This window comes from Streptomyces fulvoviolaceus (assembly GCF_000718165.1).
Taxonomy (GTDB): Bacteria; Actinomycetota; Actinomycetes; order Streptomycetales; family Streptomycetaceae; genus Streptomyces; species Streptomyces fulvoviolaceus.
This window is the reverse complement of the sequence record NZ_JOEY01000032.1, coordinates 55,946-111,161: the sequence shown is the minus strand read 5'-3', so window position 1 is coordinate 111,161 and position 55,216 is coordinate 55,946. Positions and strand designations below refer to the sequence as shown.

Annotated in this window: 56 protein-coding genes and 1 pseudogene (2 of these 57 cut by a window edge); 29 read left to right on the top strand and 28 right to left on the bottom strand. The window is 71.5% G+C overall.

Going from position 1 to position 55,216, the window contains the following annotated elements:
- Positions 1–282, top strand: partial view of a universal stress protein gene (locus IG08_RS0131820; protein WP_030610319.1) — the 3' end only. It extends 543 nt beyond the left edge of the window; the window shows 282 of its 825 coding nt (coding positions 544–825); its start codon lies beyond the left edge, outside the window; its stop codon occupies positions 280–282.
- Between the two features lie 246 nt (positions 283–528).
- On the opposite strand, the gene IG08_RS0131815 is transcribed toward IG08_RS0131820, so the two are convergent.
- The 3 genes from IG08_RS0131815 to IG08_RS0131805 all read right to left on the bottom strand — a co-directional run bounded on the left by IG08_RS0131815 (position 529) and on the right by IG08_RS0131805 (position 4,581).
- Positions 529–1,032, bottom strand: coding sequence for a flavodoxin domain-containing protein (locus tag IG08_RS0131815; protein ID WP_030610315.1), 504 nt, complete (start codon positions 1,030–1,032; stop codon positions 529–531).
- Between the two features lie 22 nt (positions 1,033–1,054).
- Positions 1,055–1,786, bottom strand: coding sequence for a CBS domain-containing protein (locus IG08_RS0131810; RefSeq protein ID WP_030610312.1), 732 nt, complete (start codon positions 1,784–1,786; stop codon positions 1,055–1,057).
- Positions 1,787–2,196: 410 nt separating this feature from the next.
- Entirely contained in the window at positions 2,197–4,581 is a 2,385-nt protein-coding gene (locus IG08_RS0131805) for a phosphoketolase family protein (RefSeq protein WP_030610309.1), read from the bottom strand.
- Between the two features lie 36 nt (positions 4,582–4,617).
- Here IG08_RS0131805 and ppk2 point away from each other — a divergent pair, with 36 nt between their 5' ends.
- Positions 4,618–5,421 carry a polyphosphate kinase 2 gene (gene ppk2, locus IG08_RS0131800; RefSeq protein WP_030610307.1) on the top strand — a complete coding sequence of 268 codons (804 nt, stop codon included), beginning with the start codon at positions 4,618–4,620 and terminating at the stop codon, positions 5,419–5,421.
- A 14-nt stretch (positions 5,422–5,435) separates the two neighbouring features.
- On the opposite strand, the gene IG08_RS0131795 is transcribed toward ppk2, so the two are convergent.
- From IG08_RS0131795 to IG08_RS0131780, 4 genes are all read right to left on the bottom strand, one after another.
- Complete coding sequence (locus tag IG08_RS0131795; RefSeq protein WP_030610305.1) at positions 5,436–6,317, bottom strand: universal stress protein; 882 nt, start codon at positions 6,315–6,317, stop codon at positions 5,436–5,438.
- 5 nt (positions 6,318–6,322) lie between these two features.
- A complete protein-coding gene (locus IG08_RS0131790; protein ID WP_030610303.1) occupies positions 6,323–7,345 on the bottom strand; it encodes a zinc-dependent alcohol dehydrogenase in 1,023 nt (340 codons plus the stop codon).
- A 25-nt stretch (positions 7,346–7,370) separates the two neighbouring features.
- Complete coding sequence (locus IG08_RS0131785; RefSeq protein WP_030610300.1) at positions 7,371–8,276, bottom strand: universal stress protein; 906 nt, start codon at positions 8,274–8,276, stop codon at positions 7,371–7,373.
- Positions 8,277–8,385: 109 nt separating this feature from the next.
- Positions 8,386–9,015: a DoxX family membrane protein gene (locus IG08_RS0131780; RefSeq protein ID WP_030610298.1), complete on the bottom strand. Its 630-nt coding sequence runs from the start codon at positions 9,013–9,015 to the stop codon at positions 8,386–8,388.
- A gap of 166 nt (positions 9,016–9,181) precedes the next feature.
- Between IG08_RS0131780 and IG08_RS0131775 the strand changes: the two genes are divergently transcribed.
- Complete coding sequence (locus IG08_RS0131775; RefSeq protein WP_030610296.1) at positions 9,182–10,918, top strand: SulP family inorganic anion transporter; 1,737 nt, start codon at positions 9,182–9,184, stop codon at positions 10,916–10,918.
- Here IG08_RS0131775 and IG08_RS0131770 read toward each other — a convergent pair.
- Positions 10,915–11,838 (bottom strand): amino acid kinase family protein, encoded by a 924-nt coding sequence (locus tag IG08_RS0131770; RefSeq protein WP_030610294.1) that lies wholly within the window; start codon positions 11,836–11,838, stop codon positions 10,915–10,917. The two genes, IG08_RS0131775 and IG08_RS0131770, sit on opposite strands and share 4 nt — an antisense overlap.
- A gap of 193 nt (positions 11,839–12,031) precedes the next feature.
- Here IG08_RS0131770 and IG08_RS0131765 point away from each other — a divergent pair, with 193 nt between their 5' ends.
- From IG08_RS0131765 to IG08_RS0131755, 3 genes are all read left to right on the top strand, one after another.
- Positions 12,032–12,496: a Crp/Fnr family transcriptional regulator gene (locus IG08_RS0131765; RefSeq protein ID WP_030610292.1), complete on the top strand. Its 465-nt coding sequence runs from the start codon at positions 12,032–12,034 to the stop codon at positions 12,494–12,496.
- Positions 12,497–12,539: 43 nt separating this feature from the next.
- The gene (locus IG08_RS0131760; RefSeq protein ID WP_030610291.1) at positions 12,540–13,187 is read left to right on the top strand and encodes a CBS domain-containing protein; all 648 of its coding nucleotides are present in this window, start codon (positions 12,540–12,542) and stop codon (positions 13,185–13,187) included.
- 122 nt (positions 13,188–13,309) lie between these two features.
- Positions 13,310–14,014, top strand: coding sequence for a response regulator (locus IG08_RS0131755; protein ID WP_030610289.1), 705 nt, complete (start codon positions 13,310–13,312; stop codon positions 14,012–14,014).
- A 6-nt stretch (positions 14,015–14,020) separates the two neighbouring features.
- Here IG08_RS0131755 and IG08_RS0131750 read toward each other — a convergent pair whose 3' ends face one another.
- Complete coding sequence (locus IG08_RS0131750) at positions 14,021–15,775, bottom strand: GAF domain-containing sensor histidine kinase (RefSeq protein ID WP_420823299.1); 1,755 nt, start codon at positions 15,773–15,775, stop codon at positions 14,021–14,023.
- Positions 15,776–16,172: 397 nt separating this feature from the next.
- Between IG08_RS0131750 and IG08_RS0131745 the strand changes: the two genes are divergently transcribed.
- From IG08_RS0131745 to IG08_RS0131725, 5 genes are all read left to right on the top strand, one after another.
- Positions 16,173–16,637 carry a pyridoxamine 5'-phosphate oxidase family protein gene (locus IG08_RS0131745; RefSeq protein WP_199820935.1) on the top strand — a complete coding sequence of 155 codons (465 nt, stop codon included), beginning with the start codon at positions 16,173–16,175 and terminating at the stop codon, positions 16,635–16,637.
- Positions 16,638–16,782: 145 nt separating this feature from the next.
- Complete coding sequence (locus tag IG08_RS0131740; protein ID WP_030610281.1) at positions 16,783–17,364, top strand: Rv1733c family protein; 582 nt, start codon at positions 16,783–16,785, stop codon at positions 17,362–17,364.
- 73 nt (positions 17,365–17,437) lie between these two features.
- Complete coding sequence (locus IG08_RS0131735) at positions 17,438–17,845, top strand: CoA-binding protein (RefSeq protein ID WP_030610278.1); 408 nt, start codon at positions 17,438–17,440, stop codon at positions 17,843–17,845.
- 158 nt (positions 17,846–18,003) lie between these two features.
- A complete protein-coding gene (locus tag IG08_RS0131730; protein WP_030610276.1) occupies positions 18,004–19,641 on the top strand; it encodes an APC family permease in 1,638 nt (545 codons plus the stop codon).
- A gap of 79 nt (positions 19,642–19,720) precedes the next feature.
- On the top strand, positions 19,721–20,941 hold the full coding sequence (locus IG08_RS0131725; RefSeq protein ID WP_030610273.1) for a 4-hydroxybenzoate 3-monooxygenase: 1,221 nt from the start codon (positions 19,721–19,723) through the stop codon (positions 20,939–20,941).
- Positions 20,942–20,958: 17 nt separating this feature from the next.
- Here the strand turns inward: IG08_RS0131725 and IG08_RS0131720 are convergent, their stop codons facing one another.
- Positions 20,959–21,318, bottom strand: a complete 360-nt coding sequence (locus IG08_RS0131720; RefSeq protein WP_043455743.1) for an ArsR/SmtB family transcription factor — start codon at positions 21,316–21,318, stop codon at positions 20,959–20,961.
- A 21-nt stretch (positions 21,319–21,339) separates the two neighbouring features.
- Between IG08_RS0131720 and IG08_RS0131715 the strand changes: the two genes are divergently transcribed.
- Entirely contained in the window at positions 21,340–22,407 is a 1,068-nt protein-coding gene (locus IG08_RS0131715) for a cation diffusion facilitator family transporter (RefSeq protein WP_390898592.1), read from the top strand.
- A 2-nt stretch (positions 22,408–22,409) separates the two neighbouring features.
- On the opposite strand, the gene IG08_RS0131710 is transcribed toward IG08_RS0131715, so the two are convergent.
- Positions 22,410–22,967, bottom strand: coding sequence for a YbaK/EbsC family protein (locus tag IG08_RS0131710; RefSeq protein WP_030610264.1), 558 nt, complete (start codon positions 22,965–22,967; stop codon positions 22,410–22,412).
- Positions 22,968–22,998: 31 nt separating this feature from the next.
- On the bottom strand, positions 22,999–23,571 hold the full coding sequence (locus IG08_RS0131705) for a helix-turn-helix domain-containing protein (protein ID WP_030610261.1): 573 nt from the start codon (positions 23,569–23,571) through the stop codon (positions 22,999–23,001).
- Positions 23,572–23,695: 124 nt separating this feature from the next.
- Between IG08_RS0131705 and IG08_RS0131700 the strand changes: the two genes are divergently transcribed.
- Positions 23,696–24,553 carry a DMT family transporter gene (locus IG08_RS0131700; RefSeq protein WP_030610258.1) on the top strand — a complete coding sequence of 286 codons (858 nt, stop codon included), beginning with the start codon at positions 23,696–23,698 and terminating at the stop codon, positions 24,551–24,553.
- A 7-nt stretch (positions 24,554–24,560) separates the two neighbouring features.
- Here IG08_RS0131700 and IG08_RS0131695 read toward each other — a convergent pair whose 3' ends face one another.
- Complete coding sequence (locus tag IG08_RS0131695) at positions 24,561–25,316, bottom strand: acyltransferase (RefSeq protein ID WP_030610254.1); 756 nt, start codon at positions 25,314–25,316, stop codon at positions 24,561–24,563.
- A gap of 106 nt (positions 25,317–25,422) precedes the next feature.
- Between IG08_RS0131695 and IG08_RS0131690 the strand changes: the two genes are divergently transcribed.
- On the top strand, positions 25,423–25,950 hold the full coding sequence (locus tag IG08_RS0131690; RefSeq protein ID WP_030610251.1) for a gamma carbonic anhydrase family protein: 528 nt from the start codon (positions 25,423–25,425) through the stop codon (positions 25,948–25,950).
- A gap of 87 nt (positions 25,951–26,037) precedes the next feature.
- On the opposite strand, the gene IG08_RS0131685 is transcribed toward IG08_RS0131690, so the two are convergent.
- From IG08_RS0131685 to IG08_RS0131675, 3 genes are all read right to left on the bottom strand, one after another.
- Positions 26,038–26,682, bottom strand: a complete 645-nt coding sequence (locus IG08_RS0131685; protein WP_030610247.1) for a DedA family protein — start codon at positions 26,680–26,682, stop codon at positions 26,038–26,040.
- 84 nt (positions 26,683–26,766) lie between these two features.
- A complete protein-coding gene (locus tag IG08_RS0131680) occupies positions 26,767–29,238 on the bottom strand; it encodes a beta-glucosidase family protein (RefSeq protein WP_030610244.1) in 2,472 nt (823 codons plus the stop codon).
- A 251-nt stretch (positions 29,239–29,489) separates the two neighbouring features.
- Positions 29,490–31,343: an RICIN domain-containing protein gene (locus tag IG08_RS0131675; protein ID WP_234343018.1), complete on the bottom strand. Its 1,854-nt coding sequence runs from the start codon at positions 31,341–31,343 to the stop codon at positions 29,490–29,492.
- A gap of 362 nt (positions 31,344–31,705) precedes the next feature.
- Here IG08_RS0131675 and galU point away from each other — a divergent pair, with 362 nt between their 5' ends.
- A complete protein-coding gene (galU, locus tag IG08_RS0131670) occupies positions 31,706–32,656 on the top strand; it encodes a UTP--glucose-1-phosphate uridylyltransferase GalU (protein ID WP_030610239.1) in 951 nt (316 codons plus the stop codon).
- Positions 32,657–32,713: 57 nt separating this feature from the next.
- Here galU and IG08_RS0131665 read toward each other — a convergent pair whose 3' ends face one another.
- Positions 32,714–33,151, bottom strand: coding sequence for a DUF4442 domain-containing protein (locus IG08_RS0131665; protein WP_030610236.1), 438 nt, complete (start codon positions 33,149–33,151; stop codon positions 32,714–32,716).
- Between the two features lie 165 nt (positions 33,152–33,316).
- Here IG08_RS0131665 and IG08_RS0131660 point away from each other — a divergent pair, with 165 nt between their 5' ends.
- The gene (locus IG08_RS0131660) at positions 33,317–34,627 is read left to right on the top strand and encodes an MFS transporter (RefSeq protein ID WP_030610233.1); all 1,311 of its coding nucleotides are present in this window, start codon (positions 33,317–33,319) and stop codon (positions 34,625–34,627) included.
- On the opposite strand, the gene IG08_RS0131655 is transcribed toward IG08_RS0131660, so the two are convergent.
- Together IG08_RS0131655 and tuf are read right to left on the bottom strand one after the other, a co-directional pair.
- Positions 34,589–35,434 (bottom strand): spermidine synthase, encoded by an 846-nt coding sequence (locus IG08_RS0131655; protein ID WP_030610230.1) that lies wholly within the window; start codon positions 35,432–35,434, stop codon positions 34,589–34,591. The two genes, IG08_RS0131660 and IG08_RS0131655, sit on opposite strands and share 39 nt — an antisense overlap.
- A 135-nt stretch (positions 35,435–35,569) precedes the next feature.
- Positions 35,570–36,739 carry an elongation factor Tu gene (tuf, locus tag IG08_RS0131650; protein ID WP_030610227.1) on the bottom strand — a complete coding sequence of 390 codons (1,170 nt, stop codon included), beginning with the start codon at positions 36,737–36,739 and terminating at the stop codon, positions 35,570–35,572.
- Between the two features lie 310 nt (positions 36,740–37,049).
- On the opposite strand from tuf, the gene IG08_RS0131645 reads away from it, so the two are divergent.
- Positions 37,050–37,814 carry a TVP38/TMEM64 family protein gene (locus IG08_RS0131645; RefSeq protein WP_030610224.1) on the top strand — a complete coding sequence of 255 codons (765 nt, stop codon included), beginning with the start codon at positions 37,050–37,052 and terminating at the stop codon, positions 37,812–37,814.
- Positions 37,815–37,921: 107 nt separating this feature from the next.
- On the opposite strand, the gene IG08_RS0131640 is transcribed toward IG08_RS0131645, so the two are convergent.
- Positions 37,922–39,091 carry a thiolase family protein gene (locus IG08_RS0131640; RefSeq protein ID WP_030610220.1) on the bottom strand — a complete coding sequence of 390 codons (1,170 nt, stop codon included), beginning with the start codon at positions 39,089–39,091 and terminating at the stop codon, positions 37,922–37,924.
- Between the two features lie 121 nt (positions 39,092–39,212).
- Here IG08_RS0131640 and IG08_RS0131635 point away from each other — a divergent pair, with 121 nt between their 5' ends.
- The 3 genes from IG08_RS0131635 (at position 39,213) to IG08_RS0131625 (ending at position 41,026) form a co-directional block, all read left to right on the top strand.
- Complete coding sequence (locus tag IG08_RS0131635; RefSeq protein ID WP_030610217.1) at positions 39,213–39,683, top strand: winged helix-turn-helix transcriptional regulator; 471 nt, start codon at positions 39,213–39,215, stop codon at positions 39,681–39,683.
- Positions 39,684–39,830: 147 nt separating this feature from the next.
- Complete coding sequence (locus IG08_RS0131630; RefSeq protein ID WP_030610214.1) at positions 39,831–40,706, top strand: undecaprenyl-diphosphate phosphatase; 876 nt, start codon at positions 39,831–39,833, stop codon at positions 40,704–40,706.
- A 140-nt stretch (positions 40,707–40,846) separates the two neighbouring features.
- Positions 40,847–41,026, top strand: a complete 180-nt coding sequence (locus IG08_RS0131625; RefSeq protein ID WP_030610211.1) for a hypothetical protein — start codon at positions 40,847–40,849, stop codon at positions 41,024–41,026.
- Positions 41,027–41,074: 48 nt separating this feature from the next.
- Here the strand turns inward: IG08_RS0131625 and IG08_RS0131620 are convergent, their stop codons facing one another.
- A complete protein-coding gene (locus tag IG08_RS0131620) occupies positions 41,075–41,815 on the bottom strand; it encodes an SDR family oxidoreductase (RefSeq protein ID WP_030610208.1) in 741 nt (246 codons plus the stop codon).
- A gap of 208 nt (positions 41,816–42,023) precedes the next feature.
- On the opposite strand from IG08_RS0131620, the gene IG08_RS0131615 reads away from it, so the two are divergent.
- Positions 42,024–42,731, top strand: coding sequence for a hypothetical protein (locus IG08_RS0131615; protein WP_158812301.1), 708 nt, complete (start codon positions 42,024–42,026; stop codon positions 42,729–42,731).
- Here IG08_RS0131615 and IG08_RS0131610 read toward each other — a convergent pair.
- A complete protein-coding gene (locus IG08_RS0131610; protein ID WP_106981061.1) occupies positions 42,686–43,555 on the bottom strand; it encodes a DUF3152 domain-containing protein in 870 nt (289 codons plus the stop codon). The two genes, IG08_RS0131615 and IG08_RS0131610, sit on opposite strands and share 46 nt — an antisense overlap.
- 138 nt (positions 43,556–43,693) lie before the next feature.
- Here IG08_RS0131610 and IG08_RS0131605 point away from each other — a divergent pair, with 138 nt between their 5' ends.
- The 3 genes from IG08_RS0131605 (at position 43,694) to IG08_RS0131595 (ending at position 46,445) form a co-directional block, all read left to right on the top strand.
- Positions 43,694–44,386 carry a response regulator transcription factor gene (locus tag IG08_RS0131605; protein ID WP_030610198.1) on the top strand — a complete coding sequence of 231 codons (693 nt, stop codon included), beginning with the start codon at positions 43,694–43,696 and terminating at the stop codon, positions 44,384–44,386.
- An 86-nt stretch (positions 44,387–44,472) separates the two neighbouring features.
- On the top strand, positions 44,473–45,903 hold the full coding sequence (locus IG08_RS0131600) for a sensor histidine kinase (protein WP_234343017.1): 1,431 nt from the start codon (positions 44,473–44,475) through the stop codon (positions 45,901–45,903).
- Positions 45,900–46,445 (top strand): hypothetical protein, encoded by a 546-nt coding sequence (locus tag IG08_RS0131595; RefSeq protein WP_030610191.1) that lies wholly within the window; start codon positions 45,900–45,902, stop codon positions 46,443–46,445. Before IG08_RS0131600 ends, IG08_RS0131595 begins: the two co-directional genes overlap by 4 nt.
- 11 nt (positions 46,446–46,456) lie before the next feature.
- Here the strand turns inward: IG08_RS0131595 and IG08_RS0131590 are convergent, their stop codons facing one another.
- Positions 46,457–47,092, bottom strand: a complete 636-nt coding sequence (locus IG08_RS0131590) for a DUF4291 domain-containing protein (RefSeq protein WP_030610189.1) — start codon at positions 47,090–47,092, stop codon at positions 46,457–46,459.
- A 92-nt stretch (positions 47,093–47,184) separates the two neighbouring features.
- Here IG08_RS0131590 and IG08_RS0131585 point away from each other — a divergent pair, with 92 nt between their 5' ends.
- A complete protein-coding gene (locus tag IG08_RS0131585; RefSeq protein WP_030610185.1) occupies positions 47,185–47,664 on the top strand; it encodes a nuclear transport factor 2 family protein in 480 nt (159 codons plus the stop codon).
- Positions 47,665–47,734: 70 nt separating this feature from the next.
- A complete protein-coding gene (gene lnt, locus IG08_RS0131580) occupies positions 47,735–49,378 on the top strand; it encodes an apolipoprotein N-acyltransferase (RefSeq protein ID WP_078655827.1) in 1,644 nt (547 codons plus the stop codon).
- 31 nt (positions 49,379–49,409) lie between these two features.
- Here lnt and IG08_RS0131575 read toward each other — a convergent pair whose 3' ends face one another.
- Positions 49,410–50,315 (bottom strand): Gfo/Idh/MocA family protein, encoded by a 906-nt coding sequence (locus IG08_RS0131575; RefSeq protein ID WP_030610179.1) that lies wholly within the window; start codon positions 50,313–50,315, stop codon positions 49,410–49,412.
- Here IG08_RS0131575 and IG08_RS61625 point away from each other — a divergent pair.
- The 3 genes and pseudogenes from IG08_RS61625 to IG08_RS0131565 all read left to right on the top strand — a co-directional run.
- A pseudogene (locus tag IG08_RS61625) lies at positions 50,284–50,637 on the top strand (hypothetical protein); the annotation flags it as partial. The gene IG08_RS0131575 and the pseudogene IG08_RS61625 sit on opposite strands and share 32 nt — an antisense overlap.
- A gap of 117 nt (positions 50,638–50,754) precedes the next feature.
- Entirely contained in the window at positions 50,755–51,267 is a 513-nt protein-coding gene (locus IG08_RS61620; protein WP_030610176.1) for a DinB family protein, read from the top strand.
- A gap of 112 nt (positions 51,268–51,379) precedes the next feature.
- On the top strand, positions 51,380–51,865 hold the full coding sequence (locus tag IG08_RS0131565) for a hypothetical protein (RefSeq protein ID WP_030610173.1): 486 nt from the start codon (positions 51,380–51,382) through the stop codon (positions 51,863–51,865).
- Positions 51,866–51,877: 12 nt separating this feature from the next.
- Here IG08_RS0131565 and IG08_RS0131560 read toward each other — a convergent pair whose 3' ends face one another.
- The 4 genes from IG08_RS0131560 to IG08_RS0131545 form a co-directional block, all read right to left on the bottom strand.
- Positions 51,878–52,399, bottom strand: coding sequence for a tetratricopeptide repeat protein (locus tag IG08_RS0131560; RefSeq protein ID WP_030610170.1), 522 nt, complete (start codon positions 52,397–52,399; stop codon positions 51,878–51,880).
- A gap of 122 nt (positions 52,400–52,521) precedes the next feature.
- On the bottom strand, positions 52,522–53,205 hold the full coding sequence (gene ung, locus IG08_RS0131555; RefSeq protein ID WP_030610166.1) for a uracil-DNA glycosylase: 684 nt from the start codon (positions 53,203–53,205) through the stop codon (positions 52,522–52,524).
- Between the two features lie 129 nt (positions 53,206–53,334).
- Entirely contained in the window at positions 53,335–54,915 is a 1,581-nt protein-coding gene (locus tag IG08_RS0131550) for an ABC transporter substrate-binding protein (RefSeq protein ID WP_030610164.1), read from the bottom strand.
- 191 nt (positions 54,916–55,106) lie between these two features.
- A protein-coding gene (locus IG08_RS0131545; protein WP_030610161.1) for an SDR family oxidoreductase crosses the window boundary here: on the bottom strand, positions 55,107–55,216 show its 3' portion. It continues 652 nt past the right edge of the window; 110 of the gene's 762 nt are visible here — the last part of the coding sequence; its start codon lies off the right edge, out of view; the stop codon is at positions 55,107–55,109.

Genomic DNA, 55,216 nt, shown 5'->3' with positions numbered 1-55,216 from the left:
CTTCCCGCGCGGGCGGCCCGGTGGCCATTCGCCGTTCCGGAGGAGGACCGCGCCGTCTGGGAGGACGACGAGGTGCAGCACCTGTCCGACGCACTGCGGCCGTGGCGCGGCAAGTACCCGGACGTCGACGTCCTGGAGGATGTCGTGCTGCTCCCCGCGGCCAAGGCCCTCGCCCACGCCGCCGGCAACTCCGGGCTGGTGGTCGTCGGCCGCCGCTCCGGCGGCACGGCTCTCGCCCTGCTGCGACACACCAGGTGCCCGGTCGCCGTCGTGCCGTCGTAGCCCCGGTCCGCCCGCTGCCACGACGCGGCCCGACCACCCCACATCTACCTGAGCACCCGCCACCCAAAGACCCCTGCGCGCCCGGTCTTCCCCAGCCCGGGCTCGCAGACGGTTGCGGCCCACTCCCGCTCAGGGGGGCCGCATCTGGATGGTCCCGGGGCCTGGCCTCGTCTCAGGCGCCGGGACCGTGGTGGTCAGGACATCTCCTTGTTCTCCGCCGTCGGCGGTGGGCGTTCTCGTTGCGTTTCAGGTCTTCTTCGCCGCCAGTTCCTTGGCGATCCGGGCCGCCCACTCCTCGATCAGGCCGAAGTCCCGGAAGTCGCCGCCCTTGTCGTCGCGCAGGATCATCCGGGCGACAAGGCCCTTGGCGCCCTCCTCCAGGCAGCCGCCGAAGGTGACGTGTCCGCGGGCGTCCAGGCGGGTCATGGCGCGTTTCAGACCGGGTACCGGCGGGATGTCCCGCTCGGCGGCAGAGGCGTCCAGCGGGCCGCTGCTGAACAGCCACAGCGGGCGGCCGGCGAGGTCCTTGCCGTGCCGGCGGAGGAACCGGCGGGCGTCCTTGTGCCAGCGTCCGGCGTACAGTGCGCCGCCGACCACGACGGCGTCGTACGGCGTGACGCGGGTGACGGCGGCGGCCGGCAGCGCCTCGCTGGTGAAACCCTCCTTGCGCAGCACCGCGGCGACGGCCTCGGCGATCCGCGCGGTCGATCCGTTCGTCGTCCCGTAGGCGACCAGCACGTTGACGGTCATGGCGGTCCGCCTCCTCTCCATTTCACAGCTTGCGCAGCCAGTCGTCGGTGACACCGTGCAGCGGCTGCTCGTCGGGCTGGAGGTGCGAGTCGTCCAGCCGGTAGGTGAGCTTGCCGACCACGGCGACGACACCGTCGATCTGACGGGTCATGGAGACGGCGATCTCCGTCTCGCTCTTGCGTTCCATGTGCCCGGAGAGCGTGACCACGCCCTCCACCACGGAGACGTCGATGCTGCGCGGCGGCAGCCACAGCGCCCGTATCAGCACCTCGTCGATGACCTCGCCCCGGATCTCCGCGTCGGGCCGCAGGAAGACCTGGAGCAGGTCGCGGCGGGTGACGATGCCGACGAGCCGGTGCTCCTCGTCGAGGACGGGCAGCCGTTCGATGTGGTGGCGCGCCATGGTGCGGGCGGCCTCGACGATGGTGTCGTCGGCATGCACCGTGACCGGCGGCTCGGACATCAACTGGCCTGCCGTACGGGCCTTGGCCTTGACGGCCCGCTTGCGGGCGTCGCGGCTCACCACGGCGAACCGGAAGCGCCTCTTCGGCTCCAACGGATCGGGCGTCTCGGCCTGCCGGATCATGAGGTCCGTCTCGGAGACGACCCCGATGACCTGGTCGTCCTCGTCGACCACCGGCAGTCCGCTGATGCGGTGCCCGCCCAGCAGCCGGGCCACTTCCTTGAACGGGGTGCCGTACTCGGCACGGACGACCTCCGTGGTCATCACGGAACCGACCTTGTTGTGCTTCATGGTTGTCCCTCCTCAGCGGAGTCGTCGCAGATACGAGTCCCGCGGCCTGCGGGGCAGCAGGCGCACACGCGCGTCGAGCACAGTGACTCGGCTCCGAGGCCGCCCGGTCGGCGGCCGTCACGGCCGAAGGTCGGCTCGCCGGCCCGCCGGTCAGGGCTGAGCGCGTCGTCCGTCATCGTGGAAACTCCTTCGAGTCTTCTCGTCACTTCGAGCGTCCAGCGGAACGGACGGCGGCCACAGGGGCTGTCCGGGCGGTCCGGGTGGGCCGGTCCGCCCTCAATGCCGGGTCAGGAAGCGCCCCCGAAGGGGCGCGGGGCTGCATCGATCAGCGACTCCGCCGCGTGGGCGCGACCAGCCACGCCGGCGCCGCAGACGACCGACGCCCCATCGCGGCACCCTCAGCGGAGCGCTCACGCGTTCCAGGCCCACTCCGCGATCTCCGGCAGATCGGTGCCGTGCTCACGGATCCAGGCGTGGTGGCGGGTCCGGGCGTCGGCCATCTCCTGCCGTACGGCGGCGGCGCGCACCGCGAGGCCCGGGACGCGGTCGATGACGTCCATGACCAGGCGGTAGCGGTCGAGGTCGTTGCGGACGACCATGTCGAACGGCGTGGTCGTGGTGCCCGACTCCTTGTAGCCGCGCACGTGCAGGTTCTTGTGGCCGGTGCGGCGGTAGGCGAGCCGGTGGATCAGCCACGGGTAGCCGTGGTAGGCGAAGATCACCGGCTTGTCGGTCGTGAACAGGCCGTCGTACTCGAAGTCGCCCATGCCGTGCGGGTGTTCCTCCCGCGGCAGGAGCCGCGTCATGTCGACGACGTTCACCACCCGCACCGCCAGATCAGGCAGGTGGAGGCGCAGCAGCTGGGCTGCGGCCAGGACCTCCTGGGTGGGTACGTCCCCGGCGCAGGCGAGCACCACGTCGGGTTCGCGGGAGCCGTCCTCGGTGCCCGCCCAGTCCCAGATGCCGGCGCCGCGGGCGCAGTGGGCGCGGGCCTGGTCCATGGACAGCCAGTCGAAGCAGGGCTGCTTGCCGGCCACGATCACATTGACGTAGTCGCGGCTGCGCAGCGCGTGATCCGCCACCGACAACAGCGTGTTGGCGTCCGGCGGCAGGTAGACGCGGACGACCTCGGGGCTCTTGTTGAGGACGTGGTCGACGAAACCGGGGTCCTGGTGGGAGAAGCCGTTGTGGTCCTGGCGCCACACGTGCGAGGTGAGCAGGTAGTTGAGGGAGGCGATCGGGGCGCGCCAGGCCAACTCCCTCGATGTCTTCAGCCACTTGATGTGCTGGTTGACCATCGAGTCGACGATGTGCACGAACGCCTCGTAGCAGGAGAACAGCCCGTGGCGGCCGGTCAGAAGATAGCCCTCCAGCCAGCCCTGGCAGGTGTGTTCGGAGAGGATCTCCAGCACCCGGCCGTGCCGTTCGAGGTGTTCGTCGCCCGGGAGCAGCTGGGCCTGCCAGGCCTTGCCGCTGGCGTTGAAGACGGCCTGGAGACGGTTGGAGGCGGTCTCGTCGGGGCCGACGACACGGAAGTCGCGACGGGCCGAGGTGTCGTGCATGACCTGTTCGAGGAGGTCTCCGAGGATCCGGGTGGGCTCGTGCAGGGTGGTGCCCGGCTTGTCGACGGGTACGGCGAAGCGGTCGAGGTCCGGGACGGGCAGATCCCGTACGAGGAGACCGCCGTTGGCGTGCGGGGTGGCGCCCAGGCGCCGCGCGCCCTCGGGGACGCAGGCGAGGACGTCCGCGACGGGCCGGCCGTCGGCGTCGAACAGCTCCTCCGGCCGGTACGACCGCAGCCAGGCCTCCAACTGCCGCAGGTGCTCCGGGTTTTCGCGCACCCCGGCGAGCGGGACCTGGTGGGCGCGCCAGGTGCCCTCGACGGGCACGCCGTCGACCTCCGCCGGTCCGGTCCAGCCCTTGGGCGTGCGCAGGACGATGACGGGCCAGTGCACGCGCTCGGCCACGCCGTCCTCGCGGGCCGAGCGTTGCAGCAGGTCGATGCGGGTCAGAGCGTCGTCGAAGGCCCGGGCCATCGCACGGTGGACGGCGGCCGGGTCGTCGCCGGTGACGTGGATCGGGTCGTGGCCGTAGCCGCGCAGCAGCGCGTCGAGTTCGGACTCGGGCAGGCGGGACAGCACGGACGGGTTGGCGATCTTGTAGCCGTTGAGGTGGAGGATGGGCAGGACGGCGCCGTCGTGTACCGGGTCGAGGAACTTGTTGGAGTGCCAGGAGGCGGCCAGCGGCCCGGTCTCCGCCTCACCGTCCCCGATCACGCAGGCGACCAGCAGGTCCGGGTTGTCGAAGGCGGCGCCGTACGCGTGCGAGAGGGAGTAACCCAGTTCGCCGCCCTCGTGGATCGACCCCGGCGTCTCCGGCGCCACATGGCTCGGGACACCGCCGGGGAAGGAGAACTGCCGGAACAGCCGCCCCATGCCGGCCGCGTCCCGGCCGACGTCCGGATACGTCTCGCCGTACGTTCCCTCCAGCCACGAGTTGGCCAGCACGGACGGGCCGCCGTGTCCGGGCCCCCACACGCACAGCGCGTCCAGGCCGCGCGCCCCGATGGCACGGTTGAGGTGGGTGTACACGAGGTTCAGGCCGGGCGAGGTGCCCCAGTGGCCGAGCAGCCGCGGCTTGATGTGCTCCGGCTTCAGGGGCTCGCGCAGCAGCGGGTTCGACATCAGGTAGATCTGCCCGGCGGTCAGATAGTTCGCGGCCCGCCAGTGGGCGTCCAGGGTGCGCAGCTCGTCGTCGGTCAGTACGGTGCTGTCCTGACGTTCGTCCTTCGGCATGAGTGACTCCACTGGTCATCGAGGGGAAGAGGCGGCATGGCCGGCAAGAAGGCGGCGCAGCTGCCGCGCAAGGCGTACGAGAAGGAACTGCTTCGTCTGCAGACGGAGTTGGTGAAGCTGCAGGAGTGGGTGCGTGCGCAGGGCGCCCGCCTCGTCGTCGTCTTCGAGGGGCGGGACGCGGCGGGCAAGGGCGGCACGATCAAGCGGGTCGCGGAACACCTCAACCCTCGCGTGGCCCGCACCGCGGCGCTGCCGAAGCCGACCGAGCGCGAGCTCACCCAGTGGTACTTCCAGCGGTACGTCGAGCATCTCCCGGCCGCCGGGGAGATCGTGCTGTTCGACCGCTCCTGGTACAACCGGGCCGGCGTCGAGCACGTGATGGGCTTCTGTACGAAGGAGGAGTACCAGCTCTTCCTGCGGCAGTGCCCGATCTTCGAGCGGATGCTGGTGGAGGACGGGATCCTGCTGCGCAAGTACTGGTTCTCGGTGAGCGACACGGAGCAGCAGGACCGCTTCCGGCGCCGGCTGGACGATCCCGTGCGGCGCTGGAAGCTGTCCCCGATGGACCTGGAGTCGATCACCCGCTGGGAGGCGTACTCCCGGGCGAAGGACGAGATGCTGGTGCACACCGACGTCTCCGAGGCGCCCTGGTTCGTCGTGGAGAGCGACGACAAGCGCCGGGCCCGGCTGAACATGATCGCCCACCTGCTGGAGTCCGTGCCGTACCACGAGGTGCCGCCGCCGGTGCTGGAGCTGCCGGAGCGGCCGCCGTCGACCGGCTACCAGCGCCCGCCGCGCGATCTGCAGACCTACGTCCCCGATCACGCGGCGAGCCTGTAAGCCGGTCACCGTTTTCACGCCTGCTGCGGTACGACGGCGACGGGGCAGGCGGAGTGGTGCAGCATCGCGTGGGCGACGCGGCCGAGCTGGAGCCCGAAGTGCCCGTTGCGGTGCCTGGCCCCGACGACCAGGAGGTCGGCGCGGTGCGAGAGGTCCACCAGCACCTGGCGGGCGTTCCCCTCGACGACCCTGCTGTGCAGCTCGACGTCCGACGGGGCGTCCCGCAGGGCCTCGGCGAGAGCCTCCTCGGCGTGCTTCTCGTGCAGCCGGGCGGGTTCGCCGGCCAGCAGAGGGTGGTCGGTGCTCTCGTGCGCGGGGCACCGCCAGGCCCGTACGGCCTCCAACGGCACCCCGCGCCGTCGCGCCTCGTCGAAGGCGAAGCGGACGGCCGCCGAGTCCTTGACATCGTCTCCGACGCCCAGGACCACCCGGCCGTGGACCGAGGGCGTCACCTGGTTGTCGTGGCTGCCGCGCAGCACGATCACCGGGCAGTGGGCATGGGCGGCGACGGTCAGACTGACGGAGCCGAGGAGCGCTTCGGCGAGACCGCCGCGGCCGCGGGTACCCACGACCACCGCGGCGGCCTTCCGCCCCTCGCGCACGAGGACGTACTCGGGCTCCTCGAACACCACCTCGGACGAGACCTCCAGGCCGGGCTGCCGGGCGCGGGCGCGCCGGGCGGCGCCGGTGGCTATCTCCTGAGGCAGCACCTGTGTGGACGGCTTGCCGATGTCCCGGGCGAGTGCGGCTCCCTCGTAGCGCTCCCACAGACAGGCGTACACCAGCCGCAGCGGCGCCCCGCGCAGGACGGCCTCGTCGGCCGCCCAGTCCACCGCGCGCAGACTCGGCTCGGAGCCGTCGACGCCCACGACCAGGGGCAGTTGAGCGGTCGTCATCTTCCTCACCTTCCCGTTCCCAGGTCGAAGACGATGCGGGCCTTGACCTGGCCGCGCAGGACGTCCTCGATGGACTCGTTGACCGTGGCCAGCGGGCGGGTCTCGCTGACGACCCTGGTGCGGCCGGCCGCGTGCAGCCGGAAGACCTCGGCGAGGTCCTGCCGGGTGCCCACGATCGAGCCGATCACCGAGGTGCCGTTCAGGACCGTGTCGAAGATCGGTACCTGCACCGTGCCGTGCGCGGGCAGCGCGACCATGACCAGTTTGCCGCCGCGCCGCAGGCCGGAGTTGACGGCGGCGAACGCGCTCTCGTTCACGGCGAGGGCGATCGCCGTGTGGGCGCCGCCGTACCGCTTGAGCACCTCGCCGACGTTCTCCTTGCGGGCGTCGATGACGAGGTCGGCGCCGAGTTCCGCGGCGAGTTCGAGCTTCTCGTCGGTGACGTCGATGGCCGCGACCTGTGCTCCGGCGATCTTGGCGTACTGCACGGCCAGGTGGCCGAGCCCGCCGACGCCGGAGATCGCCACGAGCTGGGTCGGCCGGACGCCCGCGACCTTGAGCGCCTTGTACGTGGTGACGCCGGCGCAGGTCAGCGGCGCGGCGTCGACGGCGGTGACGCCCCGCGGCACGGGTTGCGCGAAGTCGGCCCAGGCCAGCATCTTCTCGGCGTATCCGCCGTCGCAGCCGTACCCGGTGTTGATCTGCTCCTCGCACAGCGTCTCCCAGCCGGACAGGCAGTGCTCGCACCGCCCGCAGGCCTTGCCCAGCCACGGCACGGCGACGCGCTGGCCGATGCTCAGGTGGGTGACGCCGTCGCCGAGCTTCTCGACGAGGCCGACGCCCTCGTGGCCGGGCACGAACGGCGGGTTCGGCTTGACGGGCCAGTCGCCGTGCGCGGCGTGGATGTCGGTGTGGCACAGGCCGGAGGCCTCGACCCGGACGCGGACCTGGCCGGGGCCGGGCTCGGGGTCGGGGCGCTCCTCGATGACCAGGGGCTCGCCGAAGGCTCGTACGACCGCTGCCTTCATGGGTTCAACTCCTCAGTACTGGTTGTCAGTTGTGCGCGACGACCGCGACGGGGGCCGCGGCGTGGTGCAGGAGTGCGTGCGTGACGGGTCCGATGTGGGCGCCGAGCGGGCTGCGGCGGACGCGGCGGCCGACGACGACCAGGGAGGCCTCACGGGCGGCGTCCACCAGGCGGCCTGCCGGGCTGCCCGACCGGGACTCCTCGGTGACCTCGACGCCCGGGTACTTCTGGCGCCAGGGCCGCAGGGCCTCGGCCAGGGTCGCGGCCTGCTGCCGGGCGATCTCGTCGTGCAGCGTCAGGTCGGCGGAGAGGCCGTAGACGTAGTACGGCGGAAGGTTCCAGCCGTGCACCACGCGCAGGCCGGTCGCACGGCGGGCGGCCGCCTCGAAGGCGAACCCGATCACCGAGTCGTCGGCGCCGGCGGGGTCCAGGCCCAGGACGACGGGCCGGTACGGCGTGGCGGCCGACGGGATGCCCACGGGGTCGGCCTCGTGCTCGTCGGCGGCCTGCTCCCCGGCGCGGACCAGCACGACGGGCCGTTCGGCGTGCGCCACGACGGAGAGGCCGACGGAGCCGACCAGGAACCCGCCGAGCCCGCTCAGTCCGCGGGAACCGAGGACGAGCAGTTCCGCGTCCTCGGCCGCCTTGGTCAGGACCTCGGCCGCTCCGCCGGTCAGCTGTTCCACGCTCACCTCGACGCCGGGGTGACGCAGCCTGAGTCCCTCGGCGGCCTCGCGGGGAACGCGCTCGCTCCAGTGCTGCTGTGTCTCGGCGCCGAGCAGCGGGGCCTGGGCCATGGGGGCCGGGACGGGCTCCCACACGTGGACGATCTTCAACGGCAGGCCGCGCAGCTTCGCCTCGCGGGCCGCCCACTCGGCGGCGGCCCGGCTTTCGGGCGAGCCGTCGAGACCTGCGACAACAGTGCGGACCATGGTTCTGCCTCCTGATCGGGGATCTGTGTCCAGCGTGGGTGCGGGGTGGTCGCTGCGGCAGGGGCCGCTGGTCCCCGATCGGGACCGACCGGCCCAACGGCCCCTCGGTTCAGCGCAGCCAGGGGTGGCGGGTGACGAACGGAATGCGGGCCCACGCCCTGCCCAGCCCCCAGGTGGCGCCGGCGCCCACGACCGCGAGGGCGATCAGGACGACGGCGTAGACGACGTGGTACTCGGCGAACGGGTTGGTCGACATGCTCGGCGAGCCGTCCGACAGGTGCTTCGCGGGCGGCCACTCGGCGATCCACATCAGCGCCATCATGGCCGTGCCCGCCACCGCGGCGAGGCGCAGACCGATGCCCGCGACCAGCGCGAGGCCGACGCCGAGCAGACCGAGCATGAACAGCCAGTCCGCCCAGGCCGCCCCGGCCCAGTCGTGGAAGGTGGACTCCATCGGTCCGGCCGCGACGCCGCCGAGGAAGCCCTTGGTGGGCGAACCGCCGTCGATCCAGCCGTTGCCCGACGGGGTCGCGTAGCCGAAGCCGAAGGTCTTGTCGAGGAACGCCCACAGGAAGACGAACCCGGTGAGCAGCCGCAGCGAGGCGAACGCGTAGGCCGCGGCTGCGGTCGTGCCGGCGACGTCCTGAACGGCGCCGTCGGTGGCGGAGGCGGGCCGGTTCCTGCGGAACGACGGCAGGTGGAACCCGGAGCTCCGGTGCGGGTGCCCTTGCACGGCCATGGTCGTGGTCCCTTCAAGATGTGTTCGTTGGTGTCACCGCTCACCCTGGTGGCGCGGCCACGTCCGTCGCCGGATGCCGAAGGTCGGCACCCGTGGGGCTGAACGGCCCCTTCCTGGGGCCCGGTCGGGCCGTCGACCCTGGAAGGCAGCAGGCGAAAGGAAACCCATGTCCCACGGCTCGGGCCGGCACGTCCCGGGGTGGCGCCGGATGACGCCCGCCATGCGTCGCCTGGCACCCGGCATCCCCGTGCTCACCGGCTACCGCCGCGAGTGGCTGCGGGGCGACCTGCTCGCCGGCGTCACGGTGGCCGCGTATCTGGTCCCGCAGGTGATGGCGTACGCGGGCGTGGCCGGACTGCCGCCGGTCGCCGGGCTGTGGGCGATCCTGCCGGCGCTCGGCCTGTACGCCCTGCTGGGCTCGTCGCGTCTGCTGTCGGTGGGCCCCGAGTCGACGACCGCGCTGATGACGGCGACCGTGGTGGCCCCGCTCGCGGCCGCGGATCCGGACCGCTACGCCACGCTGGCGGCCACCCTCGCCGTGACGGTCGGCCTGCTCTGCCTGGCGGCCCGGCTGCTGCGCCTGGGCTTCGTCGCCGACCTGCTGTCCCGGCCGGTGCTGATCGGCTATCTGGCGGGCGTGGCCCTGATCATGATCGTGGACCAGCTCCCCAAGCTGACCGGCGTGGACACGACGGGCTCGGGCTTCTTCCCCCAACTATGGTCATTCGTACGGCACTTGGGCGAGGGGCACCCGGCGACGGTGCTGTTCTCCGCCGTCGTCGTCGCGCTCCTGTTCACGGTGGCGCGGCTGCCGCGTTCCGTGCCCGGTCCCCTGCTGGCGGTGGTTCTGGGCACCGCGGCCGTGGCCGTGTTCGACCTCGACGAGAGATACGGCATCAAGGTGATCGGTGAGGTCCCGGCGGGGCTGCCCGCCATTGCGGCGCCCGACCTCACCGAACTGCCGCACCTGGTGCTGCCCGCCCTGGGTGTCCTCCTCGTCGCCTACACGGACTTCATCCTCACCGCCCGGGCCTTCACCGGACGGGACGACGACGGCCGGGAGCTCGACGCCGACCAGGAGTTCCTGGCGCTGGGCGCCGCCAACCTCGGCGCCGGCTGGCTGCAGGGCTTCCCGGTCAGCAGCAGCGCCAGCCGCACCGCGCTCGCCTCCTCGGCGGGCGCCCGCAGCCAGGCGTACTCCCTGGTGGCGGGCGTGGTGGTGCTCGCCGTGCTGCTGTTCCTCAGCCCGCTGCTGACACGTATGCCGTCGGCGGTACTGGGCGCGCTCGTGGTGTACGCGGCCGCCCGCATGATGGATCTCGCAGGCTTCGGCAAGCTGGCCGCCTTCCGGCGGCGCGAGCTGCTGCTGGCCGTCGGGTGCCTGGTCGGCGTGCTCGCCCTGGACCTGCTGTACGGCGTACTGGTCGCCGTCGGCCTGTCCGTGGCCGAGCTGCTGAGCCGGGTGGCCCGTCCGCACGACGCCGTCGAGGGGCTGGTCCCCGGGGTGGCCGGTATGCACGACGTGGACGACTACCCGCAGGCCCGCATGATCCCCGGACTGCTCGTCTACCGCTACGACTCCCCGCTGTTCTTCGCCAACGCGCAGAACTTCCACCGCCGCGCCCTGGCCGCCGTCGACGAACAGACCGACCCGGTCCGCTGGTTCGTCCTCAACACCGAGGCGAACGTCGAGGTGGACATCACCGCCCTGGACGCCGTCGACGGCCTGCGCCGCGAACTGGCCCGGCGCGGGATCGTGTTCGCCCTGGCCCGGGTGAAGCAGGACCTGCTGGACGACCTGGAGGCGTACGGGCTCACGGAGTCCGTGGGCCGCGAGCTGATCTTCCCGACGCTGCCGACGGCGGTGGCGGCGTACCGGACGTGGTGCCGCAAGAACCCTTAGGCGATGGGCAGATCAGGCCGTACGAGCGTGCCGGAGCGGCCGTGCACGATCTCGTACGCCGCGTCCAGCGCCCCGATCGCGGCGAGTCCGCCGGTGTTCTCCACGAACCGGGCGGCGGCCTCGGCCTTGGGGCCCATCGAGTCGTCGGGGTAGTGGGCGTCACGGAGTTCGGCGGGCGTGACGTCGAGGACGGGCCGCCGGCCGGGGGTGCCGTAACCGGCGTAGATGTTCGGCACGTCGGTCAGGATGAGCAGGAAGTCGGCCTTGAGGTCCTCGGCGAGCCGGGCGGCGGCCAGGTCCTTGTCGACGACCGCCTCCACGCCGCACAGCGCGCCGGTGGTCCGGTCGGAGACGACGGGCACGCCCCCGCCGCCCGCGCAGACCACCACGGTCCCCATGTCCAGCAGCACCCGCACGGTGTCGGACTCCAGGATCCGCTCGGGCCCCGGCGCGGGGACCACACGCCGCCAGCCTTGGTCGTCCTCGGCCAACCGCCAGCCGTGCCGCACCGCCAGGAAGGAGGCTTGTCTCCCCGAGTAGACCGGCCCGACGGCCGTCGTGGGCCGCTCGAAGGCCGGGTCGTCGGCCCGGACCTGCGTGTGCGTGATCACCGAGACGACCCTGCGCCGGGGCAGCACGTTCCGCAGGGTGCGCACCAGGAGGGTGCCGATCAGCCCCTGGCTCCGGGCGCCGAGCAGGTCCAGCGGCCAAGGGGCGCCGAGCGTCGCCTCGGCCGCGGTCTCACCGTCGGGCAGGCCGAGCGGGGCGTCGTTGCCGTGCGTGACGACGAGGTCGTGCTCGTGGGCGAGGGCCGCGATCGCGGTGGCGACGCGGACGATGCCGGCCCGCCGGACGTCCGCGTCGGGGCGTTCACCCCTGCGCAGCAGGGCGTTGCCGCCGAGACAGACGACGATACGCATGGCTCGGTCCCTCTCTGCCCGGCGGATCTCATGCCCCCATCGAACGGCGCGCCACCCCGGCGGCGCAGGGTGCTGAAGGGCTCCGCCGGGGCGCCGGGTGGCCCGTTCCCGGGGCCGGGTGGCCCATGGCCCTGCCGGTGCCGTTCGTACACGCTGGAGGTGGTCACTCCGTACGCCTTACTGGAGGCACGCCATGAACGCTCCCGCCACGACGAGCATGCCGCGGGCGCTCCCGGCCGAGCACCGGGAACGACTCATGCAGATCGCCCGTGAGGTCTCGTTCCCCGAAGGCACCCGGCTCTTCGAGGAAGGCGCACGCGCCGACCGGTTCTGGATCATCCGCACCGGCACGGTCTGCCTCGACCTGCACGTGCCCGGCCGCCGGGCGGCCGTCATCGATTCCCTCGGCCACAACGAACTCATCGGCTGGTCCTGGCTGTTCGCCCCCTACGTCTGGCATCTCGGTGCCGAGACGGCCTCGCCGCTGCGGGCCTACGAGTTCGACGCCACGGCCGTCCGCGCGCTGTGCCAGGAGGACCCCGAGTTCGGGCGGAACGTCGCCCGGTGGGTGGGCGAGGTGGTCGCCCACCGGCTGCAGGCGTCCCGTACCCGGCTGCTGGACCTGTACGCCCCCTACGGCAGCGGTGGCCCGCACTGACCGCGTCCCCGCGCCGAAGCGACCGAGGAGTTGAGGAGTCACCATGCCCGGATCCCCGCACATCGTGAGTGACGTGATGACCCGCGCCGTCGCCGCCGTCGGCCGCGACGCCGCCTTCAAGGACATCGTGCGGACCATGCAGGACCGGAAGGTCAGCGCCCTGCCCGTGGTGGACGGCGCGGGCCGGGTCGTCGGGGTCGTCTCCGAGGCGGATCTGCTGCCCAAGGAGGAGTTCCGCGACAGCGACCCCGACCGGTACACCCAACTGCGCCGGCTCTCCGACCTCGCGAAGGCCGGTTCGGTCACCGCCGGCGAACTGATGACCGCCCCCGCCCTCACCGCCCGTCCCGACGAGACGCTCGCCCAGGCCGCCCGGACGATGGCGCGGGCCAGGGTCAAGCGCCTGCCCGTCGTCGACGGGACGGGCCGTCTGGAGGGTGTCGTCAGCCGCGCCGACCTGCTCAAGGTGTTCCTGCGGGACGACGAGGAGATCGCCGAGGAGGTACGGCGGGAGGTCGTGGCGTACCTCTTCCCGGCACCGGCGTCCGCGGTACGGGTCGAGGTCGGGGACGGGGTCGTACGGCTGGGCGGCCGGGTCCGGGACACGTCCCTGGTGCCGGTGGCGGCGCGGCTGGTGCGGGCGGTCGAAGGCGTCGTGGACGTGGAGTTCGATCTCGACGGACGGAAGTAGGCCGTGCTCACCACGGGCACGACTTGGGCCGGTCGGCCCTGGTGCGCCGGGTCCGGGTGCGTGACGATCGTCCTTACAGGCGGCCCGCAGTCCGTCTCACACCCGGGGAACGAGGGGTCGACATGACCGAGGCACGCACCTTCACCGAGCAGGACCCGATCCGCGTCTTCCTGCTGGACGACCACGAGGTCGTGCGACGCGGCGTGTCCGACCTGCTGGACTCCGAGCCCGACATCTCCGTCGTCGGCGACGCCGAGAACTGCGCGCACGCGCTGGTCCGCGCCCCCGCGGTACGTCCGCACGTGGCCGTCCTCGACGTACGCCTCCCGGACGGCGACGGCATCACGGTCTGCCGCGAGCTGCGCGACCGTATGCCGGAGCTGGCGGTGCTGATGCTGACGTCGTTCGACGAGGAGGACGCCCTGCTGGACGCGATCATGGCCGGGGCCTCGGGCTATGTGCTCAAGCAGATCAAGGGGTCGGACCTGGTCTCGGCGGTGCGTACGGTCGCCTCGGGCCAGTCGATGCTCGACCCCGCGACGACGGCCCGCCTGATGCGCTCGCTGCGCGCCGAGCCCGCGCAGGCCCCGGCCGAGGCGCCCGAGCTGGCGGGGCTGTCCCCGCGCGAACGGGAGATCCTCGCGCTGATCGGGGACGGTCTCACCAACCGCGAGATCGGCAAGAAGCTCTACCTGTCGGAGAAGACGGTCAAGAACCACATCTCCCGGCTGCTGGCCAAGCTGGGCGTCCAACGGCGTGTGCAGGCCGCCGTACTCGCCACGCATCTGGAGCAGCCCGAGCCGTCCGGCGACCGTCCCGCGCGCTGACGTCTCCTACTGCTTCGCCCCCGGTACCGGCACCCGCCACAGCAGCGTGCTGCCACCGCCCTCCGGAGTGGTCAGCCGGAGCTCGCCGCCCAACTGCCGGGCCCGCTCGGCCATGTTGTGCAGGCCGCTGCGACGCCCCTCGGGCGGGATTCCCACGCCGTTGTCGGACACCGTCAGCCGCACCTCGCGGCCGTCGGTCTCCAGCGCCACCTCGGCGCGGTCGGCGCGGGCGTGCCGGGCGATGTTGGTCAGGCCCTCGGAGAGCACGGCCACCACGTGGTCGGCGATCTCCCGGGGCACGTCGGTGTCCACCAGGCCCTCCATGCGCAGGCTGGGCGCGAAGCCCAGCACGGGCGCCGCCTCGCCTGCCGCCCGTACGACCCTGGCCCGCAGTCCGGACCCGGGGAGGCCGTCGTGCGACCGCAGGCCGAAGATGGTCGACCGGATGATCTTGATGGTCTCGTCCAGGTCGTCCACCGCCCGCGCCACGCGCTCCGAGGCCTCCCGGTGCTCGATGAAGCGACCCGCGCTCTGCAGGGTCATGCCGGTCGCGAACAGCCGCTGGATGGCCAGGTCGTGCAGGTCCCGGGCGATGCGGTCGCGGTCCTCGAGCACCGCGATCTGCTCGGCGTCCTGGCGGCGCTCGGCCAGCCCCAACGCGATCGCGGCCTGCGCGGCGAAGCCCCGCAGCGGCTCGGTCTCCTTCTCGGAGAACACCATGTGGCCCGCCTCGCGCACCAGGAGCAGGACGCCTCGCACACCGTCGCCCGTCCCGATGGGCACGGCCACCGCCGCCCCCAGCCCCTTCAAGCGCTGCGACACCCTCTCGTCCCGGCCGACGTCCCGGCTGGTGACGGGCGCGGCAGTGGAGAAGGCCAGACCGATGAGGCTGTCGTCCACGGGGAGGACGACCCCGCGGTGCGCCTCGGCGCCCTCCCCGATGGCCAGTTCCACCCGCAGCGAGTCGGTGTCCTCGAGGGGCATGGCGACCACGGCGAGGGCCGCTCCGGTGATCTCCCTGGCCCGTTCGGCGATCAGGCCCAGGGCCTCGCCGCGCTCGCTGCCGGACATCAGGCTGTGGGTGATCTCCGCGGTGGCGCTCAGCCAGCGTTCCCGAAGCCGGGACTCCTCGTACAGGCGGGCGTTGTCGATCGCGACGCCGGCCGCGACGGCCAGCGTCGACAGAACCGACTCGTCCTCCTCGTCGAACTGCGCCCCGCCGGCCTTCTCGGTCAGGTACAGATTGCCGAAGACCTGGTCGCGCACCCGGATCGGGACGCCGAGGAAGGTGTTCATCGGCGGGTGGCGGGGCGGGAAGCCGTACGAGGAGGGGTGGTCGGAGATCTTGGCCAGCCGCAGCGGTTGGGGGTTGGTGATCAGCTCGCCGAGGATGCCGTGGCCCTCCGGGTAAGGGCCGATCCGGGCGATCTCCTCCTCGGTGACCCCGATCGTGTGGAAGGCGGACAGCCGCTTGCCGTCCGCTCCGATCACTCCGAGGGCGGCGTACTGCGCGTCGACCAGCACCGCTGCGGCCTCCACGATGCTGTGCAGCGCCTGCTCGAGGTCGAGCTCCCGGCCGACCGAGAGCACCGCCTCCAGGAGGCTGTGCACCCGGTCACGTGTGCCGCGGGCCGCGTCCAGGCGGGCCTGCAACTCCTCCAGCAGCTCGTCCAGCTTCAGCTGCGGCAGCCGTACGCGGGCCTGACCGGCCTGCTCCTGGCTTCCCACCGGTGATCCTCCACGTCCCGAAGACACGCACATGGCCGACCGTGCCGGTCACGTGCAACGGTATCGGCCCACGGCGGGAGGCGGTACGGGATCAGGGGCAGATACCCCGGGTCAGCCGCGCGGGGGCCGGGCCGCGACGTGCTCGGTGAGATCGAGGAACCGTTTCCGCCGGGGACATCCGCGTTCCCGGCACCGCGGCGTACGCGTGAGGGAGATCCCGGGGCAGAGGTGACAGCCGGCCCGGCACGCCCCCACCGACCATGACACGGGCCGTCCGGTCACCGGCGAGGGCCGAAGGGCCCTAGCGGCGCGGGCCCCGCCGCGGTTCGAATGATTTGATCGAACAAAGGCACGCCGAGCCGCGCGACACGCCCGGTGAGCCGGTCGGAGACACGCAGCCGTGAGAGACGAACACGTACGGAAGCCCGCCATGGCCCTCGACAACGGCCGGCCGGTCGCCACAGGACCGCGCCGGAGCATCGACCTCGACGCCGCCGAAGCGCTACGGCTCCTGGGCAGCGTGTCCTTCGGACGGATCGTCTTCACCCAGCACGCACTGCCGACGATCCGCCCGGTCAACCACGTCCTGGACGACGGCGACATCGTCATCCGCACCCACGAGGGCGCGGCCCTGACCTCACGGACCCGGCAGGCCGGCGCGCCGGGCGTCGTCGTGGCGTACGAGGCGGACGCCATCGACCCGGACACACACCTCGGCTGGAGCGTGGTGGTCACCGGTTACGCCCATCTGGTGACCGACCCCCGCGACCTGGCCCGCTACCAGGAACTGCTGCATCCGTGGGTGGGACGGTCCATGGACTACGCGGTCCGCATCCGCCCCGACCTGGTCGCCGGAGTCCGGCTCGTCCCCGTCGACCACCCCGACGAGCCCTGACCTAGCCGATCGGGGCCGAACATCCCGACCTCTTGCGCGAGTCGGTCCCGGTCGGCCCCTCGATTCCGTCTGATCGGCCCATGCCGCGGCAACACTGCGGCTGGCACCTTCAGGAGTGCCGGCGAAGGCGAGGAGGTGCGGACCGATGGACGGCGGGACTCGCGCGAAGAAGCGGCTGTGGCGTTGGCGCAGCAACGCGTTGCGGCGGCGCGACGACATCGTCGAGGCATGGATCGTGCTGGCGGTCTGGGTGGTCGTCGCGGTGGGCGGCGCCCTGGCCGGACTGGTGACGGCCCACGCCGCCGACGACGCGTTCGCCCGGCAACGCGCCGAACGGCACTCCGTGCGCGCCGAACTCCTCACCGACGTCCCGGCCTCCGCCACCTCGGCCGGCACGACGAGCCGGCACGCCCTGGCGAAGATCCGCTGGACAACCCCCGACGGCGACACGCGCACGGACAAGACCCTCGTCGGCACGGATCAGAAGGCCGGCGCCGAGGTCGTGGTCTGGCTGGACGGCCGGGGCGATCTGGCCACCGAGCCGCCAAGCCCCACGGAGGCGGCCGTCGAGGCGGGCGTCCTGGGCACGGCCGCCGCACTAGGCCTCGCCGGCACGGCGTTCGGCGCCGGCGCCCTGGCCCGGTGGCGACTCGACCGGCGGCGCATCGACCAGTGGGGCAGGGAGTGGGACCTGGTCGGACCGCGGTGGGGCCACAAGACCGGCTGATCCCTCGGGGAATCCCCGCGTCGGGCCCGCCGTTGTCAGGAACGGCGACGCACGAATCCCGAGGAGGCCGAACGTGTACGGCGACCCAGCAACGATCCGCAAGATCCTCACCGAGCTCGGCGACACCTGGGCGATCGTGGGCCTGTCCTCGAACCAGCGACGTGCGGCCTATGGCGTCGCCGACGTGCTCCAGCGCTACGGCAAGCGCATCGTGCCCGTGCACCCGAAGGCCGAGACCGTGCACGGAGAGAAGGGCTACCCCTCCCTGGAAGCGATCCCCTTCGAAGTCGACGTCGTCGATGTGTTCGTCAACAGCGACCTCGCCGGCCCCGTCGCCGACGAAGCCGCCGCCATCGGCGCCAAGGCCGTCTGGTACCAGCTCGGCGTCATCGACGAGGCCGCGTACACCCGCACTCGCGCGGCCGGCCTCGACATGGTCATGGACCGCTGCCCGGCCATCGAGATACCCCGGCTGGGCTGAGGTTTCCGGCACCCCCTGAATTCCTGAAGTATTCGCCAGGAATTCCCCGTAGGCGAGTCAAAAATCCGCTTGCCATCTTCAATGGAATGGCAGTTCATTCCTAATCTGGAGCCTCTTCCACTTCAAATGTAAGCATTTTGTGAGAGGCCCCTTAATTTATGGTAAGCGTCGATGCAATACCGGAGACAAAAGGGGACCCGGGCGGCGGCCTGCGGCGGGATGTCGGACTGATCGGGCTCATGTGGGCCTCGGTCGGATCCATCATCGGCTCCGGCTGGCTCTACGGCGCCCAGGAAGCGGTCGTCGTGGCCGGTCCCGCGGCGATCATCTCGTGGGTGATCGGCGCGGTGGCGATCGTTCTGCTGGCGCTGGTGCACGCGGAACTCGGTGGCATGTTCCCGGTGGCGGGCGGTACCGCGCGTTATCCGCACTACGCGTTCGGCGGTCTGGCCGGAATGTCCTTCGGCTGGTTCTCCTGGCTGCAGGCGGCGACCGTCGCGCCCATCGAGGTCGAGGCCATGATCGGCTACGCCGGCCACTGGTCCTGGGCGCAGGGCTTCCAGCACGCGGACAAGACGCTGACGACCAGCGGCTTCCTCGTCGCCGTGGTCCTCATGGCCGTTTTCGTGGTCGTCAACTTCCTCGGCGTACGGGCACTCGCCCACACCAACAGCGCGGCCACCTGGTGGAAGATCGCCGTACCGCTGGCCGCCATCTTCGTCATCGCCGTCGGCAACTTCCACCCGGGCAACTTCACTTCGGAGAGCTTCGCGCCGTTCGGCGCCAAGGGCGTGCTCAGCGCCATCAGCGGCAGCGGCATCATCTTCGCCCTGCTGGGCTTCGAGCAGGCGATCCAGCTGGCGGGCGAGAGCCGCAACCCGAAGCGGGACCTGCCGCGGGCGACCCTCGGCTCGGTCGCGATCGGCGCGGTCATCTACGTCCTGCTCCAGGTCGTGTTCATCGCCGCGCTGCCGCACAGCACCTTCGCGCACGGCTGGGCCCACCTCGACTACCCCGGGATCAGCGGACCCTGGGCGGGCCTGGCGACCCTGGTCGGTCTGGGCTGGCTGAGCGTGGTGCTGTACCTGGACGCGGTGATCTCCCCCGGCGGCACCGGCCTGATCTACACCACCGCGACCTCCCGGGTCTCCTACGGGCTGGCCAAGAACGGGTACGCGCCGAAGATCTTCGCCGGCACCGACAAGCGGGGCGTGCCCTGGTTCGGGCTGACCATCTCCTTCGTGACCGGCGTGGTCTGCTTCCTGCCCTTCCCGAGCTGGCAGCAACTGGTCGGCTTCATCACCTCGGCGAGCGTCCTGATGTACGCGGGCGCGCCGCTGGCGTACGGCGTCTTCGCGGACCGGCTACCGCACCACCAGCGCCCGTACCGGCTGCCCGCCGGCAAGGCGCTCGCCCCGCTGTCGTTCGTGGTGGCCAACCTCATCATCTACTGGGCGGGTTGGGACACCCTGTGGCGCCTCGGCATCGCGATCGTCCTCGGCTACGTCCTCCTCGGCGGATACGCCTGGTACGCCACCGCCACCGGTCAACCGGACGCGCCCCGGATGGACTTCAGGGCCGCCCAGTGGCTGCCGGTCTACCTGCTGGGGATGGGCGTCATCTCCGCGGAGGGCGGCTTCGGCGGCGCGGGCCACATCGGCCTGTGGTGGGACATCCTGGTCATCACGGTGTTCTCGCTGGGCATCTACTACTGGGCACGGACGTCCGCCTCCGGCACCGAGGAGATCGAGCGGAGCATCGACGACGTCATCGTCACCGACGCCCCGGCGCACTGAGGCGGACCGGGCGCCTCCGCGTGTGGAGGCGCCCGGCCACCACTCCCCACCCTCCCCGGGCCACCGACATAATGTTCGGGTGACCTCCACCACCTCCCACGCCAACTCCGGTGACCCGCAAAGCTTTCCGGTCGTCATCGTGGGCGCCGGCCCCGCCGGGCTGACCATCGGCAACATCCTGCGGGCCGCCGGCGTCGACTGTCTCGTCCTCGAGATCGAGACGCGCGAGTTCATCGAACAGCGCCCCAGGGCTGGCGTCATCGAGGAGTGGGCCGTACGCGGGCTCGAGCAGCGTGGGCTAGCGGAGAACCTGCTGGAGCGGGCGCAGCTGCACACCGAGTGCGAGTTCCGGTTCGCCGGGGACCGTTTCCGCTTCTCCTACGGCGAGCTGACGGGACGTCACCACTTCGTCTATCCGCAGCCGTTGCTGGTCAAGGACCTGGTGCGGGAGTACGCGGACGTGCGGGGTGGCGAGATCCGGTTCGGCGTGCGCGACGTACGGCTGCACGACCTGGGGACGGACCTGCCGTCGGTGTCGTACACCGACCCGGAGACCGGTCAACACCAGCTCGTGCAGTGCGAGTTCGTCGCGGGCTGCGACGGAGCGCGCGGGGTGACACGCTCGGCCCTGCCGGAGCACGCGCAGATCGCCCGGCACGACTACGGCATCGGCTGGCTGGCGCTGCTCGCCGAGGCACCGCCGTCCGCCGACTGCGTGCTGTTCGGCATCCATCCCAACGGGTTCGCCGGGCACATGGCCCGCAGCCCCCAGGTCACCCGCTACTACCTGGAGTGCCCGCCCGGCGACGACCCCGAGAACTGGTCACACGAACGCGTCTGGGAGGAGCTGCAGCAGCGGCTCGGCGCGGACGGCACCCCGCCGCTCACCGAGGGGCGGCTGATCGAGAAGCGCGTCCTGGACATGCACAACTACGTCGTCGAGCCCATGACCTTCGGACGGCTCTTCCTGGCCGGCGACGCCGCGCACCTCACCGCGCCCATCGCGGCGAAGGGCATGAACCTCGCCCTGCACGACGCCTTCCTGCTCGGCGACTCGCTGGTCGCCTACCTCGGCAAGGGCGAGGAGAGCGGCCTCGACGGCTATTCGGAGGCGTGTCTGCGGCGCGTGTGGGACTACCAGGAGTTCTCCCAGTGGCTCTCCGAGGTGTACCACGGCACCTCGTCGGGCGACGAGTACCGGGCCGGCACCACCTTCGCCCGACTCCGCCGCCTGTTCACCTCCCCCGCCGCGGCGGCGGCCTTCGCCGAGCAGTACCTCGGCACGGCGGCCGCCTACTGACCCGGACTCCGTCTCCGTCAGTCGTGCACCGGCCGATCACTGAGCCGGTGGTCCGCCACCTTCAGCGCCTCGTCCACGAGGCGGCGCAGATGCCCGTCGCGCAGTGCGTAGATCACCCGGCGCCCCTCCTTGCGCGTGCTCACCAGACCGGCCAGCCGCAGCCGGGCCAGATGCTGGCTGACGGCCGGCCGCGCCGCGCCGCACGCCTCCGTGAGCGTCGTGACATCGGACTCTCCCGCCGTCAGGGCGTGCAGCAGGGCGAGGCGGGTGCGGTCGCCCAGCACGGCGAGGATCTCGGCGGCGAGCGCGAACTGTTCCTCGCCGGGGGTGCGCGGGTGCGCATCATGTGCAGGTGATAGGTGCATGCGTGCGCTCATACGCACATAATGGCCTCGTGGATGTCGTACGTCCACTCCGCGCACCGGAAGGGGAACGACGTGAGCGACCAGCACCACCACGGGCACCACCATCACCAGCAGCCCAGCCTCCGCCACCGTCTCGGCCACCTCCTCACCCCCCACTCCCACGAGAGCGCCGACAAGCTCGACTCGGCGCTCGAGTCCTCGGCCCGCGGCATGCGCGCCCTGTGGGTCTCGCTGGCGGTGCTCGGGGTGACGGCCCTCGCGCAGGCGGCCGTGGTGGCCGTGTCCGGGTCGGTGGCGCTGCTCGGCGACACGGTGCACAACACCGCGGACGCGCTGACCGCCGTACCGCTCGGGATCGCCTTCGTCCTGGGCCGGCGCGCGGCGACGCGGCGCTTCACGTACGGCTACGGCCGCGCCGAGGATCTCGCGGGCATCGTGATCGTGCTGACGATCGCCGCGTCGGCGGCCTTCGCGGGCTGGATGGCGATCGACCGGCTGCTCGATCCGCGCCCCGTCGCGCACGTCCCGGCGGTCGCCGTGGCCGCGCTGGTCGGTTTCGCGGGCAACGAGTGGGTGGCCCGCTACCGGATCCGCGTGGGCCGTGACATCGGCTCGGCCGCACTGGTGGCGGACGGACTCCACGCCCGTACCGACGGCTTCACCTCACTGGCCGTGCTGCTGGGCGCCGGCGGCTCTGCCCTGGGATGGCAACTCGCCGACCCGATCGTGGGGTTGGCCATCACGGCCGCGATCGCCCTGGTCCTTCGGGACGCGGCGCGCGAGGTGTTCCGGCGCGTGATGGACGCCGTCGACCCGGCCCTCGTGGACCGCGCCGAACATGCGCTGCGCGAGGTCGAAGGGGTGCGCGGAGTGGGCGAGTTGAGGCTGCGCTGGATCGGGCACCGGCTGCGCGCGGAGGTCGCGGTCGTCGTGGACGGAGAGGCGACGGTACGCCAGGCGCACGCGATCGCCGTGGACGCGGAACACGCGCTGCTGCACGCCGTTCCCCGGCTCACCGCCGCCCTGGTCCACGCCGATCCGGCACCGGTACCAGGAGAGACGGATCCCCATCACACCCTCGCCCACCACGCGGCGGCCTGAGCTCAGGCGACGCCCAGCCCCTCCAGCACGACCGCCCCCGGCAGCTCCGCGAACGCCTTCCCCGGCACGAGGAGCTTGCCGCGGCGGCGGCCGCTGCCGACCAGGACGTAGGGGAGGTCGACGACGGCCGAGTCCACCAACAGCGCCCAGTCACCGGGGAGTCCGATCGGGGTGATCCCGCCGTACTCCATGCCGGTCTCCCCCGTGGCCGTGTCCATCGAGGCGAACGAGGCCTTGCGGGCGCCGAGTTGGCGGCGTACGGCGCCGTTGACGTCCACCCGGGTGGTGGAGAGCACGACGCACGCCGCAAGGGTGGTTTCGCCGCCGCGCTTGCCCGCGACCACGACACAGTTCGCGGACTGTTCGAGCAACTCCCGCCCGTAGTGCTCCACGAAGACGGCGGTGTCGGCCCACTGCGGGTCGGTGTCGACGTAGACGATCTGGTCGGCGGGGACGCTGCCGCTCCAGTGGCGTACGGCGTCGGCGACCGGGCGGGTCAGCTCGTCGAGGGCGTCGGGGGCGGGCGTGGCGTGGTCGAAGTGTCCGATGGGTGCGTCCATGACGGCACGCTAACAGGACGGCCTGAGCCGCTCACTGCACGGGCGGCACCGAGACGGCCAGCACCATCTCCATCGGGACCTCGCCCTGATTGGCGTACGTGTGCGCGGCGTTGGCCTCGAAGGTGACGCTCGAGCCGGCCGGGACGCGGTACTCCGCGCCCTCGACGGTGAGGCTCAGTTCGCCGGCCGTGACGTGGGCGATCTCGACCGTGCCGGGCGGGTGCGGGTCGGAGCCGCTGCTCTCGCCCGGCATCAGCCGCCAGTCCCACATCTCCAGCGGACCGGGAGCCTCCGCACCCGCCAGGAGTCGGCTGTAGCTGCCCGCGTCGGTGTGCCACAGCCGTACCACCTGCTCGGCCGGGACGATCCGCACCTTGGGCCCCTGCTCGTAGTCGAGCAGCGTGGTGATGCTGATCCCGAGTGCGTCACCGATCTTGACGACCGTGCCGAGGCTCGGGTTGGTCCGGGCCTGCTCGATCTGGATGAGCATGCCGCGGCTGACGCCGGCGCGTGCGGCGAGCGTGTCCAGGGTGAAGCCGCGGTCGGTGCGCCAGCGCTTGACGTTGCGCGCCAGGGACTGGGTCAGCAGGTCGAGGTCCGACACATTCCGTCCAACGTAAGGGCCACAAGGGACCAGAGAGGTCAATATTCTGGATGACAGGGTGCACTTCACTGAACTACGGTGTGGTGCACCCGATCGTTCACCGAACTGTACTGCGAGGCGACCCGTGACAGCATTCTTCGCCCTGGCCACCAGCCTGCTGTGGGGTCTGGCCGACTTCGGCGGCGGACTGCTGACCCGACGGTCCCCGGCGCTCACGGTGGTCGTCGTCTCCCAGGGCATCGCGGCGGTCGTGCTCGGCGCGATCGTCGTCGCCACCGGCGGCTGGAGCGAGGCCGGTCCGCTGCTGTGGTTCGCGTTCGCGGCCGGTCTGGTGGGGCCCGTCGCCCTGCTCTGCTTCTACAAGGCGCTCGCCCAGGGGCCGATGGGGGTCGTCTCCCCGCTCGCCACCCTGAGCGTCGCGGTTCCCGTGGGCGTGGGCCTCTTCCTCGGCGAGCGCCCCGGACTCCTGCAGGTCGCGGGCATCGCGGTCGCCGTCGCCGGTGTCGTCCTCGCGGGCGGGCCTCAGCTGCGAGGCGCCCCGGTGCAGCGGCAGACCATCCTCCTCACCCTGGTCGCGGCGCTGGGCTTCGGCACGGTCTTCGCGCTGATCGCGGAGGCGTCGACGACGCTCACCGGTCTGTTCCTCGCGCTCTTCGTGCAGCGCGTGACCAACGTGGCGGTGGGCGGCGTCGCCCTGTACGCCTCCGTGCGGCGGGGCGCGAAGGCTCTCCCGGAGGGCGGTTTCCCGTGGGGTTCGCTACCGGCGCTGGCCTTCGTCGGCCTCGCGGACGTCGCGGCGAACGGCACCTACTCGGTCGCCGCCCAGCACGGCCCGGTCACCGTGGCCGCCGTGCTCGCCTCGCTCTACCCGGTGGTGACCGCCCTGGCGGCGCGCGGTTTCCTCAGCGAACGGCTGCGGGCGATCCAGGCGGCGGGCGCCGGCCTCGCCCTGGTGGGCACGCTGCTGCTGGCGACGGGCTGAGTCGGAGTCAGTCCAGCTCGGCGAGTTTCGCCGCCGTCTCCTCGTCCAACTGCGCCAGCGCGTTCAGCTGGTCCGGCGTGACCCCTTCGGGTATCGGCACCGGCGCCGGGGTCCGCAGGGGCGGCTGCCAGCCGTCGTCGGGAGTCCAACGCCGTACGACACGGGCGGGCGCGCCCGCCACCACCGCGTGGTCGGGCACCACACCGCGCACCACCGCACCGGCGGCCACGACGACGTTCCGCCCGATGCGCGCGCCCGGCAGGATCACCGCGCCGGTGCCGATCCAGCACCCCGACCCGATCTCCACCGGCTCCATCCGCGGCCACTGCTTGCCGATGGGCTCGTGCGGATCGTCGTAGGAGTGGTTCGTGGACGTGACGTAGACGTACGGCCCGAAGTAGCAGTCGCTGCCGATGGTGACCGTCGTGTCGGCGATGACATGGCTGCCGCGGCCCAGGACGACGCCGTCGCCGATGCGCAGGATCGGGTCGGGGCCGAGGTCCAGGTCGGGCATGAGCCCGGCGGTGAGGGTGACCTGTTCGCCGACGATGCAGTGGGAGCCGAGGTGGATCCAGGGTTCGCCGAAGACCGTGCCGAGCGGGAAGGCCAGCCGGGTGGCTTCGCCGATCGAGCCGAAGTGGAAGCGGCCGGGGTTCTTGGCCGTCACCGAGCCCGTGCGCTGCACCCAGGCCCAGCCCGCGTGGACGGCGCGCTGCGCCTGTCGGCGTCGCCAGGATGAGAACGTGTTCTTGCGCTTCGGCACGTGGTCACCGTACTCAGCATGAGGTGGGGCCACCGCGCCGGAGGGCTGTGATCTTCGCCCCACAGAGGTGGCGTACGGTCTGAGGTATCGAGGACCAGGAGGCGAGATGGCGCACAAGGCGTTGATCACCGGCATCGGCGGCAGGGAACCGAAGATCGACGAGGGGGCGTTCGTGGCGCCCACGGCCTCGGTGATCGGGGACGTGACCCTGGAGGCGGGCGCGAGCGTCTGGTACGGCGCGGTGCTGCGCGGCGACGTCGAGCGGATCTCCGTCGGCGCCCAGAGCAACGTCCAGGACAACTGCACGCTGCATGCGGATCCGGGGTTCCCCGTGACGATCGGCGAGCGGGTCTCCGTCGGCCACAACGCGGTGGTGCACGGGGCGACGGTCGAGGACGACTGCCTGATCGGCATGGGCGCGACGGTGCTGAACGGCGCGGTGATCGGGGCGGGGTCGCTGGTGGCGGCGCAGGCGCTGGTGCCGCAGGGGATGCGGGTGCCGCCCGGTTCACTCGTGGCCGGCGTCCCCGCCAAGGTCCGGCGGGAGCTGACCGAGGAGGAGCGTCAGGGGGTCACCCTGAACGGGACTCATTACGCGGACTTGGCGAAGGCGCATCACGAGGTGCATGGATAGGTCGTGTCGCGGCTGCAGGGCGGTGGGGGCCGTCGCGCCCACGCGGCGGAGCCGCACAATGTCACAGCCCCGCGCCCCTGGGGGGGGTCAGTCGCCGGCGAGGGCCGGTTCCGTCTCCTGCTGCTCGGACTGGACCTTCTTCGCCTTGCGCTTCAGTACCAGCATTGAAGTGAGGCCGATCAGCACGGCCGCCACCAAGCCGAGCCACGAGAACCTCTTCAGCCACGACTCGGCGACGATGCCCACGTAATAGATGACCGCCGTCGTCCCGCCCGCCCACAGGATCCCGCCGAACACGTTGGCGATCAGGAACTTCCAGTACGGCATCCGCAGCACGCCCGCCAGCGGCCCCGCGAAGATCCGCAGCAGGGCGACGAAGCGGCCGAAGAACACCGCCCACATGCCCCACTTCTCGAAGGACCGCTCCGCCGTGGCGATGTGACCTTCGCTGAAGTGCTTGGGGAACTTGTTCCCGAGCCAGGCGAGCAGCGGTCGCCCGCCCTTGCGGCCGATGGCGTAGCCGATGGAGTCGCCGACGATCGCGCCGACGCTGGCGCAGGCGCCGAGGACCACCGGGTCGATGCCCGCGTGCTGCGAGGACAGCAGGGCCGCCGAGACCAGAATGATCTCGCCGGGCAGCGGAATGCCCAGGCTCTCCAGACCGATGACCAGTCCCACCAGGGCATAGACGGCCGCCGCGGGCACTGTGTCGAGCCACTCCTGGACGTGCAACGCCGGTTCCTCCCGATCAACGTCCTGCAATTCCCGGGGTGCGCGCCCGAACGGGCGCGCACCCCGGGAAGCGTACCGGGTCGCCTAGCCCACCTTCACGCTCGTCCGCATCCGCAGATCCCCCGCCGACGCCCCGACCCACACGGAACGCCGACCGGTGCCCAGCGCCCACCCATGGCGCTTCGCATCCCACGAGGACAGCGTCCGCGCCGCCACCCGCACGGTGACCCGCCGCCGCTCCCCCGGTCGCAGGACGAGCCGCCGGTACCCGGCCAACACCCGTACAGCCTGGTCGAGTTGGAGGTCCGGCGAGGGGCCGACGTACACCTGAGGCACGGCGACTCCCGCGCGCGGCCCGGTGTTGTGGACGGTGAGGCTGACGTCGAGGCCTTGGCGGTGCCATCGCGCCGACAGGTCGTCGTACGAGAAGGAGGTGTACGACAGCCCGTGACCGAAGGGGAACAGGGGCCGCACTCCCTCGGCGTCGTACCAGCGGTAGCCGGCGTGGATGCCCTCCGAGTACTCCTCGGTGCCGTCCACTCCGGGGTAACGGAGGGGGTCGCCGGCGACCGGGTGGTGGGCGTCGTCGGCCGGGAAGGACTGGGTGAGGCGGCCGCCGGGGTCGCAGTCGCCGAACAGGACGGCGGCGGTGGCGGCCGCGCCCTCCTGGCCCGGGTAGTACATCTGGAGCACGGCGCCGGTGCTCCGCAGCCAGGGCATCGAGGTCGAGGACGAGGTGTTCAGGACGACGGTGGTGCGCGGGTTGGCCGCCGCCACGGCCTCGATCAGCCGGTTCTGGTTGCCCGGGAGCGCGACGGTCGTCCGGTCCTGGCCCTCGGTCGCGTCCTCGTAGGCGAAGAGGACGACGTCACGGGCGGAGCGCGCCGCCTTCACCGCCTCGGCGACGTCCTGCGCCCGGGTCGCGCCGGTGATGCGCCGCAGCCGGAACAGCTGTCCGGCGTCCCCTCCCTGAGCGGTGATCTGCAGCGTGTGGGCGCCCTTGGTGAGGCTGAGCGTCTTTCGGCGGACGGACAGGCCGTCGGGTGCGGCGGAGACCAGGCCGCCGGAGAAGTACTCGCCGTAGCCGGGGGCGAGCGGGAAGAGTTCCTCACCGTCGAGGAGCACCTTGGGGCGTGCGGTCGGCGCGGCCGAGAAGTGCAGGACGAAGGTCCACTCGTCGGCGTCGGAGACTGTGAGCGTCCCGTCGTAGGTCCAGGTCTTTCCTGCGCCCACCTGCTGTGCCTCGGTGTCGAAGGCGGGGCTCAGGGAGGCTGCGGGGATCGCCTTCCCGAAGAGGTCCTCGCCCATTGTGTAAGTCACCTTCGCGACACGGGACTTGATGACGTCGAGCGGGCTGTCGGCGTGGTCCGGGACGACATGGGCGCTGCCGCCGCCGCTCACGAAGGGCAGCGTGCCGGTCGGGCCGATCACGGCGATGCCGCCCCGGCCGGTCAGCGGCAGGGTGTGGCGTTCGTTGCGCAGCAGGGTGGCGCCCGCCTTGGCGACCTCCAGGGCGACGGCCGCGCCCGCCTTCGCGTCCCGGTCGGGGCGCGGCGGGGCGCTGCCGTCGAGCAGGCCGAAGCGGTCCATGACGGAGAGGATGCGGCGTACGGCACGGTCGACGTAGCGCTCGGACACGCTGCCGTTCTGCACGGCCGACTTGAGCGCCGTACCGAAATACGTGCCGTCGGGCATCTCCATGTCGAGGCCGGCGACGAGGGCCTCTTTCGTGCTGTGAGCGGCGAACCAGTCGGTCATCACCCAGCCGTCGAAGCCCCACCGGCCGCGCAGGATGTCGGTGAGCAGGGTCTTGCTCTCGCAGGCGAAGGTGCCGTTGACCTTGTTGTAGGCGCCCATCACCGCGCCCGTGCCGACGCCGACGGCCGCCTCGAAGCCGCGCAGTTCGAGTTCGTGCATGGTCTGCTCGTCGACGCGCACGTCGATCGACATGCGGTCCTGCTCCTGGTTGTTCATCGCGTAGTGCTTGACGGTCGCGACGAGACCCTCGCCCTGGATGCCCTCGATCTCGGCGGCGACCAGGTCGGAGGCGAGCAGCGGATCCTCGCTGAAGGTCTCGAAGTTGCGGCCCGCGTAGGGGGTGCGGATCAGGTTGACCATCGGGGAGAGCAGGACGTCCTGGCCGAGGGCGCGACCTTCGTGTCCGATGACCCGGCCGTAGCGGTGGGCCAGGTCCGGGTCGAAGGCGGCGGCCAGCAGGACGGGGGCGGGCAGGGCGGTGGCGTGCTTCGTGACGCGGACACCGGCCGGGCCGTCGGCGAGCCGGAGGGGCGGGATGCCGAGGCGTTTCACTCCGGGGACGTAGCCCGCCTGGCCGAGGGAGTCGGGGTCGGTGGCGCCGTGCAGGAGGGAGATCTTCTCGTCGAGGGTGAGTCCGGCGAGGAGACCCTCGACGCGGGGGCCGGCCGCCTGGTCGGGTCTGTCCAGCGCGTGCGCGGGAGGCGTGAGACCGCTGGTGGCGGCCGCGGCGACGGCGATCGCGCCGCCCAGCAGACGCAGGGCGGATCGCCGGGAGACGGTGGAAACAGTGTCGGACACGGGCCGTCACTCCTTCGGTGTGCGGGCACGACGATGTGAACCGCGGATACGCCCCGGCGTCCCGGTCTGCGTTCGTCCTCTGAACGCACTATGCGGCAGGACGGACTTGACGCTTCGTTGGACACCATCGGCGCGCCGGGGAAACTATGACCGCGAGTGACTCGTGTCAATCAACCGAACAGAAATCGACCGGGTGCCGCCAAGAAACGAAAGCGGGGCCACCCCGGCGGGTGGCCCCGAACGAGCTCGGATCAGCGCAGGACCGACTCAAGGGTCGTCGTGACGGGAGCGGCGGCCGACGTCGCGGCGCCCAGGACGTCCCCCACCAGGTCGCCCACTTCCTCGACGGGCGTGGTCGGCTCGGATTCCGCATCGACCTGGGCGGCCCGCGTCTCGAACTGCTCGGGCGGAACCCCCGGCTCGCCCTGCTGGGCATCGGGAGCCTTGCGCAGGTCCTCGCTGCCGGGCGGGGACGCCGGGGCGAGGTTCGGCGCGTCGGGCTTCTCGGAGGGGCGGTCGGGCGTCCCGCTTTCCGGCGGCCGCGTGCCCTGCCCCGACGCCCCCGAGTCACCGGTTCCGGAGTCCAGCGCGGCTTCCAGCAGCCACCGCTGCCCCTCGGATCCGTCCCGTTCCGTGACGACCACGGACTTCCCCTTGCCGGGCGCGACGAGCAGCCGCTTTCCGGCGCCTCCCCCACGCAGCAGGAGCTCGCCCCGCACCGTGAGGTCGTAGCGCACCTCGCCCGAGTGCGCCAGGCAGTCGGCGACCACGACCGACTCCTCGTCCTCGTCCGCGTCGAGGCAGAGCCTGGGGTCGGTCGCGCTGCGCAGCAGCCCGTCGTCCTGGTACGACCACTGCTGGGACCCGGCGGCGGAGCACTCCGCCAGCACGGCCTCGGCACCGTCCTCGGGCCTGCCGTCACGCACGTCGAGGCACAGCCCGTCGCCGGTGTTGCGCAGCCTGCCGTGTCCGACCTCCACCGGGGTGCCCACCGAGGCGGCGGACGGGGATCCGGCGGACTGCGAGCCGTCCGCCGTGCCGGGCCGTGCGGTGGCGCCGCTCGGCGCGCCCCAGGTGGCGTCGGGGCCGGGGACACCGTTGTCCTCGGACCAGCCCTTGGTGACGAGCACCGTGGCGAGCAGGGCGAGGGAGACGAGACCGGCGCCCACGAGGACGGCTTTGCGGTGTCCGCTCGGCCGGTCGAGGAATCCGGCCGGTGCCGGGCGATGGCGTCCGCCGGCTCGCGGGCGGGCGGTCCCGGGCAGGGCGGGCGTTTCCCGGTCGGTGCTGCGGCCGGGGCGTGATTCGAGATAGCGGTGGGCGCCCCAGCCGAGCACCGTTTCGGCGAGCAGCACTTCGAGGCCGCCCTCGAAGTGGCTGAGCTGTTCGGCGGCGTGCCGGCAGTACCGGCATTCCGCCAGATGCTGTTGCACATCGGGCAGCAGGGCTCCGCCCCGGCGAATCGGGACGTCGAGGAGACGGTTGTAGAAGCGGCATTCCCGGGTGGGTGCGAGTTCCCGGTGGGCGCGTACACAACCGGCCCGGAATTGGTCGCGTGCCTGCTCCAGGGCGGCCGCCGCACGGCCGGCATCCACTCCCAGCAGACCGGCCGGTACGGATATGGGCTCGGCCTCGACCTCCGTGTGCCACAGCAGGCATTGGGAAGCGCCCGGAAGGGCCCGGAATGCGCGCTCGGCGAGCTGCCGCCTTTCGGGCGTGAACGATCGCGCCGCGCGCAGTCCCCGACCGCCGGTCGGTTTGCGGAGTTCCGGCAGAACATCGGAAATGCCGTCGTCCGCGGCCCACTCCTTGACGGTGTCCCGAACCGCCATGAGGAGTTGCGGGCGCAGGGCGCCGTCGCGCGCCCTCCCGAGCACCCGGCGAAAAGCCGCGGCGGCCGTCATGGAAGCCGAACTCGCGGAAGAGGCAAGGCAAATGACCGAGTATTCGTAGGTGGCCCGCCAGTGCCGCGCCATCAGCAGGGCGACGGCATGGGCGTCCGCGTCGGTTGCACCCAGCCGGGCGACGAGATTGCGGTCGGACTCGCCGGGGGTCGATCCGGGTCGCGGCGGGTACGGAGGGCGCGGGGGGTGAGCGGATTGCACTGGACCAATTCCTTCCAAGCCGCAGGACGGCATGGGGAATGCGCGCCCGTCGGAAAGCAGGTGCCTGATTGGTGCATACCTATGCCGCGTCAGATGCGGTTCGGCTATCGAGGGCGCCCACTTTCGCACAATTGACTCACAGGAAACAAGAAGTTCGAGTGACCGATGTTCAAAATGCGACCACTTCAGAAAAGTTACCGACGGTATCCGCACCCGCATTCGAAATAACCGGTGGGCGCCCCTCAAGTTGTGTGCGCGGGCAGCCGGTTGGCACACGAAATCTCCAACTTCCGACCCCGCCCACAGTGAGCTCCCAGCTTTCTCCCGGCGCGCTCTCATCCCGGTGTATCAGCATGAGCCGCATGATCGTCCCCCACACGACACCGACGCCCACCCCCACCCGCACGGTCCGCAAGGCGGTCGTCCCCGCCGCCGGCCTCGGCACCCGGTTCCTGCCCGCGACGAAAGCGACGCCGAAGGAGATGCTCCCGGTCGTCGACAAGCCGGCCATCCAGTACGTCGTCGAGGAGGCCGCCGCGGCCGGTCTCGACGACGTACTGATGGTCACCGGCCGGCACAAGCGGGCCATCGAGGACCACTTCGACAACGCCTACGAGCTGGAGCAGGCGCTCGCGGCCAAGGGCGACTCGGTCCGACTGGACGCGGTGCGCGACCCCGCACGGCTGGCCAACATCCACCACATCCGCCAGGGCGAGCCGCTGGGCCTCGGCCACGCGGTGCTCTGCGCCCGCCGCCACGTCGGCGACGAGCCCTTCGCCGTCCTCCTCGGCGACGACCTGATCGACCCGCGCGAGACCCTGCTCAGCACGATGCTCGACGTGCGCGACCGGTACGCCGGGAGCGTGATCGCCCTGATGGAGGTGCCCCGCGAGCAGATCCACCTCTACGGCTGCGCGGCCGTGGAGCCGACCGGGGACGAGGGCGTGGTCCGCGTCACCGGGCTGGTCGAGAAGCCCTCGCCCGAGAACGCGCCGAGCGCCTACGCGGTCATCGGCCGCTACGTCCTCGACCCCGCCGTCTTCGACACCCTGGAGCGCACCGAGCCGGGCCGGGGCGGCGAGATCCAGCTGACCGACGCCCTCCAGGAGCTCGCCACGGGCGGCACGGTGCACGGCGTCGTCTTCGACGGGCTGCGCTACGACACCGGCGACAAGGCGGACTACCTGCGCACGGTGGTCCGCCTGGCCTGCGACCGGCCGGACCTGGGCCCCGAATTCGTGGGCTGGCTCAAGGAGTTCGTCGCGGGACTGGAAGGCGGCGGGGCGGCCGACAGCGAGCGGCTCGCGGCCTGAGGGACACCCGCGGGCCCCGGCTACGACCGACCGGGGCCCGCGGGTACGAGGACGTGCTCAGCCGTTGGGACGCAGCGTCCACACGACGGTCATCTCGCCGGTCACGGCACCGTCGGCGCGGCGGATCTCGATCGTCACCGGGAACTCGGGGCGCTCCCCCGCGTCGAGCTGCGCGACGACCTCGGCGGCCGGGCGGCCCAGGGTCGCGGTGGCGGTGACGGCGCCCATCGCGAGCTTCCTGTACGCGATCTCGGCGCTGACGGCGAGCGGCACGGCGCGCGAGAGCTGGTCCCCGAACGCGGCCAGGACGATCGCGCCGCTGGCGGACTCGGCGAGCGTGAACATCGCGCCGGCGTGCGGTCCGCCCACGTGGTTGTGGAACTCGCCCTGGTCCGGCAGGGCGACCACGGCCTTGTCCGGGCTGGTCTCCAGGAACTGGAGGTTCAGGGTCCGGGCCATGGGGACGGTGGCGGCGAGCATCTCGCCGATGGACATCTGGTCTGCGCTCATGGCCACGATGTTACCTGCGAGTAGCATCCGCTGGCCAGGCCGGTGCGACGACCGCCGTATCCCCACGGCCCGACCCCGACCCAGGCGTCGTTCTCGTGTACGTCGCCAGAACGTTTGGCAAGTCGGCCCCACGGCGGCCATAGTCGCCCGGTGAACCCAGCCGCCGACCCACCCCGCCGCTCCCGCCGACCTGCCTGGGCGGACCGCAACTACAGCCTGCTGACCGCCGCGGCGTTCGTCACGAACCTCGGCAGCCACGGCGCGCTGATCGCCGCCGCGTTCGCGGTGCTCGAGGCGGGCGGCGACGGCGGGGACGTCGGGCTGGTGGCCGCCGCGCGCACGCTGCCGCTGGTGGTCTTCCTGCTGATCGGCGGTGCGGTCGCGGACCGGCTGCCCCGGCATCACGTGATGGTCGCGGCGAACGCCCTCAACTGCGTGTCCCAGGGCGCGTTCGGCATCCTCGTCCTGGCCGGACACCCGCAGCTGTGGCAGATGATGCTGCTGACCGCGCTGGGCGGCACCGGCCAGGCGTTCTTCAGCCCGGCGGCCGAGGGCATGCTGCTGTCCTCGGTGAAGGGCGAGCAGGCCGGCCGTGCCTTCGCGGTGTTCCGGATGGCGATGCAGGGCGCGGCCCTGGGCGGTGCGGCGCTCGGCGGTGCGATGGTCGCCGCGATCGGGCCGGGCTGGGTCCTGGCGGCGGACGCGGTGGCGTTCGCGGTCGCCGGTTCACTGCGGTCCTTCCTCGACGTGAGCCACATTCCGGTGCGCGAGCCCGGCGGCGGCATGCTCTCCGATCTCCGGGAGGGCTGGCGGGAGGTCGCCGGGCGGCCGTGGCTGTGGGGCATCGTCGTCCAGTTCTCGATCGCCAACGCGGTCGTCGCCGCCGCCGACGCGGTCTACGGCCCACTCGTCGCCCGGGACCACCTGGGCGGGGCGGCCCCCTGGGGCCTGGCCCTGGGCTTCTTCGGGGCGGGCACGGTCGCCGGCGCCCTGCTCATGACCCGCTGGAAGCCACGCCGTCTGCTGTTCGTCGGCACCCTCTGCGTCTTCCCGTTCGCCCTGCCGTCGGCCGCCCTCGCCGTGCCGGTGTCGGTGGGCTGGCTGTGCGCGGCGATGTTCGTGGCCGGCGCGACCGTGGAGGTGTTCGGCGTCTCCTGGATGACCGCGCTGCACCAGGAGATCCCCGAGGACAAGCTCTCCCGGGTCTCGGCGTACGACTGGTTCGGCTCGGTGGCGCTGGTCCCGCTGGCCACGGCGCTCGCCGGCCCGGTGGAGTCGGCGTTCGGACGGGCAGGGGCGCTGTGGGGCTGTGCGGCGCTGGTCGTGGTCGTCACGGCGGGCGTCCTGACCGTGCCCGACGTACGCAACCTGCGGCGGAACACCAAGCACGTGGCCCAGGGCGAGCAGGGCGCCGGAAACGGCTCAGCCGATACCGAAAGCCCCGTCGGGGGGCTCGGGTGACGGCACGGCGTCCGCGTCCCGGACGGGCCGCGCGCCGCCGATGAACTCCCGCAGGGCGGGCCCGTGTTCGACCCGCGCCGGGAAGGCGTCGGAGGCGGTGCGCCGGGCCAGGGCGGCCGTGTCGAGCGGGTGGTGCGCGGCGACGAGCACCGCGTTCCCGAACCGGCGCCCGCGCAGCACGCCCGGCTCGGCGATCAGCGCGAGCTCCTCGAACACCGCGGCGAAGTTGGCGAGTTGGGAGCGCAGGAACGCGAAGGGCGCCGCGTCGGCGAGGTTCGCCAGGTAGACACCACCGTCCCGAAGGACCCGGCCGGCCTCACGGGCGTACTCGACGGACGTCAGATGCGCCGGGACCCGGGAACCGCCGAAGACGTCGGCGACGAGGACGTCGGCGGAGTCCGCGGGGGCGGTTTCCAGCCAGGCCCGGGCGTCCGCGGTGTGCAGCGCCGTCCCCGCGCCCTCCGGCAGCGGCAGGTGCTCGACCACCAGCCCCAGCAGGGCACGGTCGGCCTCGACGACGTCCTGCCGGGACCCGGGCCGGGTCGCGGCCAGATACCGGGGCAGCGTGAGCGCACCGCCGCCGAGATGAAGCACGTCCAGCGGCCGCCCCGGCTCGGCGACGGCGTCCAGGACATGCCCGAACCGCCGCGCGTACTCGAACTCCAGATACGTCGGCTCGTCCAGATCGACGTACGACTGAGGAGCCCCGTCGACGGTGAGCAGCCAGGCCCGCGCGCGATCGACGTCGGGCATGAGCTTGGCGGTGCCGTGGTCGACGTCACGGGTGACGGGGATGGCTTCGTTCACGCATCTATTGTGCGGTGGCCTTCGGCGAGGGGTGCCGCAGTGCCGATGAGGGGCGCGGGGAACTGCGCGACCAGCCATGGCCGGCCTGCAGTCGCCCACGCCCCTCAGCCCCTACGGTCCATCCCGGCTCAGCCGTCAGCCGACAGCCGTCACCGTCCCCGCACCAACTGTCCGCCCACCCTCACGGATGGCGAACCCGAGCCCGGGCTCCAACGGCACCTCCCGCCCCAGCTCGACGGTCATGGTGACCCTCTCTCCGGGCCGGGCGACGGCGATCTCCCCCAGGTCCACGTCCCCGACCACATCCGCGGTCCGGATGTAGAACTGCGGCCGGTACCCGGTCGACACCGGTGTCGTACGACCCCCTTCGCGCGCCGACAGCACATACACCTCCGCTGAGAAACGGCGGCTAGGCACCACGCTGCCGGGCGCGGCAACCACATGCCCGCGCCGCACGGCGTCCCGTGGAACTCCCCGCAGCAGCAGCGCCACGTTGTCCCCGGCCTGCGCCTCGTCCATCGGCTTGCCGAAGGTCTCCAGCCCGGTGACCACCGTCTCCACGGCGGCGCCGAGCACTTCGACACGGTCGCCCACGCGAATCGTGCCCCTCTCCACCGCACCGGTGACGACGGTCCCCCGCCCGGTGATCGTGAGCACGTTCTCGACCGGCATCAGGAAGGGCGCGTCGAGATACCGCTCGGGCATGGGCACATACGTGTCCACCGCGTCGAGCAGCGCCTCGACCGAGGCCGTCCACCTCGGGTCGCCCTCCAGGGCCTTCAGCCCCGATACCCGGACGACGGGTACGGCGTCGCCGCCGTAACCGTGCGCACTGAGCAGATCGCGGACCTCCAGCTCGACGAGGTCGGACAGCTCCTCGTCGCCCGCGTCGGCCTTGTTGAGGGCGACGACGATGTGGTCGACGCCCACCTGCCGGGCGAGCAGCACGTGCTCGGCGGTCTGCGGCATGATCCCGTCGAGCGCGGAGACGACGAGGATCGCCCCGTCGAGCTGCGCGGCCCCGGTGACCATGTTCTTGACGTAGTCGGCGTGGCCCGGCATGTCCACGTGGGCGTAGTGCCGGGTGTCGGTCTCGTACTCGACGTGCGCGATGTTGATGGTGATCCCGCGCGCGGCCTCCTCAGGGGCCCGGTCGATGCGGTCGAACGGCACGAACGTGCCGGCGCCGCGGTCGGCGAGGACCTTGGTGATGGCGGCGGTCAGGGTGGTCTTGCCGTGGTCGACGTGACCCATCGTGCCGATGTTCAGGTGCGGCTTGGTGCGCACGTAAGCCGTTTTGGGCATGGCTGTACCTCGAAGCCTCTTGGTAGGAGATGGGGACCCCGAGGACTCGCCGACCCTCCCCTTGCGGGGTCCGCCGGACTATCCGGAGAGGGTCAGCTTCGGGCGCCGTCGACAGCGGCCAGGAGAACGGGAACGGCAGCCTTCGGGGCATCCGCTGCTGCGGATGCTGCGAGAAGGAAGGCGTACCGGAACATGACGCAGATCATTGCCGACGCGTTGTCCCACGTCGAATGGTTTTCCACGGCGCCGACAGGGACAACGGACAGGCTCCATACAGCGATCAGACACACAGGTCGGTTAGTGTCACCGAATGCTCGATGCCACCACCCGCTCTGGGGGCACCGCCACGGCCTCTCCCCGGGCCATCGCCACGGAGCTCGCCGTCCCCGCACCCACCCCGGTGGGCCTCGCCGCACGCTGCACGAGAGTGCTGCTCTCGCCGTGGTCGCGGCTGTCCCTCCTAGTCGCGCTGCTCGTGGGCGCCGCGTCCGCCGTACTGCTCTTCGAGCCGCAGCGCCTGCTGGCGGACGGCTGGCCGCCGCAGCTCGGCGGAACCGCGGCGGCGCTGGTGTTCGCAGTGGCGTACGGGCTGTGCACCGTGGCGTTCGTACCGCGGCCCCTGCTGAACCTCGCGGCCGGCGCTCTCTTCGGCTCCCAGGTCGGTACCGGTGCGGCGATCGCGGGCACGGTGCTCGGCGCCGGAATCGCCTTCGGCCTCGGCCGCGTCCTCGGCCAGGACGCCCTGCGCCCGCTGCTGCGCGGACGCTGGCTGAAGGCGGCGGACGGGCAGCTCAGCCGGCACGGCTTCCGCTCGATGCTGGCCGCGCGGCTCTTTCCCGGGGTGCCGTTCTGGGCCGCGAACTACTGCGCCGCCGTCTCCCGCATGCGCTGTCTCCCGTTCCTGGTGGCGACGGCGCTCGGGTCGATACCGAACACCGCGGCGTACGTCGTCGCGGGCGCGCGGGCCTCTACGCCGACCTCGCCCGCCTTCCTCATCGCGATGGCCTGCATTGCGCTGCCGGCGCTGGTGGGTGCGGTGGTGGCATGGCGCAAGCGGCATCATTTGCGCGGCTGAGGGTGCCAGGTCCTGCCGTGTGGCGTCTGCGGGTTCGTTGTGGCTGGTCGCGCCCACGCGGCGGAGCCGCAAATCGACACAGCCCCGCGCCCCTGAAGGGCGATTACCTAGACGCTCTCCAAGACCATCGCGTTGGCCAGGCCGCCCGCCTCGCACATCGTCTGCAGGGCATAGCGAGCACCCCTTTCCCGCATCGCGTGTACGAGTGTCGTCGTCAGCCTCGTCCCGCTCGCTCCCAGCGGATGCCCCAGCGCGATCGCACCGCCGTGCACGTTGACCTTGGACAGGTCCGCACCCGTCTCCTGCTGCCAGGAGAGCACCACGCTGGAGAACGCTTCGTTGATCTCGAACAGGTCGATGTCGTCGAGGCTGAGGTGGGCCCGGCGCAGGACCTTCTCCGTCGCCGGGATCACGCCGGTGAGCATGAGGAAGGGGTCGGAACCGGTGACGGCGAAGCTGTGCAGTCGGGCGAGGGGGCGCAGGCCGAGGCGGGTCGCGGTCTCGCCGGACATGATGAGCACGGCCGACGCGCCGTCGTTGATCGGGCTGGCGTTGCCCGCGGTGACGTTCCACTCGATCTGCGGGAAGCGCTCGGCGAAGTTCGGGTCGTAGTAGGCGGGCTTGAGGCCGCCGAGGATCTCGGGGGTGCTGCCCGGCCGTACGCACTCGTCGCGTGTGACGCCCTCCAGGGGCGCGACCTCGGCGTCGAACAGGCCGGCGTCCCAGGCCGCGGCCGCCCTGCGGTGCGAGGACACCGCGAAGGCGTCCATCTGCTCGCGGGTGATCGACCACTTGGCGGCGATGAGCTCGGCACTGACGCCCTGCGGGACGAGGCCCTCCTTGTAGCGCTCGGCGACTCCGGGGCCGAAGGGGTCGGTGCCGGCCGGCACGTTCGACCACATCGGCACCCGGCTCATCGACTCGACCCCGCAGGCGACGACGATGTCGTACGCGCCCGCGATGACGCCCTGCGCCGCGAAGTGCACGGCCTGCTGGGAGGAGCCGCACTGACGGTCCACGGTGGTCGCCGGGACGGTCTCCGGGAAGCCGGCCGACAGGACGGCGTAGCGGGTGGTGTTCATGGCCTGTTCGCCGACCTGGTCGACGGTGCCGCCGATGACGTCGTCGATCAGCGCCGGGTCGACGCCGGAGCGCTCGACAAGGGTGCGCAGGGTGTGAGCGAGGAGTTCCACGGGGTGGACGTGCGCGAGGGCTCCGTTCGGCTTGCCCTTGCCTATCGGGGTGCGTACGGCTTCGACGATGACTGCGTCACGCATGGTGCGGTCCTCCATGTTTTCGGACATGTCTCGGAACCACCGGACTACTGGTAAGTAGGAAATCCAAACTCACCATAGTCCTGCGGGTTGGAAAAACAAACCCTCCCCTAGACTGGTCCGCATGGCCGCCACCAAGGACCCGCGCCCCTGCTCGATCGCCGACGCCCTGGCGCTCGTCGGCGAGAAGTACTCCCTGCTCGTCCTGCGGGAGGCGTGCCTGGGCAACGGCCGCTTCGACCAACTCGTGCGCAACATCGGCGCCCCGCGCGACATCCTCGCCACCCGGCTGCGCCGCCTCGTCGACGCCGGGATCCTGACGAAGCGGGTCTACAGCGAGCGGCCGCAGCGCTTCGAGTACCGACCCACGCTGGCGGGGCTCGAACTGGAGCCGGTCCTGCTGACCCTCATGGCGTGGGGCGACCGACACCTGCGCCAGGACGACGAGCGGCCCATGGTGGTCGAGCACAGCTGCGGCAACGAACTGGTCCCCGTCGTCACCTGCTCGACCTGCGGCGGCACGGTGTCCCACGGGGACTTGACGGCCCATCCGCAGGCCCCCGGCTGGACGGTGACAGGGCCGACGGCGGCGTAGCCGTTCCAGAACTCCGCGCTCACGCCCCTGTGCCGGGCCTGTCACCGCGGGACGCTACGCTGCCCTCGGCACCCCGATCACCACACCCGGTGACCTCGCGTGCGCCCGACGCCCTTCACACGATCAGCGCTTGGACTCCCTACCTTCATGTCTTGGTTTGAATCCCTCATCCTCGGACTCGTCCAGGGGCTGACCGAGTTCCTCCCCGTCTCCTCCAGCGCGCATCTGCGGCTGACCGCGGCCTTCGCCGGCTGGGAGGACCCGGGAGCGGCCTTCACGGCGATCACCCAGATCGGCACCGAGGCCGCCGTACTGATCTATTTCCGCAAGGACATCGGGCGGATCATCTCGGCCTGGACGCGTTCGCTGGCGAACAAGGAGATGCGCAGCGACCACGACGCGCAGATGGGCTGGCTGGTCATCATCGGCTCGATCCCGATCGGCGTGCTCGGCGTCACGCTCAAGGACCAGATCGAGGGGCCGTTCCGCGATCTGCGGATCACCGCGACCATGCTCATCGTCGTCGGCATCGTCATCGGCATCGCCGACCGGCTGGCGGCCCGCGACGAGAGCGGCGGCCGACACCGCGCGGCCAAGCAGCGCAAGTCACTTGAGGACCTGAGCGTCAAGGACGGCCTGATCTACGGCCTCTGCCAGGCCTGCGCCCTCATCCCGGGCGTCTCCCGCTCCGGCGCCACCATCAGCGGCGGCCTCTTCATGGGCTACCAGCGCGAGGCCGCGGCCCGCTACTCCTTCCTCCTCGCCATCCCCGCGGTACTCGCCTCCGGCCTGTTCGAACTCAAGGACGCGATGGAGTCCAACCACGTCTCCTGGGGACCGACGATCTTCGCGACAGTGATCGCCTTCGTGGTCGGATACGCCGTGATCGCCTGGTTCATGAAGTTTATTTCCACCAAGAGCTTCATGCCGTTCGTGTACTACCGCATCGCCCTCGGCATCGTGATCATCGCCCTGGTCACGTTCGGCGTGCTCAGCCCGCACGCTGCGGAGTCGGCGGGCTGACGCGACGTCACCGCCGGGATCAACCGAGCGTCGCAGGCGGTCACTTCAGGGAGCAGGCCGCAAAATCCGTGACCCATCGCATACGGGATCTGTAGCCATCTGGTAGCGGACTGTCAGTGCTTGCCCCTAGGCTTGTACGCATGTCCCCCAATTCCGTGGCCACTGGTTCCGTGCGGTCTGCTGCCGAGGTGAACGAGCAGATCCGGGCGCTCTGGCTGCGCGCGGGCGGCACGCTGTCGCCCCAGGAGCGCGCGGAGTACGAGCTGTTGGTGGTCGAGTGGGCGGCCGCGATCCGCGCCGACATCATCCAGGCAGCCTGAGACGGCCGGCGACCGTAACCGCCGCGCAGCACCCTCGGCTCCCGCTCGTCACCGCCCGCCCGACACCCGCAACACCGCCCCCGTCGTGTACGACGCGTCCTGCGACATCAACCACGCGATCGCCGCGGCGATCTCCTCGGCCGCGCCCGGCCGCCGCAGCGGAATCGTCGCGGCCGCCCGCCGCGCACGATCCGGATCGCCCATCGCGGCATGCATCTCGGTGTCGATCATGCCCGGCGCGACCGCGTTGACACGGATGCCGTCCGGGCCGAGTTCCTTGGCCAGCCCCAGCGTCAGGGCGTCGACCGCCGCCTTGGTCGCCGCGTAGTGGACGTAGTCCCCAGGGCTGCCGAGAGTGGCGGCAGCCGATGACACGTTCACGATCACACCGCTCCCCCGAGGGGCCATGAGCTGTGCCGCCCGGCGTGAACACAGCAGTGTGCCCAGGAGGTTGACGTCGACGACCCGGCGCAGATCCGCCGTGTCCGCATCGGCCAGCCGCCCCAACGGCCCTGTCACACCCGCATTGTTGACCAGGCCCGTCACCGCCCCGAGTCGCTGCTCCGCCGTGCCGAAGAGCCGCTCCACGTCCGCCTCGACCGATGTGTCCACCCGCACGGCGACACAACGCCCGCCGGCCTTTCGCACCCCCTCCGCCACCTCTTCGGCGGCTTCGGCGTTCCGCACGTAGCCCACGGCCACGTCATGGCCGTCCGCCGCGAGACGCAGACAGGTCGCGGCGCCGATCCCCCGGCTGCCTCCGGTGACGACGGTGACGGGACGTGTCATGACTACCCCCAAGCCCTGCCGACAAATGATCGATCATCGATCACTCTAGTTCCACGACCGCAAAACTCATCCCACCCCGCAAGCGAAAGATCTACCCTGCTGCTCAATGCTTCTGAGCCGGCGGGGACTTGCGCGCGCTCAAACGATCAAGCGAGTGGGGAAGACAGTGGTTCGCCCATCACGGACCGGCCTTGCTATTGCCATGCTCATGACCTTCTCGGTGCTCGCCGCCTGCGGATCCGAGCAGGGCTCCGAGAAGGCCGGCGTACAGGACGAACCGTTGAGCGAGGCGGATCTGGAGCGCGCGGTCATCACGGACGCGGATCTCGACGGCTATGAAGTCGAGCGGATCCTGGCCGCCCCCTCGGCTTCACGCAGGACCGCGGATCCTGCCGAATGCGCACCCGTCGTCCAGGCACTGGGAGGAAGCAGCGGCTTCACAGCCACCGCGCGCGTCGGCCGGATGATCTCCTCGAAGAAGCACGGCTCCGGAGCATCCATGATCCTGTCGTCGCACAGCGCCGGGGACGCCGCACGGGTGATCGACGCGTTCCGCACGGCCGCCGAGCGGTGCAAGACCTTCAAGGACATCGGGGTGGACTTCCGTTACGACGAGGTCGCACTCCAGCCGGAGCCCGACCACGGCGACGAGTCCGTGTCCCTGCGACTCACCCAGCTCGTGGCGGACAGCGAGGACGAGGAGCCCATCCGGGTTCCCTTCGCGGTGGTGGCCGTCCGGCAAGGGACGACGGTCGCCATGTTCTACGAGTTCAACCGCCCCCGAGGACCAAGGGGCACGGACCCGGCCGTCGTACCGGAGGCCGTCATCGCGGCACAGCTGAACAAGCTCGGCAAGCTCTCGACCGCGGCTCACGGCACGGTGGGTCCGGTGATGAGCCGCCCCTCGGCGTCGTAGGGCCAGACGTTGGGGACACAGCCGTGCATGCCCTTGATCTGCTGCATCATCGCCGGGGCGGGCTTTCCGGCGCCGGGACAGCCGACGTGGCCGTGGCCGAGGAAGTGGCCGACCTCGTGGTTGATGATCAGTGCCCGGTAGGACGGGACGTCCTTGGCGTAGACCGTTGTCGCCAGCTCCCAGCGCTTGAGGTTGACCATGACGTTCTGGGCGACGCTGCAGTTGTACTCGCCCCCGGTGTCGAGCCCGTGCTGCCCGCAGATCTTGTCCACGGTCCCGGGTGTCGCCACCCGGACGACGAAGTCGGTGGTCCCTCCCGAGACCCGCTGGAACCCGGAGGTGCCGTCCGCCGTCCAGCCCCGCGGGTCGGCCAGAATCCGCTCCACCTGCTCGGCCACGTCCGCGGCGGAGAGCGCGAGCCCCGTCTCGACCTCGACCCGGTAGCGCAGCGCCGTCCCCTTGCCGACCCTGCCGCTCCCCCCGGAGGCCGTGACGAACGTGCCCGGCCCGGTCGCGGGGATGGTGATGCTGCTCCGGGAAGGGCTGGGGGACGTACTGGACGAGCCGGTCGGGGAGTTGGGGCTCCGCACGGTCCGGGACGCGGTGGGGGTGGGCTTGGCCTGCCGAGTGGAGCCGGCCTCGGCCGGCAACTCCTTCTTGGCCGGTGGCGCCCACCCCACGGCCGCGAACCCGGCGGCTCCGAGGACGGCCAGCGCTGCCAGACCCACCCCCAGGGGTCCCGTCCCGCGCCGCCGCTCGTGGGCGTGCGCGGGGCCGCGCCGTCGACGGCGGGAGTCGGAAGGGGTTGCTCTGTGCGCGGTCATGGTCGGTCAGGCTGTTGCCGCCATGTGATCGCATCTGGTTCAGACGATAACGAAGAGGTAACGAACGCTCGCCACGAGCTGTGTGATCATCTGGTAACAGAGCCCAGGACCGGGCCGAGCGGTCCTGATACTGACCCCATGCCACGAGTTCTGCTGATCGAAGACGACCGCGCCGTCCGGGAAGGGGTCGCCCTGGCGCTGCGCCGCCAGGGCCATGACGTCGCCGCCGCCCCGACCGGAGAGGACGGCATGGCACAGCTGCGGTCCTTCCGGCCCGACGTCGTGGTGCTCGATCTGATGCTGCCGGGCATGACCGGCCTGGACGTGTGCCACGGCATCCGCTCCGTCGACGAGACCCTGCCGATCATCATGGCGACCGCGCGGGGCGACGACGTGGACATCGTCGTCGGTCTGGAGGCGGGCGCCGACGACTACGTCGTCAAGCCGGTGCAGGCCAGGGTGCTGGACGCCCGTATCCGCGCCGTACTGCGCCGGGTGGGCGGAGCTCCGGGCGACGGCGGACTGCCGAGGATCGACTCGCACGGGGACCTGGCCATCGACCGGGCCGGACTGACCGTGACCGTCGGGGGTGCCCCGGTCGTCCTCGCCCCGTCCGAACTCCGGCTCCTGCTGACGCTCTCCGCCTCGCCGGGGCAGGTGTTCAGCCGGCAGCAGCTGCTGGAGGCGGTCTGGGAGCACAGCTACCACGGCGACGCCCGCCTGGTGGACGCCTGCGTGAAACGGTTGCGGGCCAAGATGGGCGAGCCGCCGCGCGAACCGCGCTTCATCCAGACCGTGCGCGGCTTCGGCTACCGGTTCGCGTCCCGGTGAGACGCTCCGCGCGGGCGGGGGCCCCGAGGAGACCGGCTACGAGGTTCGGGCGGCGGATTCCGCTGCGTGGCCTGCGGGTGCGGCTCGTGGTGGCGTTCGGGCTCGTCGCCGCGCTGGCCACCACCACGACGGGCGCCCTGGCCTTCCGGGAGGCCCGCAACGGCGTGCTCCAGCAGAGCCAGGACACCGTGATCGGGCAACTGCGCGCCCAGGTCGGCCGGCTCGCCCCAGAACTCGCCTACCCCCCGAGCCAGGAGGTGCTGCGGCAGTTCGCGGCCGATGTGGCACGCGCGGAACCGTCGGGGACGTGGCGCGTCCTGGCCACGTACCGGGGGTTCAGTGAGACCTCGGTCCCGGACGACCCCTTCGACGAGCTGACGCCCGCCGTACGCGAGGCCGTCGGTTCCCGTCTGGCCACCGTGTTCCAGCGGGTGCGCAGCGGTGGACGCACCTCCCTGGTCGTCGGCATGACGGTCACCTTCGCCTCCCCCGCGCGCCTTCCCACCCCCTCCGGGATCCAGGTCTTCCTCACCGTTCCCCAGATCAGCGAGCAGGCGTCCGTCGACGCGCTGGTCACCGCCGTCGAGCGGGCGACCGTACCGGCCCTGGGCATCGCCGTGCTGCTCGCCCTGTTCGCCGCTCGCGGGGTGCTGCGGCCGGTCCGCGCGCTGCGTCGCGCGACCCGCAGCATCGCCGAGGGGCACCTCGACACCCGGCTCGACGTCAACGGCTCCGACGAACTCGCCGATCTCTCCCACACGTTCAACGAGACCGCGGCGGCCCTGGAGCAGTCCGTCGCCGAGCTGCGCGCCATGGAGGCGCGGGCCCGGCGCTTCGCGGCGGACGTCTCCCATGAGCTGCGCACTCCGCTGGCCGCGATGTCGGCGGTCACCGACGTGCTCGACGAGGAGGCCGCCCGCCTCGATCCGGACACGGCCACCGCGGTACGGCTGATCAGCGAGGAGACCGTGAAACTGGCCCGTCTGGTGGAGGACCTGATGGAGATCTCCCGCTTCGACGCGGGGGCGGCGGTCCTGCACCTGGACGAGATCGACCTCGCCGAGTCGATCCGGCGCACGCTCGCGTCCCGCGGCTGGTCGGACACGGTGGAGACCGTGCTGCCGGGGCCCGACGAGCTCCGCGGGCGCGTCGACCCGCGCCGGCTGGACGTGGTCGTGGCCAACCTGGTCGGCAACGCGCTGCGGCACGGCGCCCGGCCGGTGCGCGTCAGGCTGTCGGCGGGCGTCTCGGCGGCTGTTTCGGCGGTCATCGAGGTGACGGACAGTGGCCCCGGCATCCCAGAGGACGTGCTGCCTCATGTCTTCGAGCGCTTCTACAAGTCCGACCGTGCGCGGACCCGTACCGAGGGCAGCGGGCTGGGCCTCGCGCTCGCCGAGGAGAACGTCCGGATGCACGGCGGCACCGTCCGGGCGGCCAACCGTCCCACGGGCGGCGCCGTCTTCACCGTAGAACTCCCGCTACGGCGGGACGAGTCGCCGCGGGAGAACCCCTCATGAGACCCGTACACCGTGCCGCGCTGCTGGTCGTCCCGGCCGTACTCGCGCTCTCCTCCTGCGACATTCCCGCGACCGGCGTGGTGGAGGCGGGTGGACCCGCGAGCGGGATCGCGCCCACGGCCCTGGTCTACTACCTCAGGAACGGCACCCTGGTCGCGGTGTCCCGCAAGGTCCCCGAGGCCGGTGACGTCACGACGGCCGTCGCGGTACTGCTCGACGGCCCGACCCCGCAGGAGAGGCGCAAGCACCTCACCACCCGACTGGCCCGGCAGCCGGCCCTCCTCTCACCGACCGATACGGCGCAGGACGCCACCGACACCCCGACGGAGGCTGTGGCGGTGACGACGCGGGACGGCAGCGTGTCGGTCGAACTGCCCTGGTACACAGCGGAGTTGTCCTCCCTCGCGACGGACCAGGTGATCTGCACCGCCGCCCGCGCGTACCTGCTCACCCGCCGCGACCTGGACTCGGTCACGGTGACCGTGACGGGCGCCTCCGGCCGCCCCACCGAGGGGTCCGACGACCGGTGCCCCGACCCGTAGCGAGGGTCACCTCACTGGGCCGGAACCGTGCCACGCAGGTGGGCCGGCAGTTCGTCGGTGGCAGGGTACGGACGCTCCTGCGGAAGCAGTCGGACCGCGGCCTCGATGTCGCCGCCGCTCACGCGTGCGTGTATCTCGTGGGCCAGCGGGGTCACGTCACGGATGGCGACCGTCCACTCGTCCGCATAGCGTCGTACGGCCTCCCCGGAGAGGCCGAGTTGCAGCGACCGGTACGGCAGGGGCTGCAGGCGCAGATCCCGTTCGGGGTCCCACTGGACGCGTGCCGGCGCACGCTTCAACTGCCGCTGCCAGCTCGCGCGGTCGGGGTGCACCCCGCGGACGTAGCTCGACAGACACGCGTGGCGCAGCGCCCATTCGAAGCCGTCGCGGGTGATCTCGACGGCCAGGACGGTCTCCTGTCCCTCTTTCGTGCCCCAACCGCAGCGGTACATCATCCACAGGAAGCTCGGCTTGATCCACGTCATCCGCTCCCGGCTCCACGAGGCCGGAAAGCGTCCGTCGCGCGCGGCCGCCCGGCCGATCTCGGGCCGGTACGCCTGATAGACGGTGACCGTGGACTCCGTGTGACGGGCTCGGACACGGAACTCGGGTTCTTGTGCAATCGGGTTGACGGACTGTTCGTTCACGGGAACAGCCTCGGCCCCGTGGCCCGGCCCCGGCCACCGAATATCGCCGCGCCCCCCTTGGCGGAACCCGCCCCATGCCCAACACTGAGCCGATGACGCAGCGTGTGGAGCTTGCGACCGTGATGGACCGGCTGGCTGTCGACGGGTTGGTCACCGATTACGCGGTGGCCGTGGACGACGGCGACTGGGACGCGTACCAGGGGCTGTTCACTCCCGACGGGCGGGCGGACTACCGCTCGGCCGGCGGTATCGAGGGGGATGCCAAGAAGGTCGCCGCGTGGCTCGCGGAGAGCATGCGGGTGTTCTCGATGCGACAGCATCTGATCGTCAACCGCCGGGTGCGGTTCGGGGTCCTGGAGCAGGACCCCGTGGACACGGCACATGTACAGGCCGACTACATCAACCCGATGCGCCTGGCGGACGGCGGCTCCGGCGCCCCCGACTTCGTCTGCGGAGGCCGCTACGCCTTCGTGTTCCAGCGCACGGACGACGGCTGGCGGCTGCGCGAGGTGGTCGTACAGGAGAAGTGGCGGCGCCTGCCCGACCCGCACCCGGCTCCTGTGATCAACTGAGCGGACCTGCTCTGTCCCGGGGGGTCGGCAGCGCGCACACTGGAGAGATCCACGGGGTAGGAGGCGCCGTATGAAGACGCTCGGGAACTGGCTCGCCTCCCCGTGGCGGCGCTCCACGATCGCCGCGCTGGCAGGCGCCCTGCCCGTGTTCGCCTTCCCGGCCCCGTCCCTGTGGTGGTTCGCCTACGTCGCCCTGGTCCCGTGGATCATGCTCGTCCGCTCCGCGCCGACCGGGAAACGGGCGGCGTACGACGGCTGGTTCGGCGGGCTGGGGTTCATGCTCACGATGCACCACTGGCTGCTGCCGAGCCTGCACGTGTTCATCTTCCTCATCGCCGCGCTGCTCGGCGCGCTGTGGGCCCCGTGGGGCTGGCTGGTGCGCCACTTCCTGGCCGGAACACCCGCGCGCGGGCGGATCGCGGCCGCCCTCGTCGTGCTGCCGTCGGGCTGGCTCATGGCCGAACTCGTCCGGTCCTGGCAGGGGCTCGGTGGTCCCTGGGGCATGCTCGGCTCCAGTCAGTGGCAGGTGGAGCCCGCGCTGCGACTGGCCTCGGTCGGCGGGGTGTGGCTGCTCAGCTTCCTGGTGGTGGCCGTCAATGTCGCGGTCACCGTGCTGGTGGCGGTCCGTGAGTCCCGGATCCCCGCGGTCGCGGGTCTGGTCGCCACGGCCGCCGTGACCTCGGCGGCCTGGATGTGGTCACCGCGGCCCGACACCGGGGGGAGGACGCGGATCGCGGTCGTCCAAGCCGGTGTCATCAATGGCCCCGACCAGCGCTTCGCGCGTGAGGAGCAGCTGACCCGCCGGCTCGTCGGGCAGGACGTCGACCTGATCGTCTGGGGCGAGAGCAGCGTCGGCTTCGACCTCGGGGACCGACCGGATCTCGCGCGGCGGATCGCGGACCTGTCGAGCGCGACCGGCGCCGACATCCTGGTCAACGTCGACGCCCGGCGCTCCGACAAGCCTGGCATCTACAAGAGTTCGGTCCTGGTCGGACCGGACGGACTCACCGGCGAGCGCTACGACAAGATGCGGCTGGTCCCCTTCGGCGAGTACGTCCCGGCCCGTTCGCTGCTCGGCTGGGCGACCTCCGTCGGCAAGGCGGCGGGCGAGGACCGCAGGCGGGGTTCCGAGCAGGTGGTGATGGACGTCGGACACGGGCTGCGGGTCGGTCCGATGGTGTGCTTCGAGTCGGCGTTCCCCGACATGAGCCGCCATCTCGCCCAGGACGGCGCCGAGTTGCTGATCGCCCAGTCGGCCACGTCGACCTTCCAGCAGAGCTGGGCCCCCGAGCAGCACGCCTCGCTCGCCGCACTGCGCGCCGCCGAGAGCGGCCGCCCGATGGTGCACGCGACACTCACCGGCGTGTCCGCCGTCTACGACGCGAGCGGGCAGCGCGTCGGCGAGTGGCTCGGCACCGACGCGAGCACCGCCCGGGTGTACGACGTACCGCTGGCCACCGGCACCACCCTGTACGTCCGCTTCGGGGACTGGACGGTGCACGCGGCGCTGCTGGTCCTCGCCGCGTGGGGCGCGATCACGGGCCTGGGGCCGCTCCGGCGGATCAGGTCGGCTGCCAGGGACGACGCGTCCCGGCCGGGCCGAGCAGGGTCTGGTGCGGGCAGCCGCAGGCCGGAGGAGGGAGTCGACGCGGAGGGTCGGCGACCGACGACAACGCGGCAGAAGCGCGTGCCAGGGCCCGCGACGCCGAGCTGATCCGCCGGAGCGGCCCCAGGGACGCTGCGGCTCAGGCGGCCCGCTCCAGAACCGCGTGTACCACCCGCTCGCACAGTTCATGGGTCGCCAGCGCGTCCCGGGCGCTGAGCACCTTGCCCGCGCGCACGGCGTCGAGGAAGGCGAGCACGGCCTGCTCGATGCCGCGCTGCCGGGCCACCGGCACCCAGTCGCCGCGCCGCCGCACGGTCGGCTGCCCCTTGTGGTCGATCACCTCGGCGAGGTTGAGCACCTGACGCTTGGTGTCCTGCCCGGACACCTCGAGGATCTCCTCCGCCGAGCCGCTGAGCCGGTTCATCACGCCGAGCGCGGTGAAGCCGTCCCCGGCGAGCTGCAGCACGACGTGGTGCAGCAGGCCGTCCTCGACGCGGGCGCGCACGGTCACGTCGTCGATTGGGCCGGGGGCCAGGAAGCGCAGCGTGTCGACGACGTGGATGAAGTCGTCGAGGATCATCGCGCGCGGCTCTTCCGGCAGTCCGATGCGGTTCTTCTGCATCAGGATCAGCTCGCGCGGGTGCTCGGCGCACTGCGTGTAGCCGGGGGCGTGGCGCCGGTTGAAGCCGACGGCCAGCGAGACATCGCGGGATTCCGCGAGCGCCACCAGCCGTTCGGAGTCGGCGAGTTCGTAGGCGAGCGGCTTGTCGACGTACGTCGGTACGCCCGCCTCCAGCAGCCTCGCCACGATCTCGGGGTGCACGGCGGTGGGCGCGTGCACGAAGGCCGCGTCGAGCCCGACGGCGAGGAGCGCGTCCAGATCGGCGTGGCGCTGCGCGTCGGGGAGATGCAGGCCGTCGGCCACCCGGGCGAGCGTCGCCGGCGTACGCGTCTGCAGATGCAGCTCGACCCCGGGGCGGCCACCGAGCACCGGCAGATACGCCTTCTGCGCGATGTCACCGAGTCCGATGCAGCCGACCTTCACGGGGTCTCCTCTAGCGGTTGCCTGCCGGGGTCACCTCGGAAGCATACGGCGGCTGCGGGGGCCGCCAGTCGGCGATCCCGTCGAAGGGCCCGGGGTGGTCCCGGAACAGCGCACGGCGTACGGCGGAGTGGATGCCGACCGCGGCCACGACCCGACCCGCCGCCCCGAACTGCGCGCGTACTTCGACGCGACCGGCGCCCGCTTCCGCGATCAGCTCACCGCCCTCGTCACGGCGATGGGCTCCACGGACCCGGCCCGGCACGCACTGTCGCTGGTCGCCTGGGCGGACGGGTTGATGTTCAGCTGCGTGGCGGGGTCGTTCGGTGCGCAGGTGCCGAGCCGGGGCGAGGTGCGGGCGGGACTGCGGGAACTGCTGGACGGGATGCTCGGCTCCTGCAAACACGAGGTGGGACCCGGCAAGTTGATCCACGATGCGTACATGACGACGCAGCGCAGTGAACCCGCCCCGAACGCCGACGAACGCACGATGCTGGAGGGCTGGCTGGACTACCACCGGCAGACCCTGGCGTGGAAGTGCGAGGGCCTGACCGACGCCCAGCTCAGGACTGCCTCCGTGGAGCCGTCCCGCCTGTCCCTGATGGGGCTGGTCCGCCATATGGCGGAGGTGGAGCGCAGTTGGTTCCGCAGGGTCCTCGCGGACGAGGACGCGGGGCCGATCTATTACAGCGACGAGGACCCGGACGGCGAGTTCCACCTCACGGAGGCGGACACCTGGGCGGAGGCGTACGCCACCTGGCAGGCGGAGATCGAGGCCGCCCGGCCCCACGCGGCCCGCTTCGGACTGGACGACATCTCCGAGGGCAGGCACCGGCGCACCGGTGAACGGTTCAACCTGCGCTGGATCTACACCCACATGATCGAGGAGTACGCGCGCCACAACGGCCACGCCGACCTGGTCCGCGAGCGGATCGACGGCGCCACGGGAGACTGACGTCAGCACCGGGAGGTGCGACCCCGCCGTACGGGGCGGGAGATCACTCGTGCGGGGCAACCTCCGCTCGTCCGCTGTCCCCAAGGGCGCCGGACCCAGCAGAGTTGCGCGGGTGCATCGAACGACGACCACCGCAACGCTCCTGGTCACCGTGGCTGTCTCGGCCCTCACCGGCTGTGTGACGGTTCAGCGCCCACCCGCGTCCGGGCCGCCGGCGGCACCGTCCCAGCCATCGGCGCCCCGACCGGACGGCCGGTCGGAGCCGCAGATCGTGCAGGCGCCGGCCCGCGAGGCCCTGGAAATGATCGGCCCGTCCGGCCGCCCGGAACCGGCCGCGACCACACCGCGCCACGCCACTCCGTCCGCTCCGGCACAGCAACAGAGACAGCAGCAGCCCCCGCGCTCGCACCCGGAACACCCCGCGCACCCGGCGCGTCCCGAACCCCGGCAACCCCACGTCGAGGTCCCGGACGTGACGAAGTCGGTCCCCAAGGTCCCCAAGAACGCCCAGGACGTCTGCGCGCTCGGCAAGAAGTACGGCCGCTGGCAGGCGGACAGCCCGGAGTCGGTCATCTGCCAACAGACGTACGGGCGCTGAGGCCGGTGGTTCTCAGGGCCGCTGCCGCGGCGGCCCCCACCCCGGCTCCCCGGTCGAATCCCCTTCCCCCAGCCGCAGTTCCAGCCGGCTGATCGCCGCCCGCACCCCGTCCCCGTATCTGTCGTCCCCCAGAGCGTCGGCTGCTCCCCGCGCCCTGCGTACATGCGTGCGCGCGGCCTCCGAGCGGCCGAGCTTCACATAGTCGGCGGCCAGGTTCAGATGCAGCGAGGGGTACAGGGACCGCACGGCGAGCGCGCCCTCGTGCTCGGCGAGCCGGTCGTCCGTGAGTTCCTCGGCGGCCGTCAACGCCCGTAGGTCCCAGGCCAGTTCGTCCGCGGGGTCGTCCTGGGCGTCGGCCATGTAGTGGGCCAGGGTGCAGCGGTGCAGCGGGTCGCCGTCCTCGCCGATCTCCGCCCACAGGTCCAGGAAGCGGTGCCGGGCCTCCTCGCGGTCCCCGGCGTGATGCAGCATGACGACCTGCCCGATCCGGGTCATCACGGCATCCACCGCCGCCTGCTCCTGTCGCTCCGCCACCGCGTCCTCCGGGCACTCGTCGGCTGTCGTCGCCTGTCCCTCCCGACGCTAACCGCAGCCACTGACAATCCCCGTCAGGCGGCACCGGGCCGGTTCGGCGAGGAACCGGCCCGGCGGCGTGGTCAGCCCAGGTTCGGGATGCTCCAGTCGATCGCCTCGTGGCCCTGCCCGGCGACCGCCTCGTTGATCTGGGTGAACGGGCGGGAGCCGAAGAACTTCTTCGCCGACAGCGGGGAGGGGTGCGCGCCCTTGACCACCACGTGCCGCGTCTCGTCGATGAGGGGGAGCTTCTTCTGCGCGTAGTTGCCCCACAGCACGAACACCGCCGGGTCGGGCCGGTCGGCCACCGCGCGGATCACCGCGTCGGTGAACTTCTCCCAGCCGCGGCCCTTGTGCGAGTTGGCCTCGCCGGCCCGGACCGTGAGGACCGCGTTGAGCAGCAGGACGCCCTGCTGGGCCCACGGCATCAGGTAGCCGTTGTCCGGCACCTCCAGCCCGAGCTCTTCCTTCATCTCCTTGTAGATGTTCCGCAGCGAGGGCGGCGTCTTCACCCCGGGGCGGACCGAGAAGCACAGGCCGTGGCCCTGCCCCTCGCCGTGGTACGGGTCCTGACCGAGGATCAGGACCTTCACCTCGTCGTACGGCGTCGCGTCCAGCGCGGCGAAGACCTCTTCGCGGGGCGGATAGACGGGACCCTTCGCCCGCTCGTCCTCGACGAACTCCGTCAGCTCCTTGAAGTAGGGCTGCTGCAGCTCGTCGCCCAGAACCCCGCGCCAGGACTCGGGCAGCATGGCGGTGTCGGTCACGTCAACGTCCTTACGGTGTGCGGTCACTGTGGTGCGGCCGCCCCGCCGTGCGGTGCGCGGTCGCCTCCAGGCCTCAGAACCTACAGGCGACCACTGACACTCGGCCCCGCAGACCGCGCAACCGGGCTCCTACCAGCTGGTCTTCCAGTACAGCTCCCACATCACCATCATCGTCGCCGGGTCGATGACCTTCTGCAGACCGGCGATCTCCTCGTTCGCGGCCACGTACTGCTTCCCCTGCCACAGGGGCAGCAGCCGCGCGTCGTCCACGAGGATCTGCTGGGCCTCCTCGAACTGCTGGTCCACGGCCCCGCGGTCGCTCTCCGCGCGCGATTCCGGCAGCAGCTTGCCGGTGATCTCGGGTGCTTCGTACGGGGTGCCGAGCGCGTTCTGCTCGCCCACGAAGGGCGCGATGAAGTTGTCGGCGTCGTTGAAGTCGGGGAACCAGCCACGCCCGAACACCGGGTACTCGCCCTTCTGGTATCCCTCCACGTAGGTCTTCCAGGGGCGGCTCTTGAGGGTGACCGTGAACAGGTCGGAGGCCTCCAGCTGCCGCTTCAGCTCCTCGAAGGCCGGCTTGGTCGTCGAGCCGTAGCGGTCGCTGGTGTACCAGAGCGTCAGCGGGACGCGCTCGGTGATGCCCGCGTCCGTGAGGATCTGCTTGGCCTTGGGCACGCTGGGCGTCCCGTAGTCGTCGAAGAAGCCCGTGGTGTGGCCCACCAGCCCCGTGGGGATCATGGAGTACAGCGGCTCGACGGTGTCCTTGTAGACGTTGTGCGCGAGCGTCGGCCGGTCGACGACCTGGGCGATCGCCTTGCGGACCGCGGGCTTCGCGGCCCACGGGTCGCTGGGGTTGAAGACCAGGTAACTGATCTCGGTGGTGGGGTTCTCGACGAGCTGGAGCCCCTCCGCCTTCTGGTTGACCTCGATGTCCACGGTGTCCGAGGCGCCGAGACCGCGGTAGATGACCGAGATCTGCTTGTCCTTGAGGGCCTTGACCATCTCGTCCGACTGCTGGAAGTAGCGGATGGTGACCGCGCTGTTCTTGCGGTCCGCTATGCCCTTGTAGTTGTCGTTGCGGACGAGCTCGGCCTTCTCGCCCTCCTCGTAGGAATCAAGGTTGTAGGGCCCCGAGCCGGCTATCTTTCCGTCCTTGCGGAGCGCGTCCGCGGGGTACTCCTCGGGATCCACGATCGACATGGCGGGCGTGGTCAGCACGAGCGGGAAGGTTGCGTCGGGCTGGCTGAGATGGAAGACGACCTCACGGTCGCCCTTCACCTGCACCCGGGAGAGCGTCCCCAGCAGACCCGCGGGACCGCCGTTGACGTTGATCTCCTTGATCCGGTCGAACGAGTGCTTGACGGCCTTGGCGTCCAGCGTGTGCCCGTTGGAGAACTTCAGGTCCTTGCGCAGCGTGCAGCTGTAGACGGTGCTCGAACTGTCCGTGAAGGCGCAGCTCTCGGCGGCGTCGGGCTCGGGCTCTGTTCCACCGGGGGTGTAGTTCAGGAGTGTTTGGTACACATTGCGGAACAACTCCCAGGAGTTGTCCCAGGAAGCCGCGGGATCCAGCGTGGCCGGAGCACTGGTGGTTCCCACGACGACCGGCTTCTCGTCTTCGGAAGCGTCAGAGGAGAACACACCACATCCGGCCACCATGGATATGGACGCGAGGGCCGCGAGGGGCGGCAGGTAACGATCCCGGATGAACACGCGCTTGCTCCTCGAAATGCCGTACCAAGGGTCGGCAGACCATACCGCAGCGCTCCGCCCGCTGAACCTGCCTTCGAATCGACCTCTTGATCGAATTATGCATGACTACGTTGCCATCGAGGGGTGAAGCTCCGGTATGCCGACACGGGCGCCGTTTTCGTCAACGGGCGCCCGTGTCGATATGCGGAAGGTCAGCCCACGCCGGCGTTCAGGAAGATGCCGCCGTCGACGACGAGCGTCTGGCCGGTGATCCAGTCGGACTGGGACGAGGTGAGGAACGCGGCGGCGCCGCCGATGTCGG

What these genes read in the sequence shown, in the direction of transcription:
- IG08_RS0131815 (WP_030610315.1), bottom strand. Translation starts at nt 1,032, where the DNA reads ATGACCGTCAACGTGCTGGTCGCCTACGGGACGACGAACGGATCGACC.
- IG08_RS0131810 (WP_030610312.1), bottom strand. Translation starts at nt 1,786, where the DNA reads ATGAAGCACAACAAGGTCGGTTCCGTGATGACCACGGAGGTCGTCCGT.
- IG08_RS0131805 (WP_030610309.1), bottom strand. Translation starts at nt 4,581, where the DNA reads ATGCCGAAGGACGAACGTCAGGACAGCACCGTACTGACCGACGACGAG.
- ppk2 (WP_030610307.1), top strand. Translation starts at nt 4,618, where the DNA reads ATGGCCGGCAAGAAGGCGGCGCAGCTGCCGCGCAAGGCGTACGAGAAG.
- IG08_RS0131795 (WP_030610305.1), bottom strand. Translation starts at nt 6,317, where the DNA reads ATGACGACCGCTCAACTGCCCCTGGTCGTGGGCGTCGACGGCTCCGAG.
- IG08_RS0131790 (WP_030610303.1), bottom strand. Translation starts at nt 7,345, where the DNA reads ATGAAGGCAGCGGTCGTACGAGCCTTCGGCGAGCCCCTGGTCATCGAG.
- IG08_RS0131785 (WP_030610300.1), bottom strand. Translation starts at nt 8,276, where the DNA reads ATGGTCCGCACTGTTGTCGCAGGTCTCGACGGCTCGCCCGAAAGCCGG.
- IG08_RS0131780 (WP_030610298.1), bottom strand. Translation starts at nt 9,015, where the DNA reads ATGGCCGTGCAAGGGCACCCGCACCGGAGCTCCGGGTTCCACCTGCCG.
- IG08_RS0131775 (WP_030610296.1), top strand. Translation starts at nt 9,182, where the DNA reads ATGTCCCACGGCTCGGGCCGGCACGTCCCGGGGTGGCGCCGGATGACG.
- IG08_RS0131770 (WP_030610294.1), bottom strand. Translation starts at nt 11,838, where the DNA reads ATGCGTATCGTCGTCTGTCTCGGCGGCAACGCCCTGCTGCGCAGGGGT.
- IG08_RS0131765 (WP_030610292.1), top strand. Translation starts at nt 12,032, where the DNA reads ATGAACGCTCCCGCCACGACGAGCATGCCGCGGGCGCTCCCGGCCGAG.
- IG08_RS0131760 (WP_030610291.1), top strand. Translation starts at nt 12,540, where the DNA reads ATGCCCGGATCCCCGCACATCGTGAGTGACGTGATGACCCGCGCCGTC.
- IG08_RS0131755 (WP_030610289.1), top strand. Translation starts at nt 13,310, where the DNA reads ATGACCGAGGCACGCACCTTCACCGAGCAGGACCCGATCCGCGTCTTC.
- IG08_RS0131750 (WP_420823299.1), bottom strand. Translation starts at nt 15,775, where the DNA reads ATGTGCGTGTCTTCGGGACGTGGAGGATCACCGGTGGGAAGCCAGGAG.
- IG08_RS0131745 (WP_199820935.1), top strand. Translation starts at nt 16,173, where the DNA reads ATGGCCCTCGACAACGGCCGGCCGGTCGCCACAGGACCGCGCCGGAGC.
- IG08_RS0131740 (WP_030610281.1), top strand. Translation starts at nt 16,783, where the DNA reads ATGGACGGCGGGACTCGCGCGAAGAAGCGGCTGTGGCGTTGGCGCAGC.
- IG08_RS0131730 (WP_030610276.1), top strand. Translation starts at nt 18,004, where the DNA reads ATGGTAAGCGTCGATGCAATACCGGAGACAAAAGGGGACCCGGGCGGC.
- IG08_RS0131720 (WP_043455743.1), bottom strand. Translation starts at nt 21,318, where the DNA reads ATGAGCGCACGCATGCACCTATCACCTGCACATGATGCGCACCCGCGC.
- IG08_RS0131715 (WP_390898592.1), top strand. Translation starts at nt 21,340, where the DNA reads ATGTCGTACGTCCACTCCGCGCACCGGAAGGGGAACGACGTGAGCGAC.
- IG08_RS0131710 (WP_030610264.1), bottom strand. Translation starts at nt 22,967, where the DNA reads ATGGACGCACCCATCGGACACTTCGACCACGCCACGCCCGCCCCCGAC.
- IG08_RS0131690 (WP_030610251.1), top strand. Translation starts at nt 25,423, where the DNA reads ATGGCGCACAAGGCGTTGATCACCGGCATCGGCGGCAGGGAACCGAAG.
- galU (WP_030610239.1), top strand. Translation starts at nt 31,706, where the DNA reads ATGATCGTCCCCCACACGACACCGACGCCCACCCCCACCCGCACGGTC.
- IG08_RS0131665 (WP_030610236.1), bottom strand. Translation starts at nt 33,151, where the DNA reads ATGTCCATCGGCGAGATGCTCGCCGCCACCGTCCCCATGGCCCGGACC.
- tuf (WP_030610227.1), bottom strand. Translation starts at nt 36,739, where the DNA reads ATGCCCAAAACGGCTTACGTGCGCACCAAGCCGCACCTGAACATCGGC.
- IG08_RS0131645 (WP_030610224.1), top strand. Translation starts at nt 37,050, where the DNA reads ATGCTCGATGCCACCACCCGCTCTGGGGGCACCGCCACGGCCTCTCCC.
- IG08_RS0131640 (WP_030610220.1), bottom strand. Translation starts at nt 39,091, where the DNA reads ATGCGTGACGCAGTCATCGTCGAAGCCGTACGCACCCCGATAGGCAAG.
- IG08_RS0131635 (WP_030610217.1), top strand. Translation starts at nt 39,213, where the DNA reads ATGGCCGCCACCAAGGACCCGCGCCCCTGCTCGATCGCCGACGCCCTG.
- IG08_RS0131630 (WP_030610214.1), top strand. Translation starts at nt 39,831, where the DNA reads ATGTCTTGGTTTGAATCCCTCATCCTCGGACTCGTCCAGGGGCTGACC.
- IG08_RS0131625 (WP_030610211.1), top strand. Translation starts at nt 40,847, where the DNA reads ATGTCCCCCAATTCCGTGGCCACTGGTTCCGTGCGGTCTGCTGCCGAG.
- IG08_RS0131620 (WP_030610208.1), bottom strand. Translation starts at nt 41,815, where the DNA reads ATGACACGTCCCGTCACCGTCGTCACCGGAGGCAGCCGGGGGATCGGC.
- IG08_RS0131615 (WP_158812301.1), top strand. Translation starts at nt 42,024, where the DNA reads ATGACCTTCTCGGTGCTCGCCGCCTGCGGATCCGAGCAGGGCTCCGAG.
- IG08_RS0131610 (WP_106981061.1), bottom strand. Translation starts at nt 43,555, where the DNA reads ATGACCGCGCACAGAGCAACCCCTTCCGACTCCCGCCGTCGACGGCGC.
- IG08_RS0131605 (WP_030610198.1), top strand. Translation starts at nt 43,694, where the DNA reads ATGCCACGAGTTCTGCTGATCGAAGACGACCGCGCCGTCCGGGAAGGG.
- IG08_RS0131595 (WP_030610191.1), top strand. Translation starts at nt 45,900, where the DNA reads ATGAGACCCGTACACCGTGCCGCGCTGCTGGTCGTCCCGGCCGTACTC.
- IG08_RS0131585 (WP_030610185.1), top strand. Translation starts at nt 47,185, where the DNA reads ATGACGCAGCGTGTGGAGCTTGCGACCGTGATGGACCGGCTGGCTGTC.
- lnt (WP_078655827.1), top strand. Translation starts at nt 47,735, where the DNA reads ATGAAGACGCTCGGGAACTGGCTCGCCTCCCCGTGGCGGCGCTCCACG.
- IG08_RS61620 (WP_030610176.1), top strand. Translation starts at nt 50,755, where the DNA reads ATGACGACGCAGCGCAGTGAACCCGCCCCGAACGCCGACGAACGCACG.